Annotated in this window: 56 protein-coding genes, 3 tRNA genes and 2 pseudogenes (2 of these 61 only partly in view); 29 read left to right on the top strand and 32 right to left on the bottom strand. The window is 63.8% G+C overall.

Going from position 1 to position 56,209, the window contains the following annotated elements:
• The 6 genes from gyrA to NG701_RS02690 all read left to right on the top strand — a co-directional run.
• A protein-coding gene (gene gyrA / locus NG701_RS02715; RefSeq protein ID WP_252564304.1) for a DNA gyrase subunit A crosses the window boundary here: on the top strand, window positions 1-1,265 show its end. 1,414 nt of this gene lie to the left of the window's left edge; the window shows 1,265 of its 2,679 coding nt (coding positions 1,415-2,679); its start codon lies beyond the left edge, outside the window; the stop codon is at window positions 1,263-1,265.
• The gene (locus NG701_RS02710) at window positions 1,262-1,918 is read left to right on the top strand and encodes a DUF3566 domain-containing protein (RefSeq protein WP_252564302.1); all 657 of its coding nucleotides are present in this window, start codon (window positions 1,262-1,264) and stop codon (window positions 1,916-1,918) included. The genes gyrA and NG701_RS02710 overlap by 4 nt, the downstream gene beginning before the upstream one ends.
• A 99-nt stretch (window positions 1,919-2,017) precedes the next feature.
• A tRNA-Ile gene (locus NG701_RS02705) sits at window positions 2,018-2,091 on the top strand.
• Between the two features lie 69 nt (window positions 2,092-2,160).
• Complete coding sequence (locus tag NG701_RS02700; RefSeq protein WP_210412373.1) at window positions 2,161-2,277, top strand: DLW-39 family protein; 117 nt, start codon at window positions 2,161-2,163, stop codon at window positions 2,275-2,277.
• Window positions 2,278-2,349: 72 nt separating this feature from the next.
• A tRNA-Ala gene (locus tag NG701_RS02695) sits at window positions 2,350-2,425 on the top strand.
• 71 nt (window positions 2,426-2,496) lie between these two features.
• Entirely contained in the window at window positions 2,497-3,441 is a 945-nt protein-coding gene (locus tag NG701_RS02690) for a DMT family transporter (RefSeq protein ID WP_252564300.1), read from the top strand.
• Window positions 3,442-3,467: 26 nt separating this feature from the next.
• Here the strand turns inward: NG701_RS02690 and NG701_RS02685 are convergent, their stop codons facing one another.
• Window positions 3,468-4,343: a glycosyltransferase family 2 protein gene (locus NG701_RS02685; protein ID WP_252564299.1), complete on the bottom strand. Its 876-nt coding sequence runs from the start codon at window positions 4,341-4,343 to the stop codon at window positions 3,468-3,470.
• A 136-nt stretch (window positions 4,344-4,479) separates the two neighbouring features.
• A complete protein-coding gene (locus NG701_RS02680; RefSeq protein WP_252564297.1) occupies window positions 4,480-5,451 on the bottom strand; it encodes a hypothetical protein in 972 nt (323 codons plus the stop codon).
• Between the two features lie 155 nt (window positions 5,452-5,606).
• Here NG701_RS02680 and NG701_RS02675 point away from each other — a divergent pair, with 155 nt between their 5' ends.
• The 3 genes from NG701_RS02675 (at window position 5,607) to NG701_RS02665 (ending at window position 8,181) form a co-directional block, all read left to right on the top strand.
• Window positions 5,607-6,152 (top strand): peptidylprolyl isomerase, encoded by a 546-nt coding sequence (locus NG701_RS02675; RefSeq protein WP_141138883.1) that lies wholly within the window; start codon window positions 5,607-5,609, stop codon window positions 6,150-6,152.
• 8 nt (window positions 6,153-6,160) lie between these two features.
• Window positions 6,161-7,054 (top strand): rhomboid family intramembrane serine protease, encoded by an 894-nt coding sequence (locus NG701_RS02670; protein ID WP_252564295.1) that lies wholly within the window; start codon window positions 6,161-6,163, stop codon window positions 7,052-7,054.
• 653 nt (window positions 7,055-7,707) lie between these two features.
• Window positions 7,708-8,181: a carboxymuconolactone decarboxylase family protein gene (locus tag NG701_RS02665; RefSeq protein WP_252564294.1), complete on the top strand. Its 474-nt coding sequence runs from the start codon at window positions 7,708-7,710 to the stop codon at window positions 8,179-8,181.
• 338 nt (window positions 8,182-8,519) lie between these two features.
• On the opposite strand, the gene NG701_RS02660 is transcribed toward NG701_RS02665, so the two are convergent.
• Window positions 8,520-9,152 (bottom strand): DNA-3-methyladenine glycosylase I, encoded by a 633-nt coding sequence (locus tag NG701_RS02660; protein ID WP_252564292.1) that lies wholly within the window; start codon window positions 9,150-9,152, stop codon window positions 8,520-8,522.
• Window positions 9,153-9,171: 19 nt separating this feature from the next.
• Window positions 9,172-9,426 carry a cell division protein CrgA gene (locus tag NG701_RS02655; protein WP_056342777.1) on the bottom strand — a complete coding sequence of 85 codons (255 nt, stop codon included), beginning with the start codon at window positions 9,424-9,426 and terminating at the stop codon, window positions 9,172-9,174.
• Window positions 9,427-9,601: 175 nt separating this feature from the next.
• On the opposite strand from NG701_RS02655, the gene NG701_RS02650 reads away from it, so the two are divergent.
• From NG701_RS02650 to NG701_RS02640, 3 genes are read left to right on the top strand one after another with little or no spacing between them, the layout of a single operon-like run.
• Window positions 9,602-10,402, top strand: coding sequence for a class E sortase (locus tag NG701_RS02650; protein WP_252564291.1), 801 nt, complete (start codon window positions 9,602-9,604; stop codon window positions 10,400-10,402).
• Window positions 10,403-10,404: 2 nt separating this feature from the next.
• Entirely contained in the window at window positions 10,405-10,575 is a 171-nt protein-coding gene (locus NG701_RS02645) for a hypothetical protein (RefSeq protein WP_167349826.1), read from the top strand.
• Window positions 10,572-11,213: an anthranilate synthase component II gene (locus NG701_RS02640; RefSeq protein ID WP_252564289.1), complete on the top strand. Its 642-nt coding sequence runs from the start codon at window positions 10,572-10,574 to the stop codon at window positions 11,211-11,213. Before NG701_RS02645 ends, NG701_RS02640 begins: the two co-directional genes overlap by 4 nt.
• A gap of 96 nt (window positions 11,214-11,309) precedes the next feature.
• Here NG701_RS02640 and pknB read toward each other — a convergent pair whose 3' ends face one another.
• The 7 genes from pknB to NG701_RS02605 are packed head-to-tail and all read right to left on the bottom strand — an operon-like array spanning window position 11,310 to window position 20,628.
• Window positions 11,310-13,247, bottom strand: a complete 1,938-nt coding sequence (gene pknB / locus NG701_RS02635; protein ID WP_308292583.1) for a Stk1 family PASTA domain-containing Ser/Thr kinase — start codon at window positions 13,245-13,247, stop codon at window positions 11,310-11,312.
• Window positions 13,248-13,262: 15 nt separating this feature from the next.
• Window positions 13,263-14,939 (bottom strand): protein kinase domain-containing protein, encoded by a 1,677-nt coding sequence (locus NG701_RS02630; RefSeq protein ID WP_252564288.1) that lies wholly within the window; start codon window positions 14,937-14,939, stop codon window positions 13,263-13,265.
• The gene (locus NG701_RS02625) at window positions 14,936-16,396 is read right to left on the bottom strand and encodes a peptidoglycan D,D-transpeptidase FtsI family protein (RefSeq protein ID WP_252564286.1); all 1,461 of its coding nucleotides are present in this window, start codon (window positions 16,394-16,396) and stop codon (window positions 14,936-14,938) included. Before NG701_RS02625 ends, NG701_RS02630 begins: the two co-directional genes overlap by 4 nt.
• Window positions 16,393-17,781, bottom strand: a complete 1,389-nt coding sequence (locus NG701_RS02620) for an FtsW/RodA/SpoVE family cell cycle protein (protein WP_252564284.1) — start codon at window positions 17,779-17,781, stop codon at window positions 16,393-16,395. Before NG701_RS02620 ends, NG701_RS02625 begins: the two co-directional genes overlap by 4 nt.
• A complete protein-coding gene (locus tag NG701_RS02615; RefSeq protein WP_252564282.1) occupies window positions 17,778-19,403 on the bottom strand; it encodes a PP2C family protein-serine/threonine phosphatase in 1,626 nt (541 codons plus the stop codon). The genes NG701_RS02620 and NG701_RS02615 overlap by 4 nt, the downstream gene beginning before the upstream one ends.
• Before the next feature lie 2 nt (window positions 19,404-19,405).
• On the bottom strand, window positions 19,406-19,888 hold the full coding sequence (locus NG701_RS02610) for an FHA domain-containing protein FhaB/FipA (protein WP_056342800.1): 483 nt from the start codon (window positions 19,886-19,888) through the stop codon (window positions 19,406-19,408).
• Complete coding sequence (locus tag NG701_RS02605; protein WP_252564281.1) at window positions 19,885-20,628, bottom strand: FHA domain-containing protein; 744 nt, start codon at window positions 20,626-20,628, stop codon at window positions 19,885-19,887. The genes NG701_RS02610 and NG701_RS02605 overlap by 4 nt, the downstream gene beginning before the upstream one ends.
• Before the next feature lie 332 nt (window positions 20,629-20,960).
• Here NG701_RS02605 and NG701_RS02600 point away from each other — a divergent pair.
• A tRNA-Leu gene (locus NG701_RS02600) sits at window positions 20,961-21,043 on the top strand.
• Window positions 21,044-21,199: 156 nt separating this feature from the next.
• Entirely contained in the window at window positions 21,200-21,655 is a 456-nt protein-coding gene (locus NG701_RS02595; RefSeq protein WP_252564279.1) for a UPF0158 family protein, read from the top strand.
• On the opposite strand, the gene NG701_RS02590 is transcribed toward NG701_RS02595, so the two are convergent.
• Window positions 21,644-22,348, bottom strand: a complete 705-nt coding sequence (locus tag NG701_RS02590; protein WP_252564277.1) for a TetR/AcrR family transcriptional regulator — start codon at window positions 22,346-22,348, stop codon at window positions 21,644-21,646. The genes NG701_RS02595 and NG701_RS02590 overlap by 12 nt on opposite strands.
• Before the next feature lie 142 nt (window positions 22,349-22,490).
• On the opposite strand from NG701_RS02590, the gene NG701_RS02585 reads away from it, so the two are divergent.
• Complete coding sequence (locus NG701_RS02585; protein WP_252564275.1) at window positions 22,491-23,918, top strand: flavin monoamine oxidase family protein; 1,428 nt, start codon at window positions 22,491-22,493, stop codon at window positions 23,916-23,918.
• A gap of 64 nt (window positions 23,919-23,982) precedes the next feature.
• Window positions 23,983-25,521 (top strand): APC family permease, encoded by a 1,539-nt coding sequence (locus tag NG701_RS02580; protein WP_252564274.1) that lies wholly within the window; start codon window positions 23,983-23,985, stop codon window positions 25,519-25,521.
• A gap of 23 nt (window positions 25,522-25,544) precedes the next feature.
• Here the strand turns inward: NG701_RS02580 and NG701_RS02575 are convergent, their stop codons facing one another.
• From NG701_RS02575 to NG701_RS02555, 5 genes are all read right to left on the bottom strand, one after another.
• On the bottom strand, window positions 25,545-26,270 hold the full coding sequence (locus NG701_RS02575) for a FadR/GntR family transcriptional regulator (protein WP_252564272.1): 726 nt from the start codon (window positions 26,268-26,270) through the stop codon (window positions 25,545-25,547).
• Complete coding sequence (locus NG701_RS02570; protein WP_252564270.1) at window positions 26,267-26,485, bottom strand: AEC family transporter; 219 nt, start codon at window positions 26,483-26,485, stop codon at window positions 26,267-26,269. Before NG701_RS02570 ends, NG701_RS02575 begins: the two co-directional genes overlap by 4 nt.
• Before the next feature lie 11 nt (window positions 26,486-26,496).
• Window positions 26,497-27,012, bottom strand: coding sequence for an AEC family transporter (locus tag NG701_RS02565; protein WP_252564268.1), 516 nt, complete (start codon window positions 27,010-27,012; stop codon window positions 26,497-26,499).
• A 260-nt stretch (window positions 27,013-27,272) separates the two neighbouring features.
• Window positions 27,273-27,875, bottom strand: coding sequence for a DUF6919 domain-containing protein (locus NG701_RS02560; RefSeq protein ID WP_252564266.1), 603 nt, complete (start codon window positions 27,873-27,875; stop codon window positions 27,273-27,275).
• A 53-nt stretch (window positions 27,876-27,928) separates the two neighbouring features.
• The gene (locus NG701_RS02555) at window positions 27,929-28,534 is read right to left on the bottom strand and encodes a hypothetical protein (RefSeq protein ID WP_252564264.1); all 606 of its coding nucleotides are present in this window, start codon (window positions 28,532-28,534) and stop codon (window positions 27,929-27,931) included.
• 670 nt (window positions 28,535-29,204) lie between these two features.
• Between NG701_RS02555 and NG701_RS02550 the strand changes: the two genes are divergently transcribed.
• Window positions 29,205-30,167 (top strand): tyrosine-type recombinase/integrase, encoded by a 963-nt coding sequence (locus tag NG701_RS02550; protein ID WP_252564262.1) that lies wholly within the window; start codon window positions 29,205-29,207, stop codon window positions 30,165-30,167.
• A gap of 212 nt (window positions 30,168-30,379) precedes the next feature.
• Here the strand turns inward: NG701_RS02550 and NG701_RS02545 are convergent, their stop codons facing one another.
• From NG701_RS02545 to NG701_RS02505, 9 genes are all read right to left on the bottom strand, one after another.
• The gene (locus tag NG701_RS02545) at window positions 30,380-30,853 is read right to left on the bottom strand and encodes a YybH family protein (protein WP_252564260.1); all 474 of its coding nucleotides are present in this window, start codon (window positions 30,851-30,853) and stop codon (window positions 30,380-30,382) included.
• Between the two features lie 55 nt (window positions 30,854-30,908).
• The gene (locus NG701_RS02540; protein WP_252564258.1) at window positions 30,909-31,904 is read right to left on the bottom strand and encodes a sugar kinase; all 996 of its coding nucleotides are present in this window, start codon (window positions 31,902-31,904) and stop codon (window positions 30,909-30,911) included.
• Entirely contained in the window at window positions 31,901-32,569 is a 669-nt protein-coding gene (locus NG701_RS02535) for a bifunctional 4-hydroxy-2-oxoglutarate aldolase/2-dehydro-3-deoxy-phosphogluconate aldolase (RefSeq protein ID WP_256475423.1), read from the bottom strand. The genes NG701_RS02540 and NG701_RS02535 overlap by 4 nt, the downstream gene beginning before the upstream one ends.
• Before the next feature lie 110 nt (window positions 32,570-32,679).
• Entirely contained in the window at window positions 32,680-33,405 is a 726-nt protein-coding gene (locus NG701_RS02530) for a FadR/GntR family transcriptional regulator (protein ID WP_252564254.1), read from the bottom strand.
• Between the two features lie 206 nt (window positions 33,406-33,611).
• A complete protein-coding gene (locus tag NG701_RS02525; protein ID WP_252564252.1) occupies window positions 33,612-34,766 on the bottom strand; it encodes a sugar ABC transporter substrate-binding protein in 1,155 nt (384 codons plus the stop codon).
• Between the two features lie 100 nt (window positions 34,767-34,866).
• Window positions 34,867-35,928, bottom strand: coding sequence for an ABC transporter permease (locus NG701_RS02520; RefSeq protein WP_252564251.1), 1,062 nt, complete (start codon window positions 35,926-35,928; stop codon window positions 34,867-34,869).
• An 8-nt stretch (window positions 35,929-35,936) separates the two neighbouring features.
• Complete coding sequence (locus NG701_RS02515; RefSeq protein WP_252564249.1) at window positions 35,937-36,944, bottom strand: ABC transporter permease; 1,008 nt, start codon at window positions 36,942-36,944, stop codon at window positions 35,937-35,939.
• Window positions 36,941-38,551 (bottom strand): sugar ABC transporter ATP-binding protein, encoded by a 1,611-nt coding sequence (locus tag NG701_RS02510; protein WP_252564248.1) that lies wholly within the window; start codon window positions 38,549-38,551, stop codon window positions 36,941-36,943. Before NG701_RS02510 ends, NG701_RS02515 begins: the two co-directional genes overlap by 4 nt.
• A gap of 188 nt (window positions 38,552-38,739) precedes the next feature.
• On the bottom strand, window positions 38,740-39,444 hold the full coding sequence (locus NG701_RS02505; protein ID WP_252564246.1) for a cysteine hydrolase family protein: 705 nt from the start codon (window positions 39,442-39,444) through the stop codon (window positions 38,740-38,742).
• 431 nt (window positions 39,445-39,875) lie between these two features.
• Between NG701_RS02505 and NG701_RS02500 the strand changes: the two genes are divergently transcribed.
• The 9 genes from NG701_RS02500 to NG701_RS02460 all read left to right on the top strand — a co-directional run bounded on the left by NG701_RS02500 (window position 39,876) and on the right by NG701_RS02460 (window position 49,317).
• Complete coding sequence (locus NG701_RS02500) at window positions 39,876-40,877, top strand: dihydroxyacetone kinase subunit DhaK (RefSeq protein WP_252564243.1); 1,002 nt, start codon at window positions 39,876-39,878, stop codon at window positions 40,875-40,877.
• A gap of 2 nt (window positions 40,878-40,879) precedes the next feature.
• On the top strand, window positions 40,880-41,527 hold the full coding sequence (dhaL, locus tag NG701_RS02495; protein WP_252564241.1) for a dihydroxyacetone kinase subunit DhaL: 648 nt from the start codon (window positions 40,880-40,882) through the stop codon (window positions 41,525-41,527).
• Window positions 41,528-41,932: 405 nt separating this feature from the next.
• Window positions 41,933-42,550 (top strand): type 1 glutamine amidotransferase domain-containing protein, encoded by a 618-nt coding sequence (locus tag NG701_RS02490; protein WP_252564239.1) that lies wholly within the window; start codon window positions 41,933-41,935, stop codon window positions 42,548-42,550.
• 180 nt (window positions 42,551-42,730) lie between these two features.
• Entirely contained in the window at window positions 42,731-44,401 is a 1,671-nt protein-coding gene (locus NG701_RS02485) for a GMC family oxidoreductase (RefSeq protein ID WP_252564237.1), read from the top strand.
• A 19-nt stretch (window positions 44,402-44,420) separates the two neighbouring features.
• Window positions 44,421-45,134: a gluconate 2-dehydrogenase subunit 3 family protein gene (locus NG701_RS02480; protein WP_252564235.1), complete on the top strand. Its 714-nt coding sequence runs from the start codon at window positions 44,421-44,423 to the stop codon at window positions 45,132-45,134.
• Between the two features lie 90 nt (window positions 45,135-45,224).
• Window positions 45,225-46,361, top strand: coding sequence for a mandelate racemase/muconate lactonizing enzyme family protein (locus tag NG701_RS02475; RefSeq protein ID WP_252564234.1), 1,137 nt, complete (start codon window positions 45,225-45,227; stop codon window positions 46,359-46,361).
• Window positions 46,362-46,548: 187 nt separating this feature from the next.
• Entirely contained in the window at window positions 46,549-47,427 is an 879-nt protein-coding gene (locus tag NG701_RS02470) for an SMP-30/gluconolactonase/LRE family protein (RefSeq protein ID WP_252564232.1), read from the top strand.
• Window positions 47,428-47,844: 417 nt separating this feature from the next.
• Window positions 47,845-48,132, top strand: a complete 288-nt coding sequence (locus tag NG701_RS02465; protein ID WP_252564223.1) for a hypothetical protein — start codon at window positions 47,845-47,847, stop codon at window positions 48,130-48,132.
• Between the two features lie 171 nt (window positions 48,133-48,303).
• Window positions 48,304-49,317, top strand: coding sequence for a 2-hydroxyacid dehydrogenase (locus NG701_RS02460; protein ID WP_252564221.1), 1,014 nt, complete (start codon window positions 48,304-48,306; stop codon window positions 49,315-49,317).
• Window positions 49,318-49,784: 467 nt separating this feature from the next.
• On the opposite strand, the pseudogene NG701_RS02455 reads toward NG701_RS02460, so the two are convergent.
• From NG701_RS02455 to NG701_RS02440, 4 genes and pseudogenes are all read right to left on the bottom strand, one after another.
• Window positions 49,785-50,535, bottom strand: a pseudogene (locus tag NG701_RS02455) (ATP-binding protein).
• The gene (locus NG701_RS02450; RefSeq protein ID WP_252564219.1) at window positions 50,532-50,807 is read right to left on the bottom strand and encodes a hypothetical protein; all 276 of its coding nucleotides are present in this window, start codon (window positions 50,805-50,807) and stop codon (window positions 50,532-50,534) included. Before NG701_RS02450 ends, NG701_RS02455 begins: the two are co-directional and overlap by 4 nt.
• A gap of 54 nt (window positions 50,808-50,861) precedes the next feature.
• Entirely contained in the window at window positions 50,862-51,080 is a 219-nt protein-coding gene (locus NG701_RS02445; RefSeq protein WP_252564217.1) for a Mu transposase domain-containing protein, read from the bottom strand.
• Entirely contained in the window at window positions 51,077-51,241 is a 165-nt protein-coding gene (locus NG701_RS02440) for a hypothetical protein (RefSeq protein WP_252564215.1), read from the bottom strand. The genes NG701_RS02445 and NG701_RS02440 overlap by 4 nt, the downstream gene beginning before the upstream one ends.
• A 259-nt stretch (window positions 51,242-51,500) precedes the next feature.
• Between NG701_RS02440 and NG701_RS21120 the strand changes: the two genes are divergently transcribed.
• The 3 genes from NG701_RS21120 to NG701_RS02425 are packed head-to-tail and all read left to right on the top strand — an operon-like array spanning window position 51,501 to window position 54,722.
• Window positions 51,501-52,745, top strand: coding sequence for a tyrosine-type recombinase/integrase (locus NG701_RS21120; protein ID WP_252564213.1), 1,245 nt, complete (start codon window positions 51,501-51,503; stop codon window positions 52,743-52,745).
• Window positions 52,742-53,716 carry a tyrosine-type recombinase/integrase gene (locus NG701_RS02430; protein WP_252564212.1) on the top strand — a complete coding sequence of 325 codons (975 nt, stop codon included), beginning with the start codon at window positions 52,742-52,744 and terminating at the stop codon, window positions 53,714-53,716. The genes NG701_RS21120 and NG701_RS02430 overlap by 4 nt, the downstream gene beginning before the upstream one ends.
• The gene (locus tag NG701_RS02425; RefSeq protein ID WP_252564210.1) at window positions 53,703-54,722 is read left to right on the top strand and encodes a tyrosine-type recombinase/integrase; all 1,020 of its coding nucleotides are present in this window, start codon (window positions 53,703-53,705) and stop codon (window positions 54,720-54,722) included. Before NG701_RS02430 ends, NG701_RS02425 begins: the two co-directional genes overlap by 14 nt.
• An 81-nt stretch (window positions 54,723-54,803) precedes the next feature.
• Here NG701_RS02425 and istA read toward each other — a convergent pair.
• Together istA and NG701_RS02415 are read right to left on the bottom strand one after the other, a co-directional pair.
• A pseudogene (gene istA / locus NG701_RS02420) lies at window positions 54,804-55,562 on the bottom strand (IS21 family transposase); the annotation flags it as partial.
• Between the two features lie 338 nt (window positions 55,563-55,900).
• Window positions 55,901-56,209, bottom strand: the 3' portion of a protein-coding gene (locus NG701_RS02415; RefSeq protein ID WP_256475439.1) for a type 1 glutamine amidotransferase domain-containing protein. The gene runs 225 nt beyond the window's last position; only the last 309 of its 534 coding nucleotides appear in the window; the start codon falls outside the window, past its right edge; its stop codon occupies window positions 55,901-55,903.

Genomic DNA, 56,209 nt, shown 5'->3' with positions numbered 1-56,209 from the left:
AGGCCCTGATCGCCGAGTACAATTCGATCCTTTCCTCCGAGGAACGCCAGCGCGAAATCATCAGCACCGAGCTGGGCGAAATCGTGGCCAAGCACGGTGATGACCGCCGCACCAAGATCCTGATGGGCTTCGACGGCGACATGTCCATGGAGGACCTGATCCCCGAAGAGGAAATGGTTGTCACCATTACCCGCGGCGGTTACGTCAAGCGCACGCGCAGCGACAACTACCGGTCGCAGCAGCGCGGCGGCAAGGGCATCAAGGGCGCCCAGCTCCGCGGCGACGACGTGGTGGAGCATTTCTTCGTGACTACCACCCACCACTGGCTGCTCTTCTTCACCAACCTCGGCCGGGTCTACCGGGCGAAGGCGTACGAACTGGTGGAGGCCGGCCGTGATGCCAAGGGCCAGCACGTCGCCAACCTGATGGCCTTCCAGCCGGACGAGCACATCGCCCAGGTCCTGGACATCAGGGACTACCAGCAGGCCCCTTACCTGGTGCTGGCCACCAAGCGGGGACTGGTCAAGAAGACCCGGCTGGAGGACTACGACACCAACCGTTCCGCCGGCGTCATCGCGATCAACCTGCGTGACGAGGACGAGCTGGTTTCCGCCCAGCTGGTCTCCGAAACGGATGACCTCATGCTGGTGTCCCGCATGGGCCAGTCCATCCGCTTCACCGCCACCGACGATGCCCTGCGTCCCATGGGCCGGGCCACGTCCGGTGTCACGGGCATGAAGTTCCGCGAGGACGATGAACTGCTGGCGGCCGACGTCGTCACGGACGGTTCGTTTGTCTTTGTCGTCACCGAGGGTGGGTACGCCAAGCGCACCGCGGTGGAGGAATACCGCCTGCAGGGCCGCGGCGGCCTGGGCATCAAGGTGGGCAAGTACCAGGAGGAACGGGGCCACCTTGTGGGCGCCCTGATTGTCCAGGAAGAAGACGAGGTCCTGGTGGTCATGGAAGGCGGCAAGGTTGTCCGTTCATCCGTGGCCGGCGTACCTGCCAAGGGCCGCGACACCATGGGTGTTATCTTCGCGAAGCCGGACAAGAATGACCGCATCATTGAGGTGGCCAGGAACAGCGAACGCGGCCTCGAGGGCGAAGAATCCGTGGACGATGACGTAACGTTGGCTGAAGAGGCCGGGTCCCCCGAGGGATCCGCAGGGTCAGCAACAACGGCAGAAACATCACCGGCTGTTGAGTCAGAGGACGCCTCCGGCGACGCTGAGCCGAACGAAGACTACACCGGAGGTAACGAGTGAGTAATCCCGACTCATATCCCAAGCCGAGCAGCAATGTCCCCGGCGGAACGCCGCCGCCCGCGGCCGCACCCCGGGTGAACGCCCCCGTCCGTCCGCAGCAGCGCCCACCAGCCCCTACGGGCGCGCCGGGGCAGCGGCCGGCCGTTCCCGGCCAGCGCCCTGCGCAGGATCGGGTTCCGGCGGGCCAGACCGGCCAGCGTGCCGGACAGGGCAGGCCGGCGGCAGCACAGACCAGCCAGCGCCCAGTGCAGGGCCAGCCCGGCCTGGTCAAGCCTGCACCCAAGGCCAAGGTAAGGCGTGCACGGCTGCTGGTCAGCAAGGTGGATCCCTGGTCTGTCCTGAAGATGGCATTCCTCCTGTCGGTGGCGCTGGGAATCGTCACCGTGGTGGCCGCCATCGTCCTATGGACTGTCCTGGACCTCACCGGAATCTTTGACCAGGTGGACAGCCTCCTGGGCACCCTGGCAGGCTCCGAAGGCGGCGGGTTCGAACTGAAGAAGGTCGCATCCCTGGGCCAGGTGGCTTCCTTTGCCACGATCATCGCCGTGGTGAACGTTGTCCTGCTGACGGCGCTGTCCATGCTGTCAGCGGTGCTTTACAACATCTCCGCAACGCTTGTTGGCGGCATCGGCGTCACCCTCACGGACGACTGAAAACCCATGATTTCACCGGAATTTCTCCGGCGAAATGCCTCGATTTGAGATCGGGCCGGGATGTGCTGTAAAGTCATGTCTCGGCCCGATGAGGCATCGGGGCGTATAGCTCAGGCGGTTAGAGCGCTTCGCTGATAACGAAGAGGTCCCAGGTTCAAGTCCTGGTACGCCCACGGAACCTGTGCAGGTTCGAAGGAAGGTTCAGTTTGCTTCACGGCAGGCAGGACCGGAACGGGGAGCATGTGAAGAAGTTGCTGGTACTTGCAGCTGCGATCGCAGGCGTCCTGCTCTATAGGAAAGCACAGGAATCCGAGGCCCGGAAAACAGTCTGGAGCCAGTCGACCGACAAGGTCGAATAGGCTGGATTCCCGGACCGGGAGCTTGCAAAAGGCTCCACGGTTCTAGGGTATGATTGACGGGTTGCTTCTTATGGGGGCATGGCGCAATTGGTAGCGCACCTGCTTTGCAAGCAGGGGGTTCGGGGTTCGAGTCCCCGTGCCTCCACCATAAGGAAGTCCCGGACAGCCGAAAGGCTGTCCGGGACTTTTTCGTTAAATGCAGAACAGTAGGGTTGAACGGTGAACTTTCTTCTTGCGGCCGTGGGCGTCCTGGGCGTGGCGTCGTCCGGGCCGTTGATCGCCGCGACCCTCGGTGCCACCACCGTCAGTGCCCTCGCCATCGCCTTCTGGCGCAACGCCATCGGGGCTGCCGTCATGGCCACTCCCACCCTGGTCCGCGAACCCCGGCAGTTCGGCCGGATCACCGGTCCCGAGTTCCGCTGGTCGCTGCTCGCCGCCGTCGCCCTGGCCCTGCACTTTGCCTGCTTCATCACGTCCCTCCAGCTGACCTCCGTTGCTGCCGCTACCGCCCTGGTCTGCCTGCAGTCGGCCTGGATCGCGGTCTTCCAACTCTTCCGTGGCACCAGGCACCGCTGGCAGGTGCTGGCAGGGCTTGGGATCGCCTTTGGTGGTGTTGTCACCATCACCGGGTTCGACATGGGATCCTCGACGGACGCACTCCTGGGTGACCTGCTGGCCGTCGCCGGCGGGGCTCTGGCCGGCCTCTACACGCTCGCCGGCGGCAAGGCCCGGCAGACCATGACCACGGGAACGTACACCACGCTCTGCTACGGGATGTGCGCGGCCTTTGTGGCGGTGCTGGCGCTCTTCAGCGGCCAGCCGCTGGTAGGGTTCGACGCCGTTGGCTGGGTGGGGATCCTGGCGATCACCGTGTGTGCCCAACTGGTCGGCCACACAGCCTTCAATTACCTGCTGGCCACCATGAGCCCGCTGCTGGTGTCGATGATCATCCTGCTGGAGATCCCCGGCGCAGCCGTGCTGGCCGCGGTCTTCCTGCACGAGACCCTGCCCGCAGGCACCTACGGCGGGCTGGGGCTCATCCTCGTGGGCCTAGCCGTCGTGGTTCTGGGACAGCGGTCAGGCTTCAGGAAACGGCGTGAAGGTTCCGCCGCGCGTGGGGATGAACCGCCGTCGGACCGTCTGGCTGAGCTCGGAACGGACTGAGGCCGGGCAAGGTCCGTGAAGCGGGCCTATTGTCCGCCGCGGCGGACAGGCTGGGCGGTGTTGACCGTGTGGATGGCCCGCAGGAGCTTCGCCGGGAAATAGACCGAGAAGAACACCACCATGGGTGCCTTGAGTGCCATTTTCTTGACGTTGTGCGCCTTGTACGTGCGGTCGAAGCGGGTCACGTAATACCGGTAGTCCCGCGGTGAATCCTCGAGCCGGCGGGCGGACATCCCGGATACCATTTGGGGCCAGTACTGGACCTTGAGTTCGTGGTCAGCGAGGTGCAGGGAGAGGTCGATGTCCTCGTGCATCTCGTCCTTCTCGTCCCGGCAGGTTTCGTCCCGGATGGTTTCCCATGCCGTAGCCCGCAGGGCCATGTTGGAGCCGAACAGGAAATGGTACTGGTGCTTGGCGAGCTTGAGCATCAGCTGACGCATCTTGTCGTCTGCCTTGAGCCCGAACCGCCGCATCGGCATGTCGTAGTAGACCACCGGTCCGGTGGCTGCCTGGACTGACGGATCAAAAAAGGCCTTCTGGACCTGCTCCACCCAGTCCGGCTCGACAACCGAATCGGCGTCAATGCGACCCAGGACGTCGCCGGTGGCATGGTTGAGGCCAAAATTTCGGGTGGGAATCAGGCCCTGGTCCCGGTCCTGGCTGAGCAGGATGATGGGACTTTCCGGATACTCCAGCTGCATCTGCGCCACGATGGCGGCGGTGCGGTCAGTGGAGAGGTTGTCCACCACGATGATTTCGTGGGCCGGCATCGACTGGTACACCGCAGCGATGAGACACTGCCGGATGACACTTTCCTCGTTGTAGGCCGGGATGACAATGGACACGCACGGCAGCTGTGCTGCGTCGTTCAAGGCATCCCCAGAGGATTTATCGGCTGACATCAGTTCAAATTTAGCACCGATCGGGATTTGTCCTGCCAGCGACTGGGTCCAGCCCGGACAAACACTGGGAAAACACTGAAAGGGCCCCGCACCAGGCGGAGCCCCTTCAATGGACGGCGCGACGGCGCCGGAAGTGCTAGTTGCTGCTCTTGTCCGTGGAACCGTTCATGTTGGCCGCAATGTTCTTTATGGCGGTCTTGGCATCGGTGGACGCCTTGGCTGCTGCGTCTGCCGATTCATCGGCGACGTGCTTGGCCTTCTCGGTCGCGTCCTCCGCATCCGCGGCAACATCCTCTGCCTGGCCGGCCACGGCGTCAGCGGCCGAAGCGGTGGCGGCTGCAGCCTTGCTGGCTGCGTCCCCGGCCGTGTCCTTGGCGTCGTTCACGGTGGTGGCAGGAACCGGCGCCGGAGTGGGGGTGACAGGCGAAGGGGTCTTCCACGGGTCTTCCACGGGCTTGGAGGCCTTCCAGGCGGCGACGCCGGCGGCGACGGCTGCGGCGATGATGCCGAATACCAGCCAGCCGCGCTTCTTGGGCTTCTGCGGCTGGGCGATCTGGACCCCTACGGCCTTACCGGCTTCGTGCGCGGCGGCCTTGAGCTGCGTGCCGGCCGTCTGTGCCTGCTCCTGGAGGGAATGCACTACGCCGGAATCGGCAAGCCGCTGGGCGACGGCGTCCACGTGGGACGGCGCGCTTTCCAAGGTGCGGTGCACGGCGTCGGACGCGTGGCCGATCTGGTCCGAAAGGCGCGGCAGGTATTCCACCACCACGCGGTCCCGGGCGTTCTGGATAACGGGAGCGGCCTTGTCCAGGGCTTCGTACAGGCGCGGAGTGGCGACCTCAACGGCGTCGTGGATTTTCGGGGCGAGCTGGGCCAGCCCCTCCTGGATGCGCGGTGTCACTGTTGCAACACCGTCGGCAAGGTTGTGGGCCGCGGTCTTGAGCCCTTCCTGAATCATGGGAGAGGCGGTGTCCAGGCCATGCTGCAGGCGGGGAACTGCCCAATCCACTGCTGCTTCCACGCGGGGGGATGCCCAGTCCTTGGCGCTCTCAACTGCGCTGTTGACTGACTGTTCAAGGTCACGGGCAATACGATCCGATTTCTTCACAACTACCTCCCGATTAATGTGACGGTTCTGTTGTTAGCCTACGTGCCTTGACCTGCACCGGCTATTCTTCCCGCGGATTTACAGCTGATTTCACCCAGCGCGGAACTGCCGGTACTGCCCCTTCCACGTTGACCTGCCGTGAAAGAATAGGCGGCATGACTGCAATCGCAACTGCAAAAGCAACCATCCACACCAGCCTCGGCGACATCGTCGTTAATCTCTTCGGCAACCATGCGCCGAAGACGGTCAAGAACTTCGTTGGCCTGGCCACCGGGGAGCAGGCCTGGACCCACCCCGAGACCGGTGAGGACAAGACTGGCACGCCGCTGTATGACGGCACCATCTTCCACCGCATCATCAAGGACTTCATGATCCAGGCCGGCGATCCGCTGGGCCGCGGCGTGGGCGGACCTGGCTACAAGTTCGACGACGAGATCCACCCCGAACTCAGCTTCAACGCCCCGTACAAGCTGGCCATGGCCAACGCCGGCATCCAGGCGGGCAAGGGCACCAACGGTTCGCAGTTCTTCATCACCACCATCCCCACCGACTGGCTGCAGGGCAAGCACAGCATCTTCGGCGAGGTTGCTGACGAGGACTCCAAGAAGGTCGTCGACGCCATCGAGGGCGTCCGCACCGGCATGGGCGACCGCCCGGTTGAGGACGTCACCATCAACAGCATCGACATCGAGCAGCTCTAACCCATCACATGAGCTACGGAATTCCGGCGGCTGAGCCGTCCGCGCAGGTTCCGGTGTGCCCCAGGCACCCGGACCGGCCTTCCTATGTGCGCTGCCAGCGCTGCGGCCGCCCAGCGTGCCCGGACTGCCAGCGGGCGGCCGCCGTCGGATTCCAGTGTGTTGACTGCGTCAACAAAACAAAGCGCACGACGCCGGCGGTCAAGACTGTCTACGGCGGCGCCGTGGCAACCGGCAAACCCGTTGTGACGTTTGGAATTATCGCCCTGTGCGCGGTGATGTACGTTCTGCAATGGGTGGTCCCCGGCGAGTGGATCTACCAGAACCTGGCATTCGCCAATGTTTTTGCCACTCCCGAATTTGGTGAGTTCGAACCGTGGCGGATGCTGACGGCGGCGTTCCTTCACTCCCAGGGATTCATCCTCCACATTGTGCTGAACATGTACATGCTGTGGATTTTCGGCCAGGCACTCGAACCGCTTCTGGGCCGGGTCCGCTTCCTGGCGTTGTATCTCATCTCTGCCATCGGAGGGTCTGTCGGCTATCTCTTGCTGACCCCCGGCTACGTGCCTGACGTGCCTCTTGCCGGAGTGGTGGGCGCCTCGGGGGCGATCTTTGGACTCTTCGGGGCGATGCTGCTGGTACAGCGGCACCGCGGCGGGGATACGCGGCAACTGTGGGTCCTGATCGCCATCAACGGCGTGATCGGATTTGTGGTCCCCCAGATCGCCTGGCAGGCGCACCTGGGCGGGCTCGTCACAGGCGCCCTTTGCGCTGCCGTGATTGCATACACGCCCCGGGGCCCACGGCAGGGCCCACGGCAGGGCCTGCTGCACGCGGCCGGACTGGTCGCCGTCGTTCTCCTGCTGGCCCTGGCGAGCTGGCTCCGCGTCACGGCCGGTTGACCGTCCGGGTCCTCGGGCCCAGCTCCAACAGACCACTTAGACCCCGGTGTCCCAACGGACACCGGGGTCTTTCTGTGCCTCGTGAGTCCTCCGCACCGCGCCGCCGTTCATTTGCTGGGTGCGTCCCGGCGTGTGAGCAGCCCGTGGTCCGCGTCAGGCCATGACGACGGCGCCTACGTTATCCACAGGGGTTATCCACACTGTTGGTAACTTACACGGGTGTAGTTCAGGATTTCGATGGGCCCCTTGCTCCCGCACGTCCGCCCTTTTGCCGGATTTGATCATCCTGTTGTCCACAATTGTGGAAAACATATGGGGATGCGCCTGTGGTTAAGTGGAAAAACACGCCATTTGAACCCGACCTGTGGATATCTTGGCCATTTCCCGAGTAGGGGGCCCACAGGAGGGGATCCGGCCTGCCAGTATCAACAGGGTTATTCACAGTGTTAACAACTTACAGACATGTAGTTAACCTTCAGTGTTTCCCCGACTGGGGCACCTGAGGGGTCCGCTCGGGCCGCCCTGTGGATTGTTATCCACAACTGTGGATAACTTGTGGGTAGTTCAGTGTTAGTAAGTGGATAACACGTGTGTGTGCGAGGGTGTTCGTACGCAGCATCGGACCCAACAAGCTTCCAGCCAGGAGGACCGCCTTGAGCGCCACCGCAACAACCCAGCACATCTACCTCGACAAGCAGCACCCTGCGGTATGGTGCGCTCTCAACGGTCTGGGGTTGAAAGTGCGCGAAGCCGCCGACGCGGCCGGGATTGACCGCAAGACCATAGAGCTGCTCAACGTGCGGATCTCCCAGATCAACGGCTGCGCCTTTTGTCTCGACATGCATGTGCGGGACGCCGTGGAGGCCGGGGAGAGGCACCAGCGGCTTGCTGTCCTGCCGGCCTGGCGCGAGACGGCCCTGTTCACGGACAAGGAGCGGGCGGCCCTGGCCCTGGCCGAATGCATCACCGAACTGCCGGACCACCGGGCCCGCCAGCGTGAGGAAGGATATGCCCGTCAGCACCTCAGTGCGGATGAATTTTCTGCGGTCAGCTGGCTGGTGATCACCCTGAACGCCTTTAACCGGGTGTCCATCACCAGCCACCATCCGGTCCGCCGGGATCGCTGACCGGGCCGGCACCGGACCACCCAAAGGCCCGGGTAGGACAACTGAGATTACCCCGGGCCTTTAGATTACCCCGGGCCTTTAGCGGACTGCTGGGTGTGCCCCTGGGTGGTGACACCAAGGACGCCATGGTCGGGTCAGTGTGAATTATCCACAGCCAATCCACACTGTTAATAACTGTCCGTCGAGCGCTTTGGATCCGGTCCCGTGCGCCATGGCCTGCACGGGCGGCTGTCGCTTCCGGAGCCGGGAAAGTTATGCACATTGTGGATAACTTTCCCAACAGCTGTGGACAACAGGCTCCGGCGGAGCGTCCGGTCAGATCTCCCCGGAGCGGCAGGTCAGCAGGTCCAGACGCCTGAGGATCCGCGCCGGTGGCTGTCCAGAAGATGGGTGTCCACCATGCCGATGGCTTCCATCAGCGCGAATATGGTGGTGGGGCCAACGAACGAGAATCCCTGCGTCCGCAGCGCCTTGGACAGCGCTACTGATTCCGGTGACTGCGTGGGGATCTCCGCGTGCGTGACCGGCTGGGGAGTGGTCCGGGGCTGGAACTGCCAGACGAAGTCAACCAGGCCTTCCCGCTCGCGCAGCGCGATGGTGGCCCGGGCATTGGTGATGGCGGCACGGATCTTGAGCCGGTTGCGGACGATGCCGGGATCCTGGAGCAGGCGCTCAACATCCGCTTCCGTAAAAGCGGCAACAGCGTCCGGCTGGAAGTCGAGGAAAGCCTGACGGAAGGCAGGGCGCTTCCGGAGGATCGTTGCCCACGAGAGACCTGCCTGGAAGCCCTCAAGGCAGATGCGCTCGTACAGGCCTTGTTCGTCCCGGACGGGCAGGCCCCATTCGGAGTCGTAGTACTCGCGCAACAGCGGATCCACGGCGGCCCACGGCGGACGGGCGAGGCCGTCGTCGCCCAGGACAGTTCCGTCCACACCCTCGTTTAGGGGCTGGGCGGCGGCCGCGGGAGTCATGCGGGTTCTGCGGTCAGGTTCAGGAACGCCAGCGCGTGGTCATCAGGAAGCCGATGATGGCAATGCCGAAGCCGGCCACGATGTTCCACGACTCCCAGGCCTGGACAGGGAACCGGCCCTCGCTGATGTAGAACGTGATGATCCAGAAGAGCCCGATGATCATCAGGCCGAACATCACCGGCTTGAACCAAACAGCGTTGGGCTTATACGCCTGTGCCCCGGAAGCGGGCTGCGCGGCGCTGGAAGTCTTCTTGCGAGGCTTTGACTCGGGCACGTGCTCTCCTTGGCGGACTGGAGCAAGCTCGGCGCCGCGGGCTTGATATCCTGCAAGAAGGAAGTTGCCAGCGGTCTGCGCGATCTTGGTCAAATCTGGATTCTTACTAGCAGTCAATTCTAGCCGTAGTTCAGGGCACGCAAACGCCCATCGCGGCCACCCCGGAGGAGAACGCGTGGTAGTGCAGGAGAAGGCGAGGCGCGCCGCTACGCGGCCCGCCCGTGCGGCGCCCGCCCGCGCTTCCATTCTGCGTGGCACAGTGCAGGTGCTCGGCGAACTGCTCATTACGGCCGGCATTATCCTCCTGCTCTTTGTGGGCTGGCAGCTGTGGTGGACCAACATCGAATCCGACGCCAAGCAGAGCGCGGTCATCAAGGAATTCGCCCAGGGGCTGGGCGGCGCAGTGCCTGCAAGCCCGGAACCGGGCCCATCGGCGGCACCCGTGGATTACGGCACCCCGGCCGTTTCCGCGGCGCCAGGCCATGCCGGCACCATCGGCATCATGTACATCCCACGGTTTGGCACCAACTACACCCGGCCCATCGTGCAAGGAACCACCGGGGATGTCCTGGATACGCTGGGGCTCGGCCATTACGCCAACACGGCCATGCCCGGCGCCGTCGGCAACTTCGCTGTGGCCGGCCACCGGCAGACCCACGGTGCCGTCCTGGACAATATCCACACCCTTGTCCCTGGGGACAAAATCTACGTCCAGACCAAGGACGGCTACTACATCTACGTCTTCCGCAACAACCAGATTGTGATGCCTTCCCGGACCGATGTCCTGGAACCGGTCCCCACCCGCCCCGGCGTCACTCCCACCGAAAGCTTCCTCACCATGACCAGTTGCAATCCGCGCTTCGGCGCCGAGGAACGCATCATCGCCTACGCGCTGCTGGACAGCTGGCAGCCTGCCTCGGCGGGCCCGCCAGCCGAGATCGCCGCCCAGGTGGCCGCAGCGGTGGGGGGAAACTGAGTATGTACGGCTGGATTTTCCGCCACCTGCCGGGCCCCCTCTGGCTGCGGATCCTCACGTCGCTGGTGCTCATCGCCGGCGCACTGATCCTGATGGTTCAGTTCCTGTTCCCATGGATGTCCGGGTTCACCGCATTCACCGACTCAACGATTGGTTCTGCAAGCCAGCCATGACCACAACCAAAATCCTGGTCGTAGACAACTACGACAGCTTCGTTTACACCCTGGTGGGCTATCTCCAGGAACTCGGCGCCGAGACCACCGTTGTCCGCAACGACGACGTGACCCTCGCTGAAGCCATCGAGATGGCACAAACGCGCGACGGCGTCCTCATCTCACCCGGTCCGGGAAACCCCGCCGAGGCGGGCGTGTGCATTGAGTTGATCAAGTGGTGCGGCGCGAACAACAAGCCGATGTTCGGTGTGTGCCTGGGCCATCAGGCCCTGGCCGAAGCCTATGGCGGCACAGTGACCCACGCGCCGGAGCTGATGCACGGCAAGACCTCGCTGGTGGAGCACAACGGCACCAGCGTCTTCGCGGGGCTCCCCTCCCCCGTGACAGCGACGCGCTACCACTCGCTGGCAGCGGTAAGGGGCACCATCCCCGACCTCCTGGAGATCACCGCCGAGACCGCGACCGGCGTCGTGATGGGCCTGCAGCACCGCACAGCACCGCTGTGCGGAGTGCAGTTCCACCCGGAGTCGGTCCTGACCGAAGGTGGCTACCAGATGCTGGGCAACTGGCTCGAGTCCCTGGGAATGGCGGGAGCCGCCGCCCGTGCCGCCACGCTGAGCCCGCTCATCCAGCACTGACCGGCTCACACGAACAACGAGGGTCACTTCGCGCCCATGCCGGAGGGGAACATGGGCGCGAACTGACCCCGCGTTGCTTTAAGGAGCGAGTGGGGTTCAGCCCTTTTTAGTGGGTGTCGGCGTGGCCGTAGGCGATGGCGATGGCGGCGGGGCCGGTTCCTTGGCCACCACAATATTGATCGTCTTGCCCTGATCGACGGCGGCATTCACGGGGTCACTTTGATCCGTGACCCGGCCCGCCTCCACCTCGGAGTTCTCCACTTCCTGGACGTTTGGGACCAGGCCCAGTTCCTTCAGCGCCGTTTCCGCCTCGGCACGCGTGCGGCCGCGCAGTTCAGGTATGGACACCTTGCCGGTGGAAATCACGATCTCCACTGTGGTGCCCACCCCCACCATCTGGCCCGGTGCCGGGCTGGTGGTAATCACCCTGCCACCGGGAACGGTGGAGCTGTTGGCTGTGGTGGTGGAAGGGGCTCCCACGAGTCCTGCCTGGCGCAGGATGTCCCGTGCCGCGGCTTCTGTCTGGCCCGGAAGGTTCTCCGGAATCCTGACGGCGCTTGGGCCTTCAGAGATATTCAGGATCACCTCCGCATTGGGGTCAAGCGAGGTTCCGGCCACCGGGTCAGTGCCGATGGCCGTCCCGCTGGGTATGGTCTCGTGCTTGTTCCGTTTGATCTGCGGCCGCAGGTTGGCACCATAAAGTTCCTGCAGGGCCGCCGACTCCGTCAGGGCCGCCACCGCCGGGACCGCCACCTTGGGCGGCGCTGGAGCGGGCTGGTTCACGACGTTGTACAGCCAGAGACCGCCGCCGCCAAGAACCAGCAGGGTGAAGATCACCAGCGTGGCAATCCACGTACGACGACGGGACTTCTGCCGGGCGGTCCGCTCACGTTCCGGAGCGAAGCCCAAGGGCAGTTCATCGACATCCGACTGTCCCAGGGTGGCGGCCGCCATGACCGGTACGCCGTCAGTTCGGGTGTCGTCCGCGTTGCGCTGCCGGCCGGTGGGGTCATCGTCCAGGAAGCCGGCTCCGGTGAGCCCGAACGCCTCTGTCACGGGCGGGCGTTCCGGCGTCGGGACGTGGTCATTGGGATCGGTGGGGGCTTCGGTTGCGGCCAGCGCGGGCACGGACACGCCCGCCCGGGCTGCGCGCAGCGCACGCCGGAAGGCGGCCGCGTCCTGGAAACGGTCCGCCCGGTTCTTCTGCAGAGCCTTGGCCAGGACACTGTCCAGGGCGGCCGAGACCTCCGGGTTCACGCTGCTCGCGGGCTCCGGGATTTCCCTGACGTGCTGGTACGCCACGGACACGGGGCTGTCACCAATAAAGGGCGGGCGGGCGGTGAGCATTTCGTACAGCAGGCACGCTGCGGAGTAGAGGTCGCTGCGCGCATCCACTGTTTCGCCCCGGGCTTGCTCGGGCGAGAGGTACTGGGCAGTGCCCACCACGGCCTGGGTCTGCGTCATGGTGGCGGATGAATCGGCGATTGCCCGGGCAATCCCGAAGTCCATGACCTTCACGGAATTGGAGCCTTCGCAGTACATCACGTTGGCAGGTTTGATGTCCCGGTGGACGATGCCCGCCTTGTGGCTGTATTCAAGGGCAGAAAGCACGCCCAGGCAGAAGTCGATGGCCTGGTCAATGCTGACTTCCTTGGCCCGGATCAGGTCGCGGATGGTCCGGCCCTCAACAAACTCCATCACGATGTAGGGCACCCGGACACTGTCCTCCGAGCCATCCGGAACCGCATGTTCGCCCGTGTCGTAAATGGCTACGATGGACGGATGGTTCAGCGCCGCCACGGACTGCGCTTCCCGTTTGAAGCGCGCCTGGAACTGCGGATCACGGGCCATATCCGGGCGGAGAAGCTTGATAGCAACGGTCCGGCCAAGCCGGGTATCCACTCCGCGGTGGACATCCGCCATCCCCCCGCGGCCGATGATTCCGCCGAGTTCGTAGCGGCCGCTCAGGACACGCTGGTTATCCACTGGGAGGCTGTCCTCCCGGTGGAGCGGGGTGCGGGCCGAATCACTCACTGTCAATCCCGACCGCTACGGCGCACAGGTCGGAGGCAATCCCGGCAGCTGGCCGGGGTTGCATTTGGGGAGGGTGGACGTTGGCTCAGCAGAGGCGGCCGGCGAGGACGGCGGAGCGGTCGGCGTGCTGGCCGGGACCGGGACGGCGTAAGTCACAGTCACTTCAGCCCCCTTGGGCACGGTGCCCGTGGGGTTGACCTGCAACACCGTTCCGGCGGCGGAAGTACTCTGCTGCGGGATGACCCGGACGGACAGGCCCATGGTTTCCAGCGTCCCCTGGACCTGACGGTAGTCCTTCCCGAGGTAGGCCGCCGAAATGATGTCCACGGTGCTGGGGGTGGGCGTTGGCGTGGGCGCGTCGGTGGTCCGGGTGGGGGTAGGCGTAGCGGAGGCCGACGTGCTTGACGGGCTGGCGCTGGTGGATGGCGGGTTGCTGGATGCCGAGTTAGTGGTGGTGTTGGCCGGGTTAAAAATCCCCTGCTGCGTCAGGAAGAACCCCACCAGCGCAAACAGAACCAGCACGATCAAGGCAACCAGCGGCCACGTCCAGGGGCTGCGGCCGCGTCGGTCGGGCTCGTCGGCCGGCTCGTCGTCGTACTTCTCTTCCTCCTGCACCCAGCTGCGCTCCGCAGCCAGGGCGTCCGCACGCGAAAGCGTGCTCCCGGGTCCAGTGGCTGTGCCCGCGGCGGCGCCGAGTGCAGCGCCGGCGGCAGCGGCACCAAGCACGGGCAGAGCAGACGTCGACGTTGTGTTGCTGTCCTTCTGGGCGATGACGCCGGTGGGTGCCGTGGCAATGTCCACCGGTGCGGTAATGGGGCCGGTAGTCGCCTCGAAGAGCAACATGCCGGGAACAGCTGCGTGTGCGGCGTCAATATCGCCGTTGCGGATGGCCTCGGCGGCTTCGGACAGCTTGATGGCGTTGGCCGGGCGGTTCTTGGGGTCCTTGGACAGCATGGACATCAACAGCGCGCGGACCGGTTTGGGCAGGGTCTCCGGAAGCGGCGGCGGGGCGTCGTTGACCTGCGCCAGGGCAATGGCGATCTGGGATTCGCCGGAGAACGGCCGGTGCCCGGTGAGGCACTCGTAGCCGATCACGCCGAGTGAGTAGATGTCCGAGGCGCCGGTAGCGGTCTGGCCGGTGGCCTGCTCGGGGGCAAGGTACTGGGCGGTCCCCATGACCTGGCCCGTCTGCGTCAACGGGACCTGATCGGCCAGGCGGGCGATGCCAAAGTCGGTGACCTTGACCCGGCCGTCGGGCGTGATCAGCAGGTTGCCCGGCTTGATGTCGCGGTGGACCAGCCCTTGGGCGTGGGCGACGGAAAGCGCGCGAGCGGTCTGCGCCATCATGGACAGCGTCCGGTCCGGGGACAATACCTGCTCGTGCTCGATGATGCTGCTCAGCGGCTGGCCAGGGACGAGCTCCATGACCAGGTACGCGGAGCCATCCTCCTCGCCGTAGTCAAAGACATTGGCGATGCCCACGTGGTTCAGGAGGGCGGTGTGGCGTGCCTCGGCGCGGAACCTCTGGAGGAAACCGGGGTCACCGGTGTATTCCTCCTTGAGTACCTTGATGGCGACAATCCGGCCCAGGACCTGGTCCTTTGCCTTCCAGACCTCTCCCATCCCGCCGATCGCAATCCGCGTGGTCAGCTGGAATCTGCCGCCGAGGGTGATTCCCGTTGTAGGCCTCACTTATTCAACACCGCCTCAAAAATCTTCTTCGCGTTCGGACTGGTTAGCTGTGCGCCGGTGGTGATGTCTACGCCCTCCATGACGATGGTGACGCTCACCTCCGGGTTGTTCGCCGGGGCAAACCCGGTGAACCAGGAGTTGTTCAGGCCGTTGCCCAGTTCAGCGGTTCCGGTTTTGCCGGCTACCTGCACACCGGGGACGGCCGCGCCGCGGGCAATGCCCTGGCTCACCGCACTGGTCATCCATTCGGTGATCTGCCGGGCAATTTCCGGAGTGGTGGACGTCCGGAGCGCCGCCGGCTGGGGCTCGTCAATAACCCGGAGGTCCGGGGACCGCACGGTCTTGACCAGGCTGGGGCTCATCTGGACACCGTTGTTGGCGATGGCCGCGGTCATCAGGGCGATCTGCAGCGGAGTGGCGCGCACGTCCTTCTGGCCGATGGCGGACTGGGCCAGGCCTGGCCCGTCCAGATCATCGGGGAAGCCGCCGCCTTTGGCGTAGGCGAGCTTGAGCTGGTCGCCCAGATCCTCGCCGAAGCCGAATTTTGCCGCCTGCTCGGCGATGGCGTCGCGGCCTAGGTCGAGGGCAATGCTGGCGAACGGCGTATTGCAGGATTGCTGCAGGGCGAAGGCAAAGCTGGCCGTATTCTGGGTGTAGCAGTTGCCTCCGGCGTAGTTCGGCAGTTTGTACTGGATCCCCGGGAAGGGCATCTCGGCGGGGTTGGGGAGCACGCTGTCCTTGTTGTACTTCCCGGAGGCAAGGGCCGCAGCGGTATCCACCAGCTTGAAGACTGATCCCGGAGCGAGCAGCTCGCCCGTGGGTCCGCTGACATTCTGGTTCAGGTTGATGCCGGGGACCTTGACCAGCTCATTGATGTTGGTTGTTTCGGCGTTGGGGTCCTGGGTGGCGATCAGGTTGGGGTCATAGGACGGCTTGGACACCATGGCCAGGATGGCGCCGGTCTTTGGGTTGGTGACCACAATGGATCCCCGCTGGCCGTCCGGGATGAGGTCGTACGCGAGTTTCTGGATCTCGGGGTCGATGGTTAGTTCCACCGAGGCGCCCTTCGGCTGGTTGCCCAGGAAGAGCTGGCCGATCCGGTCGAAGAACTGCTGGTCTGAGCTGCCGGCCAGCTGATCGTTCATCGCAACTTCCAGGCCAGTGGCACCGTAGTTCCGCGAGAAGTAGCCCGTGAGGCCTGCATACAGTGCCGGCTGCGCGTAGGTCCGCTGGAACTGGCAGACCTCGGAGGTGCCTTCCACCGATTCGGCCACGGGGTCCCCGCCCACGATGATGGCGCCGCGGTCGTTGCAGTAATTCTGCAGAATGGCGCGCTGGTTCAGGGGGTGGTCGTTGAGGTCATCGGCACCCACCACCTGGACGAAGCTGATGGCGCCGAAGATCAAGGCAAACATGGCGATCGCTGCCACCCAGGAATTACGGATTGCTTGGTTCACGCTCGTTTCACCGCCTCGGTGGGAGTATCAATTCCTGCAGGTTCCGCAGCGCCGCCGGGAGGAAGTGGTGTGGTGTCCACCGGTCCCCGCGCCGTATGGGAGATCAGCAGGAGCAGGCCCACGATGATCCAGTTGGCCAGCAGCGACGAACCGCCGGCGGCGAGGAAAGGCGTGGTCAAACCGGTCAGCGGGATCAGTCGTGTGACTCCGCCGATCACCACGAAGCACTGGAGGGCGATGGCGAAGGAAAGCCCGCAGGCCAGCAGTTTCCCAAAGGCATCCCGGGTGCCCAGCGCCGCCCGGAACCCTCGGGTGAACAGCATGACGTACATCAGCACTACGGCGAACAGTCCGATCAGGCCCAGCTCCTCGCCGATGGACGCGATGATCATGTCGCTGTTGGCGAAGGGGACCAGGTCCGGCCGGCCCTGGCCCAGGCCGGTACCCACCAGGCCGCCGTTGGCCATGCCGAAGAGTCCCTCGATGACTTGCCGGCTGCCGGTCTCGTACACGTCTGGGCTGAAGGCGTTCAGCCAGCCGTAGATGCGGACTTCGACATGGGAAAACACCTGGGCTGCCACGAAGCCGCCACCCAGGATGAGGCCCAAGCCGATCACTACCCAGCTGATACGGCTGGTGGCCACGTAGATCATCACGATGAACAGGCCAAAGAACAGCACGGAAGACCCGAGGTCGCGCTGGAAGATCAACACGCCGATGCTCACCAGCCAGGCGGTGATCATGGGCCCCATGTCCTTGAACCGGGGGAACTGCAGCGGGCCGATCTTGCGGCCGGCCAGCAGAATGAGGTCGCGGTTGGAGGAAAGATAACCGGCGAAGAATATAGCGAGGGTGATCTTGGCGATCTCACCCGGCTGGAACGTCATGGGACCCACCCGGATCCAGACCCGGGCGCCGAGGATTTCGCCGGCCGAGATGCCGGGCACCAGTGGAAGAATCAGCAGGAGCGCGCTCACAGCCAGCGAGATGTAGGTGAAGCGGCGCAGCACCCGGTGGTCCTTGAGAAACCAGATCACGCCGATGGCCACGGCCATGGCGATCAGGGTCCAACGCAGCTGGTTGTTGCCGGTGTCCTCCCCGGGGGCGTCAAGGCGGTGAATCATGGCAAGACCCAGACCGTTGAGTGCAACCACCAAAGGAAGTATTACCGGATCGGCATATTTTGCCCGGATCCGCAGGACCACGTGGAAGACCAGGGCGGCCACCGCGAGGAGGCTGGACTGGAACCAGAAATCGGAGTCGAACGCCTTCGCCTGGTCAACGCCCACCAGCATGCTGGCGCCAATGCCCACAGACAGGGCGAGGATCAGCAGCAACAGTTCCACGTTGCGCCGGGGCTTGGGGATGGTGCTGAGCTGGCTCACTGGCCCCCCTCACAGACGGTAGTGGGGGTGGGTGAGGCAGCCGGGGCAGGTGCTGCCGCCGGAGCGGCTGGGTCCGGCGATGGGGCAGGCGCGGTGGGTGTTGCAGCGGGCGCCGTTGCTGGCGCCGGAGTGGGCGAGGGGGTCAAGCACTCATCCGGCGGCGCAATGGTGCCGGTGCCTTCGAGGTTCTTCACGATCCGCTGGGCGTCGTAGAGGTCACGCGCGGGCACTGTCTGCCGGACGCGCTGCTGGGAGAACTGGGGCAAGGAATCCATCCGGATCTCTGTAACGGCTTCGAGGGTTGAAAGCTGGATGGGGCCAAGCCGCTGCGACACTCCGTTATAGATGGCCACGCGGGAATCGAACTCCCCGATGTAGTAGCGCGTCTGGGTCCAGGCGTAGCCGAGCCAGAGGCCCACGGTCACCACCACCAGCACGGACGCGGCGATGGACATGGTGACCCAGCGGCGGGGTCTGGGCCGCCCCAGGACGTCATCTACCTCCGCAACGGGCGCGTCGGCCTTGTGTGTCAGGACGGTGGCGGCCCGCCGTGCCACGGTGCGGCCGGCGATGGTGGGAATCGAGCCGGACTCGGCCGCGGTGGCGGCAGCACCGACAAGTTCGTGCGGGCGCGATGCGAGTTCCTGCCGCAGGACTTCGGCCGAAAGGTGCTCGCCGAGATGGGGGTCGGTGGAGGGCGGCGGTTCGGCGGCTGCCGGGTTTTCGGCGATGGGCTTCTTGTAGTCCGACGCCTCGGGGCCCGGTGAAGCGCTGGCCGCGCCGCTGTCCGCGACGGGGGCTTCGGTGAGCAGCTGCGAGGGGATGATGTCGACGGCGGCGGTACTGACGTCGTCGGACGTTTCCTCGGTGATTTCCACCATGACCACGGTGACGTTGTCCGGTGAGCCGGCTTCCAGCGTCAGGTTAACCAGCGTTTCGACGCACTCGCGCAGGTCCTTTGTCTCGCGGACCGTCCGCTCCACCACGTGTCCGGCCACATAGTTGAGCCCGTCCGAGCACAGGAGCCAGCGTTCCCCGGGCTTGACGTCCAGGGTGTCCAGATCCAGCTCGGGGCTGGCGTCGACGTCGCCCAGGACGCGCATGAGGACGTTTTTGTGCGGGTGGGTTTCGGCCTCTTCGGGACGGAGCCGGCCCTCATCGATCAGCCGCTGGACGAACGTGTGGTCCACGCTGACCTGTTCAAACTCGCCATCACGCAGGCGGTACGCCCGGGAGTCGCCGATATGCGCGAAGTGCAGCTTGCCCTCGGCGAGCAGCAGAGATGTGACGGTGGTGCCCATGCCGGCGAGCTTGGGGTTGATGTGCACCAGCTCGGAGAGCAGGGAGTTGGCCGTCTGAATTTCGTCGGCCAGGACGGTGCCGGCGTCGCCGTCGTAGTCGCCGTGGTCCAGGTGCAGCATGTCCAGCACGGTGGCCGCGGAGGCCACATCGCCGCCCGCGTGGCCGCCCATTCCGTCCGCAACCACTGCCAAATGGCGGCCGACGTACGCCGAGTCATCATTTTTGGCCCGGATGCGTCCCACGTCCGAGCGCGCCGCATAGCGCATGACGAGGGGCCGCTGGACGGGTGTGGCCCCGCCGGCGGGAAGGTCAGCGGCCATGGCTACGGCCTCAATTCGATGACCGTCTTGCCGATTCTCACGGGTACGCCAAGCTCAACGGGCAGTGCCCGGGTAAGTTGCTGGTCGGCCAGGTAGGTGCCGTTGGTGGAGCCAAGGTCCTCGATGAACCACCGGCTGCCTTGCGGGAACAGCCGCGCGTGGCGGCCTGAGGCGTAGTCGTCCTCGAGTACCAGCGTGGCTTCCTGCGCGCGGCCCAGCAGGATGGGGCTCGCGGCCAGGGGGATGGTGGTTCCCTTGAGCGGGCCTTCGGTGACCACCAGTTGATGGGCCTGCTGCTTGAGGGGCTGTGGCGGAGCCTCGGCCAGTTCCGGGTTTTTGCGGACCTGCCGGGCGGTAGGAGTGCCGGCGGCGGCTTTGCGGCCCACCATCAGGTCGCGGCGCATGGCCGAAACGATGCTGAAGATGAGGACCCAAAGCAGGATCAGGAAGCCAAACCGTAGCGCAGTGATGGTCAGGTCGCTCATGGGCGGCCCCCAGGGTTGGCGGGAAGCAGGCGGAAGATAATCTTTGTCCGTCCCATTGTGATGGTGGAGCCGTCGGTCAGTTCGGTGCTGCCTGCCAGTTTATGGCCGTTGACATAGCTGCCATTAGTGGAGCCGAGGTCCACAGCGCTGGTGACGCCGCTGGCGGTGCGGATCTCGAGGTGGCGGCGCGAGACGCCGGTGTCGTCAACCAGGATGTCGGCCTCGGAAGACCTTCCCAGGACGATGGATGGGGCATTGAGGGAGTAGCGCTGACCGTCGATGTCCAGGACGGGCTGCAGCCGGACGGGCGGGCGGCTGGGAGCTGCCGGCATGTTGGGCCTGGCCGAGGAGACTCCGGGGCCGGCTTTGGATTTCTCAGTGGAGGAGACGATCTCGAAGTTGCCAGCGCGCAGCTCCTCGGACCGGCGGAAAGAGATCCGCACCGAGCCCTGCAGGGTGTAGCCCTGGCTGCGGACATGGTTGATGACGACGTCGCAGAGTTCTTCGGCCAGCGGCGTGCCCCAGTCCTGAGCCCTCCTGAAGTCGTCGTCACTGAGTTGGACGTCGAAGACATTGGGGGCCAGTGTGCGACCGGCGGCGATGGTGAGGGCTTTGTTGTCCACCTCGCGGCGGAGCCGGCTGGCGATTTCCACAGGTTCCACCTGGGCGCGCGAACCGGTGGAGAAGACACTGCGGACGGCTTTTTCGATGCCGCGCTCGACCTTGTCCAGCAATCCCATGGTCCTTCTCCTTTCCCCCCCGGCTGCGGGGCAGTTTTCGTTCCGGAACTCAGCCAACAATGCAGTTCAGAACCCAGCGGCCTGCCTGGCAGTGGCAGGCACTACTACATCAGATACTACTGGGCAGGCCTGTGAATGACCTTAATCCACAACGGCCGGGCCCCCGGAAAAGTTCGCTGGCGGTTCCCTGCCGGCCCCCTCCCGGCGGGGAATTTGACCGCTCCCGAGGCTCAATTGGTGTTTTGCCGCCGATGTCCGTTATGCTTGATCTCGCTGCTTTTACAAGGTTGCGGATCCGAAAAACCGGCCGTAATTCATGGAAAAGAAGTTGCGCGCGAGTGGCGGAACGGCAGACGCGCTGGCTTCAGGTGCCAGTGTCCGAAAGGGCGTGGGGGTTCAAATCCCCCCTCGCGCACGCAATCAAGGGAACCCCGGTCTTCGGACCGGGGTTCCTTTCTTTAACGCTGGGGCGGTCCTTGACGCTGGGCCCCGAATCCGGCATGCCGCGGGCGTAACTTTGGGTATAGCATGCGAGTGACACCCGCTGGATCATGCGGTCGGAGGACTGCTTATGCTGACATTGGGCGCAATTGATCTGGAAATGCTGCGACTCGCCCTCGATTCCCCGTCCGACTGGGATTCCAGGTACTGGTTCGACCCCCGCACGGGAGAGACCAGCCTCTGGCTGAGGGACTCGTTTGACGAAGCCGAAGAGTCCTGGGAAGACCTCGAAGCAGCTGGCGCCATCGTGGTGGAACCGATCAGACCGTATGAGGCCTACCGCGACATGGAATTGTTCATTGCGGATGTGAAGGATGAACGCGCCAAGGACCTGCTCTGGCGCGCAATAGACGGCAAGGGAGCGTTTCGGCGTTTCAGGAATACGCTCGCAGAGTTCCCCGAGCTTGAGACCCGATGGTTCTCTTTTCATGACCGAGCCATGCGGCGGCGCGCCATAGAGTGGCTGGCGGCATCTGGTGTAGTGGAACAGGGTGAGGCCGAGAACGCCCTGCGCCTACTTCCGTAACGCCCCGAAGCCCGCAATGAGGGCCTCAAGCCCCAGGCTGAACGCCACGTCCGCAGGTTTCTCGTGCCCCTGCGCGGCCAAGCTCCGGACTGCTCCCGTGAAGCTCGGCGTCGACTCCGCCATGCTGCCGGATTCGAAAATGTCGGCGGGGGCCGTGACGTCGTAGGCGGATCCGAAGATGAAGGATTCCAGGGCCACGATGGCGGACACGATCCGCTCCTCCGGGAATCCGGCCGCCCGGAATCCGGCGCTGACGGTCTCATACATGGCGAGGGTCTGCGGTGCGTCAGTCACTGGAAGTACTGCGATGACGGGAATCAGGGGCGTGTGCTCCGCGAAGACGTCCCGGTAACTCCAGGCCCACTTCCGCACGGCGGACTCCCAAGGTTCCGCCGCGAATGCGGCCACATCCACCAGGGCAGTCAAATGGTCTTCCACGAGCAGGAGCACGTCCCGCTTGGATTCCACATGGTTGTAGAGGGCCGACGGCGCCACGTGCAGTGAGCGGGCCAGTGCGGCCATGGTGAGACCGTCGTAGCCGTTCTTGCCGATGAGCCGCAGGGCTGCTGCTGTGATGCCCGCCTGGTCCAGGACAGCCGCGGCGGGCCGCCCCACGCGGCGCCGTGCCGCACCGGTTTGCGGCACGGGTTCGCGTTCCGTGGCAGTTCGTGAAGCGGCTGGTGATGCCGGCATTGCTGGCCTTTCTGCGGACAGATGTCTCCAGCATTATTCCACCCGTCTCTTCCTTGCGGACCGCAAAGCAGCTATAGTTCCACTAAATGAATGACATTCATTTAGTGGTTCGTGTCACTCGACCGGCCATAGAGAGGACATCATGCTGAATCTTGACCGTGACGTTGTGATCGTTGGCGCCGGACCCTCCGGGCTCACTGCTGCCCGCGAGCTGAGGAAGGCAGGCCTCAGCGTGGCAGTGCTGGAAGCACGGGACCGCGTGGGCGGCCGAACCTGGACCGACACCATTGACGGGGCCATGCTGGAAATCGGCGGCCAGTGGGTCTCCCCGGATCAGACCGTACTGCTGGAGCTCCTGGACGAGCTCGGCCTGAAGACATACTCCCGCTACCGGGAGGGCGAGTCCGTCTACGTCGGCGCCGACGGCAAGAAAACCCGCTACACCGGTGATTCCTTCCCGGTGAGCGCAGCCACCGGGGCGGAAATGGACAAGCTGATCGGCATTCTGGACGGCCTCGCCGCGGAAATCGGCGCCACCGAGCCCTGGGCGCACCCCAAGGCCCGTGAACTGGACACCATCTCCTTCCACCACTGGCTGCGCCGGAACTCGAACGACGAGGAGGCCTGCAACAACATTGGCCTGTTCATCGCCGGCGGCATGCTCACCAAGCCCGCGCACGCGTTTTCGGCACTGCAGGCGGTCCTCATGGCAGCCTCCGCCGGGTCCTTCAGCCACCTCACCGACGAGGACTTCATCCTGGACAAGCGGGTCATTGGCGGGATGCAGCAGGTGTCCCTGCTGCAGGCAGCGGAACTGGGGGCCGACGTCGTACTTAACAGTCCGGTGCGCACAGTCCGCTGGGAGGATGCCGGCGAAGGCGGGCACCGCGTCAGCGTTGTCTCGGAGCGCGCCACCGTGAATGCGCGTTTTGTGATCATGGCGGTGCCACCGAACCTTTACTCACGCGTCTCGTTTGACCCGCCGCTTCCGCGGCGGCAGCACCAGATGCACCAGCACCAGTCGCTGGGCCTGGTGATCAAGGTCCACGCCGTTTACAGCACGCCGTTCTGGCGTGAAGACGGACTCTCCGGAACGGGTTTCGGTGCCGGTTCGCTGGTCCAGGAGGTCTACGACAACACCAACCACGGTGATTCACGGGGAACCCTGGTGGGCTTCGTCTCGGATGAAAAGGCCGACGCCGTCTTCGAGCTGAGTGCCGAGGACCGCCGCCGCGCCATCCTCGAATCGATTGCAGGGTTCCTGGGGGACAAAGCCCTGGAACCCGAGGTCTACTACGAATCCGACTGGGGCTCCGAGGAATGGACCCGGGGCGCGTACGCGGCCAGTTACGATCTGGGCGGCCTGCACCGTTACGGCAAGGACCAGCACACTCCTGTGGGCCCGATCTACTGGTGCTCCTCGGACCTCGCCGCCGAGGGCTACCAGCATGTTGACGGAGCCGTCCGCATGGGCCAGCGCACGGCGGCGCGGATCGTGGCTGCGGCGGGCGTTGCAGCCAAAGCGGGCGCATCCGCTGCGGCACATATGGCCGCGGCCGCCGTCGACTGACAGCACCAGCACCAGTACGAGCTCCACCCCATTCAGCGTCGAATGAACTACGAGAGGCAAGGCCATGAGTCCCAAAGAAGTGACAGCACAGCCACCCAGCGGCCTGGACCAGGGCCTGGCAGAAAAGGGCCTGAGCGGGAAGGGCCTGAAGGCCGGCGCGGTGGGGCTGGTGGGCGCCGTCGTGATCGGGGTTTCCTGCATCGCGCCTGCGTACACGCTGACCGCGGCGCTGGGCCCAACGGTTTCGGAAGTGGGGGTCCAGCTGCCGGCGATCTTCCTGGTGGGCTTTATCCCCATGATCCTGGTGGCGTTGGGCTACCGCGAACTGAACAATGCCATGCCCGACGCCGGCACCTCGTTTACGTGGGCATCGCGCGCCTTTGGTCCGTGGATCGGCTGGATGGGTGGCTGGGGGCTGATTGCGGCCACCATCATTGTGCTGTCCAACCTGGCGGCGGTCGCCGTCGACTTCTTCTACCTCATGCTGGCCCAGCTGTTCGGGAACCCGGAACTGGGCGAGCTGAGCAAGAACCTGCCGCTGAACATCGCCACCACCCTGGTGTTCATCGCCCTGGCTTGCTGGATTTCCTATCGGGGCATGGAAGCCACCAAGGGCGTGCAGTATGTCTTGGTGGCGTTCCAGCTGCTGGTGCTGGGCTGGTTTGCCGTTGCTGCTTTCAGCCACGTGGCCAACGGCTCCGCTTTTGATGCAACTGCCATTTCGCCGGACTGGTTCAACCCGTTCGCGGTTGGATCCTTCTCAGCCTTTGCTGCCGGGGTTTCCCTCTCCATCTTCATTTACTGGGGCTGGGACGTCACTCTGACCATGAACGAGGAAACCAAAAATCCGGAGAAGACTCCGGGGCGGGCGGCAACCGTCACCGTGGTGGTGATCGTCGCGATCTACATGACCGTTGCGCTGGCCACCCTGTCCTTTGCGGGCGTGGGCGAAACCGGCCTGGGCGCCGGGAATCCGGACAACCAGTCGAGCATCTTCGCCGTCCTCTCCGGGCCGGTCATGGGACCGTTCGCCATCCTGATGTCCCTCGCCATCCTGAGCAGTTCGGCCGCCTCGCTGCAGTCCACGTTTGTGTCCCCGGCGCGGACCATGCTGTCGATGGGTCACTACAAGGCACTCCCGGGCCGCTTCGGCAAGGTCAGCCCGCACTTCAAGTCCCCGAGCTACGCCACGATCGCCGCGGGCGTTGCCGCCGCAGCCTTCTACGTCATCACCCGGACCACCTCGGAGAACGCGCTCTGGGACACCATCACGGCGCTGGGCATGATGATCTGCTTCTACTACGGCATCACAGCCCTGGCATGCGTCTGGTTCTTCCGGGCACAGGCGTTCAGCAATGGCCGCGCCTTCTTCTTCAAGTTCCTGGCGCCGCTGCTGGGCGGAGTGATCCTGCTGGTGATGTTCTTCAAGACCGCCGTCGATTCCATGGACCCCGAGTACGGCTCCGGATCATCGGTGGGCGGTCTGGGGATGGTGTTCATTCTCGGCATGGGCGTGATCCTGCTGGGAGTGGTGATCATGCTGGTGATGTCCCGGCTGCGGCCCGAGTTCTTCAAGGGGCAAGTGCTGGCCCGCGGGAACTGAACGTCGCTGAGGGCGGGAGGCGCCTAAGCGGGCGGGCGTAACGAAGCCTTGAACCGCCGTCGGGAGTTTGCGAGGTGGCTGCGCATGGCGGCCGAGGCGGCGGTCTCATCGCCGTCGGCGATGGCGGCAGCGATGGACCGGTGCTCGTGCACCACCTGGTCAAAGTGGTCCCGTGCGTAATGTTCGACGCCGGTGAGCAGCCGGGTGCGCGGCATCGCGATCATCGTCTGGCCCAGGGCGGCGAGGCAATCTGAGTAGAAAGGGTTGCCGGAGGCGGCCGCGATGGCGCGGTGGAACTCGAAGTCGGCCTTCATGGCGTGGCCGGGGTGGTCAGCGCTGGCGGCGAACTGTTCCAGGGCAGCATTGACCGCCCGGAGCTGGCGGTCGGAGTTGTTGCGGGCGGCCAGGGCCACAGCTTCGGACTCCACTCCCAGCCGGAATTCCAGCAGGTGGAGGCGGTCTTCGACGCTGGCGACGGGGCGGCTGCCCGGGACTGGCTGGGGGCCGTCGTCGGGCGGGGTCAACGCAAAGCTGCCTCGCCCGCGTTCGGTTTCCACCAGCCCTTCGGCCTGGAGGCGCGTCAGTGCCGAGCGCACCACGGTGCGGCTGACGCCGAAGTCGACCATCAGCGCGTTTTCGCTGGGAAGCTTGTCGCCGGGCTGGATGACGCCGTCCACGATGTACGTCTGGACGGAGTCCCGGTAGGCGCCCAGGAACTTGGCCAGGGAGAGGCCAGCGGACGCGCTCATCCCACCAGCCAGGCGACGGCCAGGAGTGCCCCCACGCTCAGCACGGTGGTGCACAGGATGACGTCGCGGGCCACCGTCATGCCGCGGCCATAGGGGGAGGCAAAGAGGAAGACGTTCTGGGCCGTGGGAAGTGCCGCCATGATCACGCTGGCGAGGAGACGCTGTCCTTCCAGCCCGAAAATGAAGCGGCCAAGAACCCACACAATGAGCGGCATCCCTGCGACCTTCAGGAAGGTTGCCACGAGGGTTTCGGTCCGGCCGTCGTCCTTCTGCAGCGGGGCACGGCCGGCGAGGGCAAGCCGAAGGCCAGCAGGACCATGGGCACGGCCCCGCCGGCCAGCATGTCGATCGGCCTCTGTAGCAGGTCCGGCGCGGTCCAGCCTGTCAGGGCGACCGCCACACCCAGCGCGGAGGCGATGATCATGGGATTACCCAACGGCTGCAGCAGCATCCTCTTCCACGAGATTTTGGATCCGGAGACCAGCCCCAGGACCGTCAGGTAGAACGGCGCCATCACCAGGAGCTGGACCAGGAGCACGGGCGCCACGTGCTGGGCCGTCCCCACGGCGTACAGGGACACCGGGATACCGATGTTGTTGGCGTTGGCGTAGCTGCTGGCCATGGCGCCGACAGCGGTCTCCGCCGCAGGGCGCCGGAGGAACAGGAAACTCGCCAGCCAATAGAGGAGCCCCACTATCGCTGCCGAAAGCAGCGCGAGCGGGGCATCGGTTCGGGGCGGCACGGATGTCACTGCCGGCAACCACCGTGAACAGCAGCGCCGGGTTGGTGACGTAGTAGGCGGTGCGGGTCAGCGCACCTTGGACTTCCGGCCCCAGGATCCGCAGCCGGGCGGCGAAATAGCCCACGGCAATGACCACGGAGACGATCAGGATTCCGGAGACGACGCCGCCCACAGATCACCCTTCTACATAGCTATTGGAATCTCCGCACGGCCGACCCCTGCGCTCAACGCCGGAAACTCTGACTTCTAAATACCGTAGGCTACGGCACGGCTGCCAGCGCGCCGAGGACGGCGGGCAGCAGCACGTCATTGCGGCCCCAGACCGGGTCCAGGATTTCCACATACCAGGAGTCTGCGAGCAGCAGCGCCAGCGTTTCGTTGGTTTCGTCCGCCCAGTCCCGGATCTGCTCTTCCTCCACCGGGGTCTCGCTGGAGCCGAGGACGGTCACTACCTCGTCGCCGTAGAGCGTTACGGGGATGGCGGCGCTGCTGGCCTCGCCCGGGGCATGGGCCACAGTCACCAGCTCGGTCCGGGTGGAGAGGGCCAGGAGTTCCACGGCCGCTTCCGCACTGCAGAAGCCGGTGACGTACTGCCGCTGGGCGGAGTTGTCGGTCCGCAGGCCGGGCTGGGATTCCTTGGTGAACAGCCCGCTCCTGTTCAGGGCGGCAAGCTCGGTGGCGATCGCTTCTGTTTCGGCGTCGTAGCGGACGGTAAAGGTGGCGGCCTGGTATTCGCTATGGCCCTCCAGCCAGCGCGCCGTCAGTTCCCCGGCCGCTGCAAGGGTGATGGCCTGCCGCCAGGCCCCCTTATCCTCCAGGCGCCTGCCGAACTGGTCACGGATTTCCGCTTCTGTGGGTTCCATCCTCGGATGCTACGGCGCCCCGCCGCCGGACTCCAGCGGCGGCGACACAGCAGTTAACGTCCGACGGCGGTGATTCCGGCAGGTATCCCGGCAGCCCGTTCCGCCGCGGCGAGGGCAAGGCCAAAGCGGACGACGGCGGGAGCGTACCCTTGGTGCGGCACGGCCCGCAGTTGCTCTGCCTCCCTCATGGCGCGGATCAGCGCGGACGTTTCGGGCAGCCGGACGTCCGTCATGGCGGGGTAGTCGATGCAGCTCGCAGGGTCCAGTTCGTAGCGGCTCCACCGCGCCAGGAGTGCGTCATGTTCAGCCTGCGCCGCAGTGTGAACGGGCCGGTCCAGCCGCAGTTTCCGGCGGCGTTCCTGCAACGCCAGGATCTGGGGGCTGCCCCGGTAGGCGGCCACGCCCGCCCCTGCGCCCAGCGCGGCGAGGACCACACCAAACCAGGGTGACGCGAGTGTGGGAATAAGGATCGCCGGAAGTGCCACGGCAGAGCCCATAAACACATCCCAGAATACGGGATCCGGGGCGCGGACGGCAGGGTCCGGCGTCGAATGCTGGCGGACAGCCAGGACGGTGGCAGCCACCGTGCACACGAGCACTGCACCCCAGAAACTCAGCTGCAACGCTCCAAACAGGACGGATTCTGCAAATGCCGGCACTGCGGCACCTCCCCGTGTCAGGCCCGGCCCAGGATTCCGGGTTGCTCCTTCCATTGCATCCCCTGTGGGCGCCGGGGTCAATGGGCGGGCAGGCTATGTGGATATTGCACGATCCTGAGGCTGATCAGGGAGCCCCCAGGCATTTGACTTGGCTCCTGGTTCCGCCTGCCAAACACGAAGTTAGCCCAACGCGACGATGTCTGCGTCACGAGCGGAGCGCAGCAGTTCGGCCAATTGAGGCCTGAGGGTACAGATGCCGGAAGCCTTGTCGCTGAAAATCTAATCCAAGGCTTGGCCGCCGAGCTTGCGCTGTTCATTCTGGTCCAGCGTGGTAACCCTCGCATACCGGATTCCTTGACCTGCCGCCGTAGTCACCCCTGCCGAAGCTGTCAGGATGAAACCTATGACTTTCCAAAAGGCATGTCCGGAAACGCTATTTCAGATCCTATTCTGACACCCGTCCGAGTGGGATGGAGGTCAGGTTGGGGTGTAATCTAACCTGCCAAGACTTAGTGTTACTGAGACTGGGCAGTCCGCTGCCGGGAGCGGTTCCCAATGGCACTCGGCTCGATTGGGGCCATCAGCCGTCAGCGGTCAAACGAATCGTCTCTGCGCACAGCACCGAGCTGCCACCCGTCTTCCTGACGGAACATGTTCTAGCCTTTTCCGTATGAAGGCCGGAGCCGGACGATGCCCGGCGAGTTGCCATGAGCACTTTCACAGCTTCACTCCAGGCATTCTTCACGACATACCTCTGCACGACAAGACCGGGCTCGTTCCCGAACAACTCCAGTTCACAGACCTGGACGCGCAGACCGTCGGCGGCTTCCTGCACTACCTGGAAGCCGAACGCCGAAACACCGTCCGTAGCCGAAACGCGCGCCTGGCCGCGATCCATTCCTTCGTTACTTACGCCTCATACAACCACCTGGAGCACGCGGACCTGATCGCACGCGTCCTGGCGATCAGAAGGAAGAACACCAGCACCACCGTGCTGACATACCTCACTGGTCCCGAGACTGAAGCCTTGCTGCGGGCCCCGGATCAACGAAACGAAACAGGCAAGCGGGACTACGTGATCATTCTGTTGCTGATCACCACGGGCCTGCGCGTCAGCGAACTAACCGCCCTCACACGGCAGGACATCCACCCGGACACGCCGGCCCACCTGATCTGCCACGGCAAAGGCCGCAAAGACCGGCTAACACCCCTGAACAAGCAAACCGCTGGCGCCCTGCGGCAGTGGACCACCCATAGCCACGAACACGATCCAACGAGCCCCCTATTCACCGCTCAGGGGAGCACCACACCGATCAGCTGGGACGCGATAGCGGCCCGGCTTCGCATCTACGCCACAACCGCAGCGGCCAACTGTCCCAGTCTCGCCACCAAAAACATCACGCCCCACGTGCTTCGTCACACCACCGCAATGCGAATGCTCGAAGCAGGAATCGACATCGCCACCATCGCTCTCTGGCTCGGTCACGAATCCACACAATCCACACAGGCCTACCTCCACGCGGACCTGGCCATGAAGCAGCAGGCAATGAACCGAATGCAACCGAACAATCCACCAATCAAGCGCTACAGGCCGCCGACGGGGAGTCTGCTCAAATTCCTGGAAAGCCTCTAGTTATGCCGAGCTTCGAACCGTCCGGGGATACCTGACCAGCCCGGCGGCAGAAACATCGGCATAATCAGGACATCGGCATAAGCATCGAAAGGGTGCTCCTTCGCTCGGCAAATAACGGTCTCGACAACCACTATTTTCCCAGAGCACCCTTTCCCTACTTAAACACGCCTACTCTGCGGCCCGCCATGAAAACCCCGGGCTAATGTGTTCCTTCAATCACGATCCGCCCAGAAGGGATTCATCATGGCCGATATCGCTGCTGTGCTGGATGGCTCACCCCGGGAGATTGAAGAGACGTGGTACTGGGCGATGAGCCATGTGTTCTCCTCTCGGCGGAGAACGAGGGATAGTTGCACGGGTACCGTTCTTCCGTCCGGGTAGGTGAAGGTGACGGCGGCGAATCCGATGATAATGTTCTGGGCCAGCTCACGGGTCTGGACTACTTGAAAGCTGGTCGTGATGCCGGGGGCCAGCGCATCGTAGTACCCGAAGATTTCTTCGCGCCCCGTGAGCAGAGCGGGGGTGATCCCCTGGAAGAGCGCATCGGGTGAAAAGAGTTCGGCCATGTCTTCGGGCCGGTGGTTGTCGAAGGCTAGCTTCCAGGGGGCCAGCGTTTCTGCCAGGACGCGGGTCGCCGGTGTGGCTGGTGGATTGCTGATTTTTCTCCTTTCCAGGCGCTCGGTCATGTCCGGCACTGGACTTCAGGCCCTTTCACGTACTCGGTGACGGACGTGCGGTCTTTTATCGGGAGACGGGTTCTGTTGCGTCCAGCAGGTCCAGTTCGCTACGTCGGGGCATGCCTTCCCAGTCTCCGGGAACCAGGCATGCGAACGCGCCTGTCCGTGCGGCTGTCAGCAGGCGTTGGGGAACGTCCTTGCCGTTGAGCATTTCGGCGATGTAGCCGGCTACGAAGGCGTCTCCGGCTCCGACGGTGTCCACTGCCCGGATGGGGATGGCACTCTGGGCGTGGGGTGTGCCGTCCACAACGGCGACGCATCCGTCGGCGCCGAGTTTGATGATGGCTTGGGGGGCGCCCAGTTCGTTAATTCGTCGGGCGAGTTCCCACGGGTCTCCTCCTGCACCGACCGCCAGGGCCGCTTCCGTGTCCCCTGCGAAGACGACGTCGGCCCGGGGTATGATCCGGCGGTATTGTTCTCCTGCTTCTTCGGGGGACCACAGCGCTGCCCGGTAGTTCAGATCGAAGGAGACCAGAGTGCCGGCCTCCTGGGCACAGTCGAGGGCGTAGCTGACCGCGTCCGCTGCGGTAGCAGACAGGGCTGGTGTGATGCCCGTTATGTGGAGCAGTTTGGCTTGGGTGATCTGTTCCGCCGGGACGTCGTCGCGGCATAGCCGGGATCCGGCGCTGCCCCTGCGGTAGTACCAGACCTTCACCGCGTCAGCGGTTCTGCGTTCTTTGATCATGAGTCCGGTGGGAGCTGTGTCGTCACGGATCGCGATGGTGTTGATCGCTTCGGCCGCGAGTTCGCGCAGCACCATGTCTCCGAGGCTGTCGGCTCCGACTCTGCCTGCCCATGTTACCGAGGTGCCGAGCCTGCGTAGGGCTATGGCAAAGTTGCTCTCGGCTCCCCCCATGCCCAGGCTCAGTGAGGCTACGTGGGCCAGGGGTCCGGGTGTTTCGGCCTTCATCAGCGCCATGGTTTCGCCCATGGTGACGACGTCTGTGATGTGGCATGGGGTGACGGCAGCGCTATCGGCCGCCCGTTTCGGGAGGGTCACCGGTCAGTGCCTTTTCGTTCCTCGGCTGCCGCTGCCACCAGTTCGGTGACGCGCCGTGCCCGGTCTGTGAGTTGGGCAAGACTGCCGCCGGCGAATGCGTCCCCTATCAGCGGGCCGCCAAGGCTGACGGCCAGGGCGCCGGCCTGGATCCATCGGGGGGCGTCCTCGATGCTGACGCCGCCGCTGGGTATGAGTTGCATCTGCGGGAAAGGGCCGTGGAGTTGGCCGATGTAGTCCGGCCCCACGGTGGAAGCGGGAAAGACCTTGACGGCCGTCGCGCCTGCACTCCAGCCTGCGTGCAGTTCGGTAGGGGTCAGTCCGCCGGGGATGATGGGGATTCCGCGGGACACGGCGGCGTGCACGATGTCGAGGTTCATTGAAGGTGTCACAAGGAACTGTGCTCCGACGTCAAGGGAGCGTTCGGCCTGTCCTGTGGTGGTGACGGTGCCGATGCCTATCTCCGCGGCGTCTCCGAATGTGCTCCTGATGTCTGGAAGAAGATCGAACACGTCCCGGGTGGTGAGTGTGAGTTCGATGAACCGGACGCCCCCGGAGAGCAGCTTTTCAATCACGGGCGGGTATTCACTGGCGTGAGTGGTGCGCAGCACCGCTATCACCTGACCGGCCAGCGGAGGCGTCGGCTGTTGGGGGGGAGATGCGACCATAGTCTTTGTCCGTTTTTCCTTCGTTAGTCGGGCTCCGGGGGCAGAAATCCGGGAAGATTGAGCTGATCCTGCCGCGACCGCGTTGTACGGTGCGCCGCCGGAGCCCGCTCTTATCCCTGGCTGGCTACCGGTTGGGCCAGGTTCTTGGCGATGTCCCGTTCGACGTCGCGAATGTGGGCTACGGCGGCCTCGCGCGCTTCGCGTACCCGCCCGGTGACGATCGCGTCGACAATTCTGGCGTGTCCTGCGTGGGAGTGTTCACGCCGCCCGGGCAGTGCTATCACGCGGAGGGAGTATTTCAGAAGCGTCGGTTCCAGGCCGCCATAGAGGGTGGCCAGCAATTCGTTTCTCGAAGCCTTCGCAATTGTTTGATGGAGCTTGATATCCAGCCGCACGAAGTCCTCGTCGGAGAGGTCCGGATCTGCGCACTGTTCCATGATGCTCTCCAGCTCCGAGGTCAACGCGGGGGTAATTCTCTTTGCCGCCCAACCGGCCGCGTCCCGTTCCATCATCCGCCGTACCTCGAACAGCTCGGGCACGGTAAAGTCCTCGAACACGAGCAGGTCGGACTGGCCTGCGGTGGAAACGGCATTGCTGACCACGAAGACCCCGACGCCATGGCTGCTGTTGAGCAGGCCACTTGCCTCTATGCCTCGGATGGCTTCACGCATCGAACTGCGGCTCACCCCGAACTCCTCCGCAAGGACGCGTTCGGCAGGAAGTTTCTCCCCTACCGCGTAGACGCCCTTGGTGATGAGCTGCGTCAGTTGGGCGGCGACGGAGTCCGATACCCGCAGCCGCTCGACGCGCTCGATCTTGCTTGCGTATTCAGCCATGGTCTCTCCTTCGCCGCCCGGAAATGGCTCTCAGGCATATTTCATCATACTGGTCCGGTGGCCTGATCACTAACCATCAGCAGGCTTATGAACCACTCTCTGGGATTCGGGCCGGCGGGCGGCATCGAAAAGTTCTGCCGCCCACCCTTCGCACTCGCCGCAGTCGGCTGCGAAGGGTGGGCGGCGGGCACGGTGGAGTGCCCGGTTCAGTATTTCTTCGGGGGTGACATGATGCCGTTGATGTAGGCGGAGTACGTTTCCACGTTGTCCTTGGTCACGAGGTGGGTTGTGATGTTCGAAATCTTCGGGACGTAATTTCCCAGGACGACGGACTGGAACGCGGTGTCAATCATCTTGGTTCCATTGTCGACGGAGTTCACGTCCACCGAAGCTGTCAGCTTGCCGTTTCGGATTGCATCCATACCTGACAGCAACCCGTCGGCTCCGACGATGACGATGCCCTGTGAGCCGTCCCATTGTTTCAGTCCTGCGGCGTCGACTGCCTGTGAAGCGCCGAGTGCCATGTCCTCGTTCTCACCATATATGGCGTTGATGTCGGGGTGACGCGTGAGAAGGTCCTGGGCTGCGGAGAGTCCTTTGTCGCGCAGGTATCCACCGTCGGCGCTGCCGACTACCTCTATGCCAGGGTTTTCGGTCATGGCCTGGTTGAAGCCGATCAGTCGCGCTTTGGTCCAGTCGGAACCGGCGGGGCCCATGATCTGGACGATCTTGCCCTTGCCCTTGAGGGTGTCCGCGATGAACTTTCCGGCCACGTAGCCGGATTGCCAGCGGTTGTCGTAGCCGATGTTAGAGACGGTGTTGATCTGCTCGACCGGATACAGTTCGACGGGCTGGTTGAACTGGAAGATCTTGGTGCCCGCATCCATTGCGGTCTTGTAGACACCCTGCATGGTCGCGAAGTTCGCGCCCGTGCAGATGAAAACGATGTCGAACTTCCGGCTGGTCCAGGTCTGGACGGTGCTGATCTGTTGTTCAACGGCGCTGAAGTTGCCCGTGGGTGAGGACTTCTCCCACTTCCAGTTCACTCCGTACAGTTGCTCCAGTTGTGCCATCCGGGTGAAGGCGGCGTTTTCCATCTGGGTGTAGTACTCGGAAAGCACCGGGGGGGTGAAGCCGACCTGGAGGGTGCGCCCGTTGACGAGTTTCTTGACAGCGGCGGTGAAATCCGCAGTGCCTTCCTGGCCGCCGCCTCCGCCTCCGCCACCGGCCGTCGATCCGCCGGGAGGAGTTGTGCAGGCGGTGAGCAGACCGAGCGTTCCCATCAGCGCACCTGCCCCGAGGAGGTGGCGGCGCGTGGATCCTGACGTCAGGTTCTCGTTCCGGGGAGGGGTTGTTGTCATTGTATTTCTCCTTTGAAATTCAGGCTGTGGGGCGGGGATGCGGTGTTTTGGCAGGGTCGGCATTGGTGGGTCAGACTGGTCCGGTGCCGGGAATGGTGGATCAGCTCAGGGCCTGCTTGGCCACGGTCGCGGGGGCAGGTTTTTGTTGCGGGTAGTGTTCGATTTCTGCGCTGGTCTGGCGCTGCTTGAAATACGCCGTGAGACGGTCAAGAAGCACGGCGAGCAACAGGATGATTCCGGTGACTACCTGCTGCCATTCGGAGGTGATGCCGGCGATGTTCATGGCGTTGGCGATCAGTGTGATGGTCAGGGCTCCGAGTATGGCGCCGACCATCCGGCCGCGTCCCCCGGTCAGGGCTGCGCCGCCGATGATGGCGGCGGTGATGGCCAGGATTTCGTAGCCGGTTCCCAGGGTGGGGGCGACGTTGGTGGCGCGCCCTGCGAGGATGACGCCGGCCAGGCCGGCACAGCCGCCGCTGACCACGTAGGCGAACGTCTTCACGGCGGGGACTGAAATACCGGAGAGCCGGGCTGCGTCCGGGCTGCCGCCGACAGCGTACAGATGGCGCCCGATAACCGATTTGCGCAGCATCAGTGATACGAGGATGCAGAGGATGATGGCAACGATGATTGGAATGCTGATGATCCCTCCGAGCTTGACCTGGCCTCCGACGAGCCTGTATTCGGGCGTCATGTAGCGGGTGAAGGGTGTTCCCTTGGTCCAGAGGAAGAGCACGCCTCGGGCAACACCGAGCATGGCGAGAGTCGCAACAAAGTCGGGCAGCCCCAGTTTTGTGATCATCAGTGAGTTCAACAGGCCGCAGAAGAGTCCGCAGGCGATGCCTGCGAACAATGCGAGCGGGAGAATCAGTCCCTGATTGATCAGGAAGGCGCACACGCCGGCCGAGAGGCCCATGACGGAACCAACGGACAGGTCGATTCCGCGCGCGATGAGCACGATCGTCATGCCCAGCGCGAGAAGGAGCACAAAAACAGCCTGGTTGGCGATGTTCTCCCAGTTTCCGAAACTGAGGAAGGCAGGCGACACGAAGGTCATCGCGATGATGAAAAGGACAAGCAGCAAGATCAGGCCGGAGCCCGGTTTGGCGAGGAGCCTTTCGAACCGGTAACCGAGGGCAGGTGTGTTCAGGGAAGAAGACATGTCGGGCCTCACTGAGGATTCTGGGTTGCGACCGTTAAGGGGGATACCGGTCGGAGCATGGACTGCAGCCATTTTTGGGCGCCGCGGTCGAAAGCCACCGCGGCGACGATGGCCGCACCGGTCACGATCGAGAACCACAGCGGGTCGACACCGATCAGCTGCAGGCCACGGCTGAGGATGGAAAGGAAGAAGGCTCCGAGCGCGGCCCGCCAGATGCTTCCACGGCCGCCCGCCAGGGCGACACCGCCGACCACACAACCGGCAATCGCCGTGAGTTCATAACCGCCCCCGAGCCCGGGTTGGACGGAATTGAGTTTGGATGCCAGGAGCACGCCACCGACGCCAGCGACAATTCCGGAGATGACGAAGACCGCGAACTTGGTCCTGCGCACGCTGACCGCGGCCAGGTATGCTGCGTTCGGGTTGATGCCGACGGCGTAGACCGTACGTCCGAAAGGTGTCTTGACAAGCGCGACCTCCAGGATGATCAGAATCACGGCCGTGATGAGCACGCCTGTCGGGACACCGGCGATCTTCCCGCCTGCGAGGGCGAGGAAGGAGCTGTCCGTGGTGCCGGTGAGCTGAGTGCGGGCGGTAAAGACCTGGAGCACGCCTGCCCCTATGCTCAGGGTGGCTAGAGTGACGATGAAGTCACTCACCCCGAACCGGGCAACGAAGGCCCCGTTCACGAGACCGAAGATCAGCCCGGTGGCGATCCCGGCGAGGACGGCGAGTGCGGTGGGGGTTCCGTTCATGATGGCGAAGAGCGTGGCGGCCGCGCTCAGACCGATGTTGGACCCGATGGACAGGTCGATTCCGCCGCTGATCAGGACGAAGGTCAGGCCGGCCGCCAGCAGCACCGCTGAAACGGATTCGACGAAGGTGTTGTAGATGTTGTCCGGGCTGAGGAAATAGGGTGATGCGATGGCAAAGTAGACACACATGATCAGGAAGACGATCGAAACGGCGACGCCGTCAATGGCGAGTACTCGTGAAAAACGCTGGAAAATGTTCATGCTGCGACTGCTCCTCGGGTGGCCAGAGAAATGATCCGTTCGCCGAGTTCGCTGGTTTCGGAGGCTGCTTCATCCCGGCCTGTGCTCTCAAGCTCGCCGACGATGGTTCCTTCGCGCATGACGGCGATGCGGTCTGATACGCGGATCAGTTCGGGCAACTCGGAGCTGATCACGATCGCGGCTCCGCCCTGGTCCACGAATTCGTAGATCAGACGGTAGACCTCGGCTTTGGCACCGACGTCGATGCCCTGGGTCGGCTCATCGAAAATAATCAGGTCGGGCTCGGTGAAGAGGCACCGGGCGATGATGACCTTCTGCTGGTTCCCGCCGCTGAGGTTGCGGATCTTTTCCTGCACTGAGCTCGTTTTCACCCCCAGGTCGTGGACATATTTTTTGGCGGTCGCGGTCTCCTGGCCGCCGCGGAGGAACAGTCCTCCCGCGGCTGTCTTTTTCAGGTCCGAGATCGTGATGTTCCTCTTGACCGAGAAGTCCCCGAGAATGGCGTGGGTTTTGCGCTCTTCGGGAACGTAGGCGATGCCTTTCTTCCGGGCATCGCGGGGGGATCGGATGAGGGCCGGTTTGGAATGCAGGAAGATGCTTCCCGAGTCCGGGTGGTCGGCGCCCAGGACCACCATGGCGGTTTCCGTGCGCCCAGCCCCGGCGATGCCCGCCAGCCCGAGGACCTCCCCCCGGCGGACGGACAGACTGATCTCATGAAGAAGGGGGTGCCGGGTGACCGATTCCAGCCGCAGGACTTCGTCCCGGGCTCCGGTGAAGCCGTGGGCCCGCCCTTCCGCGACGATGTCTTCCCGCGCGGCAAGGTTGGAGCGCCCGACCATGAGACGGACGAGCGAGTCCGCGGTCTGCTCGGCAGGGTCCACGGTTGAGACAAGCCGACCGTCGCGGAGCACGGTGATGGTGTCCGCCAGGCCGAAGAGCTCGTCGAGCCGGTGGGTGACCCACAGAAGCGAGATGCCCTTTTGGCGCAATTGGCGCATATAGCTGAACAGTGTGAGGCGTTCGTGGTCCGCCAGCCCGGAGGTGGGTTCATCGAGGATCAGGACCTGTGTCCGGAAGGCCAGGGCTTTGATGATCTGGACGACGTGCTGTTTCAGGGCACCGAGGGCCTCAACCGGGACTTTGATGTCGTGGTCGGTGAGGCCGAACTCGTGCGCGAGTTCAAGGACCCGGGTGCGCATTTCCTTTTCGTCGAGGACGCCGGCGAGCCGGTTCCTGCCGGTGATGATTTCGCGGCCGAGGAAGATGTTTTCCACCGCGGTGAGATTCGGGGCCAGGGATTGTTCCTGGTGGACGGTTGAGATGCCGAGGTCCTGGGCATCGCGGGGAGTGGCGATGGTGACCTCGGAGCCGGAGACCCGGATAGTTCCGGCCGTGGGGGACACTGTTCCGGAAAGGATGTTGATCAGGGTCGACTTCCCCGCCCCGTTCTCGCCGAGGAGCCCGTGGATTTCGCCGGGACGCAGGTCGATGTCGACCTCGGCCAGGGCCACGACTCCGGGGTAGACCTTGCCGATTCCCCGCACGGACACGATGGGCTGATCGGCAGGTCCGGCAGGGACACTTTGAGAGTTTTCGTTGTTGTTCATTCCAGGTGACCTCATTGTCGAGAAACGGCTTCAGAGCTGGTACCCCGGTAACCCGGTGGTCTGATAACTTGCACCGGATGGCTGCCACGGTCCAGTGGAAGGCTGCTGTCAGTCTGGGGCAGCAGGTGCTGTCGAGGACCTCGTCCCGCCGGAGGTCGGCGGGACGAGGTCCGCGCACCGCAGACAGTTCAGGCGGCGTCGATGAGTTCGAGGAATTCCTTGCTCGTGCGCACGTCGCCGTGGTTGGCCTGGATGTTGCGCAGCGCTTCCCAGTGCTGACCGTAGCCCGGCGGGTCGTCCTGGCCCGAGGGAATGGCGGCGGTGGTGTCGGCCAGGACAATAATCTTGTAGTCCTGGTTGGCGCCGTCGATGGCCGTGGCAATCTGGCAGTTGCCCGAGGAGAGTCCTGCGACGACGAGGGTGTCGGCCCCCGCGCGGCGCATGTACTCGCTCAGCGGGGTGCCGTAGAACGAGGAGAAGCGGTGCTTGCGGATCACGGGCTCGTCGTCGAGCGGCTTGAGCTCATCCACGAGCTCGTCGCCGCCGTTGCCCCAGGACCCGGGGAAGCTTTCAAGCTGACCTTCAAGGCCCCACTTGACGTCGGCATAGCCGGCGTCCTTGCCATCCGCGCGCAGGCCCCACAGGGACCAAACGACCGGGATCCCCTTTGCGCGGCAGGCTTCGAGCACGTTCTTCACCGGCTCGATGACGTCCTTGCCCTCCGGGGCACCGCCGACGCTGGGAATGTACATTGCCCCGCCGGGCTCTGCGCAGGCCTTCTGCATGTCGAGGACGAGCAGCATCGTCTTCTTTGGATCGATGGTCGGAGCAAGGTAGTGCGAACGGTCGATGACTTTATCAATGTTTTCGTAGGTGTAGTCCAGTGACGACATTTCTTCTCCTTGTTGCGGGTGCCGGCAGCATCGCCGGCGCCCATCGGTTTTCCGCGCGGCCGCGGACTTCAAGCCTCACGGGCCACCTGCCCTGCACAGAGAACTGGATGGCAGGTGATCCGGTGGTCTGAACACTACGAGAGGACCAAGATCTCTGTCAATACCTTTCCGTGATTTCTGTCACGGCGGCCGGGATGGCGCTTAACGTGCGCTGCTCGGTGCGGGGCGACCAGGGGCGGTTTCGTGTTTCAGGGTCATCCGGGATGGAGCAGTTGCGCCGATTTTTTTGGGAAGCCGGAGGCGGGGGATTGACGGGAACGGGTTCCTGGGGAAAACTTTTGGTCAGACCACCCGGTCATCGAACCAATAAATATGATCGGGGCGACCGTGACATAACGCGCGGTCTTAGTGCCGGAGGTAGTGGAAAGCCGATGAAAAAATTCATGAATGAACCGTCTGCCGCGGTCGATGACTACGTGGCAGGGCTGGTCGGCGCGCACCGGGGGATCCTGGACTGGGACGCCGGCAACCGCGTGCTTCAGCGCCGGGAACTTCCCTCGCGTCCCAAGGTGGGCCTTGTGGGCGGCGGGGGGTCGGGCTGCGAACCGACGCATACCGGTTTCGTCGGCTACGGAATGCTTGATGCCGCCGCACCGGGGCAGATCTTCACATCTCCGGTCCCGAATCAGATCGTGGCCGCCACCCGCCGCGCCGACTCGGGAAAGGGTGTTCTGCACATCATCAAGAATTTTACGGGCGAGGTCATGAATTTTGGGATGGCCCAGGAGATCCTCTTTTTCGAAGATATCCAAGTGGCCCAGGTTGTCGTCAATGATGACGTATCGATTCCCGACGACGGGGAGACCGCCGGCCGGAGGGGCCTCGGGGCCACGGTTCTTGTCGAAAAGATCGCCGGGGCCGCCGCCGAGGAAGGTGCGGAGCTGGCCGAAGTGCTGGCCCTTGCCCAGAAGGTGGTCTCCCGGTCCGGGACGTTCGCGGTCGGATTGTCCTCGTGCACTCCGCCTGCACGCGGAAAACCTGTCTACGAACTTGCCGATGCCGACATGGATCTGGGCATCGGCATCAGCGGTGAACCCGGGCGCGAACGGGTCCCGATGTCAAGCGCACAGGAAATTGCGCGGTTGATGGTCAACGAGGTCTTATCCGACATCGCGCCGGCGGAAGGCGCCGAGCTGCTCATGCTTGTCAACGGGATGGGAGCCACTCCGCACCAGGAAATGTATCTTCTGGCCGGTGAGCTTGCCGCGGCGGCGGAAGCCCGCGGCGCCCGTGTCACACGTCAGCTGGTGGGAAATTTCGTGACTTCCCTCGATCAGGCCGGAGCCGCCGTAACCTTCCTGGAACTTGACCCGGAGCTGACCAGGCTTTGGGATGCTCCGGTCCAGACAGTCGCACTGAGATGGGGACGATGAGGATGACAACCATGGAGATGAGCCTGACCAGACCGGACCTGGAGCGCTGGATCCTGGACTTTGCACACCAGATCATCGAGCAGCACGTCGTCCTCAGCGATCTGGATGCCGCCAGCGGCGACGCAGATCACGGTTCGAATATGGAGCGCGGGATGTCGGCACTGCTGCAGTCCGTGCCGGGTTGGGACAGCACGGCGCTTCCCGGGGAGTTCCTCAAGCAGGTCGGCCTGCACATCGTGTCCTCGGTCGGCGGATCCAGCGGAGCCCTCTACGGAACGATCTTCCTGCGGATGGCCCGTACCGTGGGCGACGCGCCGTCGATCAACGCCGGGCTGCTGTCGGACGCCTTCGAGGCGGCCGCGCAGGGCGTCGTTGAGCGCGGCAACGTCAAACAGGGGGACAAGACCATGTATGACGCGCTGGCGCCCTCCGTCCAGGCGCTGCGGGCGCAGTTGACGGCGAAGAAGTCCCCGTCGGAGGCCCTGCAATCCGCCGCGGCAGCGGCTGAGGCCGGTCGTGATGCGACCGCCGACATGGTCGCCCGTAAAGGGAAATCGAGTTACGCCCGCGAGAAGTCCCGGGGGTTCATCGATCCCGGCGCAACCTCTGTTGCCATGCTGATCCGGTCGGCAGCCAGGACACTCGGATAGGCCACGCATTTTCTACAAGGAGAGCTTCCCGCCGCTCTGTCCCGCGTGGATCGGGCGGGCCGCTTGCAGGGGGTGTCCCGGGGCTATCGCTCTCCGGGAACGCCCGTCGTGCGTGGGGCTCGTGGTCCCCATGCCGCGGGATTTAACGAGCGCAGCCATCCGGCCGCAGACGATTTCAAACCCTTGACATCGATATGCAAATACGGCAGAGTTCAGACCACCTGATGACCGGATGATTGGACGCGAAGGGCACGGGAGAGGACCGGAACAGTTTTCCGGCGTTCACCGGCCGTTCCGAAACTGTCCGGACGCCGGGTCTGCATGGTCGGGACGCAGAAGCCGCCCCGGATGGGCGGGGCCTTAATCCCCGTTTTGAATTCACACAATGAGAAAGGTAGCGACCCCATGAGTTTGCATGGATCCAAGATTGCCCTGTTGATTGAAGATGAGTACCAGATCCTGGAAGGCTGGTACCCGCTGCTCCGCCTGCAGGAGGCCGGAGCGGATGTCCGGGTCATCGGCAGCGGAACGAAGAACAGTTACCACAGCAAGGAGGGCTACCCGATGGAGGTCGACGCGGCCGCCGCGGACGTCAGCGCTTCGGACTTTGACGCCGTCGTTGTCCCGGGCGGCTTCGCGCCGGACAACATGCGCCTGCACCCTGAAATGATCGGTCTCGTCCGGGACATGAACGAGGCAGGCAAGCTCGTCACCGCGATCTGCCACGGCGGATGGGTCCTCGCATCCGCCGGCGTACTCAAAGGCAAGCACGCCACCGGCTACCTGCCGATCAAGGACGACGTGGTAAACGCCGGCGGCACCTGGGTTGATGAGGCTGTGGTCGTGGACGGGAACGTCATCACCTCCAGGACCCCTGTCGATCTTCCCGACTTCACCCGCGCGATCATCGCGCACATGGAAGGACGCCCGGTCGGAACTGAACACGCGACGCACAACCGCGCCACGGACCTGACCAACGACCCTGCCGGCACGCGGTACGAGACCGGGGTGGCCGTCTCTTAGCGAGCGGCCATGCCCGCGGCAGAAGCAACAGGACCGCGGGATTACGGCGGGAGGGCCGCGTTCCGGCGACCCCGGCGGCGCGCGGCCCCGACCGCACAGGCTCGATTCCCGCATCGGAGGAATCGAAATAGAGAAGGTACGGACGGCACGGGTGCCGTCATCGAACTTAGGAGAATCTCAGTGGCTACAACGAAGAAGCCTGAACCCGTTGACGTCGTCGTCGTCGGGCTGGGTGCCAACGGCGGTACGGCGGCGAAGGTCTTGAGTGAGGCCGGGCTGAAGGTTATCGGTTTTGACCGCGGCCCGTGGCTTCGCGCCCAGGAGCACTACTCCGGGGACGAGCTCAAGTTCGTCAACCGCAACTACATGTGGCCGGACCCCACGCTGTTCCCGCGGACCCTCCGGTACGCAGAAGACGAAGTGGCCCAGCCCTTTTCGTTCTCCCCAACGCCGCAGATGGTCGGCGGCGGGACGAACCACTGGGCCGGCTGGGTTCCCAGGCCCCGCGAATCGGACTTCATGCTGCGCTCCCTGCATGGCGACGTCGACGGCATGAACCTCGCGGACTGGCCGTTCCGTTACGAGCATCTGGAGCCCTACCTGACGAAGGTCGAATGGGCCTTCGGGGTTTCGGGAATCGCCGGCGCCGATAAGTACGAACCCTACCGCTCCAGGGGGTATCCCAGCCCGCCCCTGCGGCCCACCCGTTACGGGAAGCGTTTCTACGACGCGTGCAACAAGATGGGCATCAACGCGTTCCCGATCCCTCACGCGATGGTCACCAACGACCATAACGGGCGTGACCCGTTCAACAAGACCAGCTTCTGGAACCAGTACGGCGACCCGTCCGGCGCCCGGTCCAACATCCTGACAACCTTCATCCCGGACGCGTTGGCCACCGGAAACTTCGAGGTCCGCGCCGAAAGTTTCGTCCGCGAAGTGAAGATGGGCAAAGACGGGAAAGCCACCGGGGTCCTCTACGTGGATCCGGACGGCAACGAGGTCGAGCAGGACGCTAAGATTGTCGTTCTTGCATTGGGCGCCATCGAATCCGCACGTTTGATGTTGCTCTCCCGCTCCTCTCAGTTCCCCGACGGCCTGGCGAACAGCACCGGCCTCGTGGGCAAGAACGCCACTTTCCACGAATACCTCTTCGCGGTCGGCTTGTTCGACAACGAGATCGACGAACCGTTGAACGGTTTCACCGGCAACTACATCTCCGGCGGATCCCTCGAATTTTACGAAACGGACGAAAACCGCGGACACATCGGCGGCTGCATCATTTCCGCTTCCCAGACCTGCCACCCCGTCAACTGGGTCTTCCCGGGGCGCCCGACCTGGGGCGACGCGCTCAAAGACGCGGACCGAAACTACTTCAACCACGCCATGAAGATCGGCCTGATCCTGCACGACATGCCCGTGGAATCGAACCGTGTTGACCTCGACCCGACCGTCCAGGATGCCTGGGGTCTCCCGGTCGCCCGCATCACCCACCGGCCGCACGCCAACGACATCGCCATGGGCAAATGGCAGGTTGATAAGAACGCCGAGATCCTCGAAGCCGCCGGGGCCCGCAAGACGGTCCCGGTCTACCTCGACAAGATGACCGGCAATACCTGCCACCAGCACGGCACCGCCCGCATGGGCCTGGACCCTTCCAAGAGCGTGCTGAATGAATGGGGCCAGGCCCACGACGTCGAGAACCTGTTCGTGGTTGACGGCTCGGGTTTCCCGACGGCCACCGGCGTGAACCCGACCCTGACCATGATGGCCAACGCCTGGCGCTGCTCTGACTACATCGCCAATACCTACTCCAAGGGCCGGGTCGAACGGCTCGCACAGCCTGCCTGAGGGAAAGGACAGTCCTGAAATGACACTGAAATCAGAATGGGAAATCGTCGGCGAACCCGTAGACCCGGATTCGACAGAGCGGTACTTCTTCACCGAACACGAATGGAACACCGTCGAAGCGGCAACGGCCCGCATCATGCCCACAGACCACGACCCGGGGGCCAGGGAAGCACGAGTGATCGTCTTCATCGATCGGTACGTGTCGGGGATCGACTACATTTTCGCGGCAGCCGACGGCTCGGGATTCCTGAAACTCGCAGGCAAACATGCCGACGCCTGGCGGGGCCGACAATACAAGATGCAGGAACTCTACCGTGAAGGCGTCAAGGCTTTGGACGCGATTGCGCGGAACCTGGACGGAAAGAACTTCGTCGACCTTGACGAGGAAGAACAGGACCAGGTCCTGATTGCGCTCTCAGGCGCACCGAAACCAATCAAGGTCACCCTCGGTACCAAGGAACCCGTCACGACCTTCCTCCAGGGCTCATTCGATGAAAACCTTCCGTTCTTCGACACACTGTGCCTCCACACCCGTCAAGGGTTCTACAGCGACCCTGTGTACGGAGGCAACAAGGACCAGATGGGATGGAAAACCATCGGATTCCCCGGCCCGAAGTCCCTGAAGGACACCATGGACGGCACCTACGACACCACCGAGTACTTCTATGACGGCGAGTACGACTGGTACGACCTGATCCCGTACCTGAACCAGTCGGCTCCCCGCGAACAGTAACCAGAAAGACGGACCGGCGGCCCGGCATTTCCTCGAAGTGCCGGGCCGCCGGTCCGCAGACACGCCACACTCGCGAAAGGACCCAAGAGAATGAAAATAACAGAGATAAGGGCGTTCCCGGTCGGGGTGCCCCTGGAGGAGCCCCTGCGATGGGGGGCCATGGAAGTCAACGTCAAAGGAGGCATCCTCGTCCGGGTGAAAACCGACGAAGGAATCGAAGGAATCGGCGAAGCGGGTTTCTCGGCTGAGTACTTCTCAACAGTAGGTCCGCTGATCAACCAGCAGCTTGGGCCGATGCTCATCGGACGCGACCCGCTCGACATCGCCTCGATCTGGCAGGACATGCTGAACGCCACTCATATGTGGGGCCGCCGCGGCATCGAAACCTATGCCCTCAGCGGCATCGACATCGCCCTATGGGACCTTCTCGGCAAGGCCAGCAACCAGCCCGTGTACCGTCTGCTGGGAGCATCCAAGTCCAAGGTCAAGGCCTACTACGCACCGTCTCTGAAACCGACCGACGAGATCGTGGAAGAATCAATCGCCGCTGTTGAGCAGGGATTCTCCGCCATGAAGCTGCGCAACGGACCGAGCATCCGCCACGGCGTCGACATGGTTTCCCGGGTCCGCGACGCAGTAGGCCCGGACATCGACATCATGGTCGATGCCAACATGGCCTTCGACCGCCGCGAGGCGCTTACCCTCGCCCGGGAACTCGAACAACTGGGCGTCCTGTGGCTGGAGGAACCCATTCTTTCCCGGAGCCTGACCCAGTACATCGATGATCACTCCTGGCTGGCCGACCGAGTCTCACTCAAACTCGCCGGGGGAGAGTCGCTGCTCACCCGGTACGAGTATCTCGATCTGCTGCGCAAGCGGACCTTCGACGTCCTCCAGCCGGACTGCACCAGCGTCGGTGGTATCTCCGAATGCAAGCGTGTCGCTGACATGGCCAGCTCATGGAACCTCTTGTGTGTGCCCCATATCGCCTGCAGCTCCGGAACCGGGGTGGCACTGGCAGCAGGACTTCACACGATCCTCAGCTGCGAAAATGCGCCAATGATCGAATTCGACGCCTACGGCGGACCCGGCTGGGACGGCCTCCTGGAACAGCCGCTGACCGCCACCGGCGGATATGTCGAAGCGCGTGACGTTCCGGGGCTGGGCATCGAGTTCCCTGAGGGGGCCTTGGAGAAATACACCCTTACCGGTGCCCGGTTCCAATGAGCCGCCGCATCCCCTGAAACCGCGTCACGGTCCAGGGATCGCACTCGCACCAACGGAGTGCGATCCCGGAACCTGTTCGGACCGGACCCACAGATGCGACGGTATCTGCGGGCATGGCCCGTAAAAAGCTTCAGCAGAGAACACGGTAAACGATGCAGTGCCGACAGGCAGCATCGATTGGAGGATCATGAGAACGCTGCGAGTGGATGTTGCCCTGGATGCCCGCGCCGACCTCGCCGAAGGACCATGGTGGGACCAGCAACGCGGGGAACTCCTGTGGGTTGACATCTTCGCCGGCAGAATCCACATGTTCGACCCCGTCTCGGGCCAGGACCGCAGCATCGATGTCGGGCAACCTGTCGGAATGGTCGCCCGACGCCGGACCGGGGGCCTGGTGTGCGCCGTCCGTGACGGAATCGGATTCATCAACCCCGACGGGAACGCCTTCGAACTTGCCGTCCGTATTGAGGCCGAGAATCCGGGAAACCGGATGAATGACGGCGCCTGCGACCCCGCCGGCAGGCTCTGGGCCGGAACCATGGCAACCGACCTCTCCCCGTCCGCCGGAAGCCTCTACAGCATCAGCACCACCATGCACGTAGCACCGGTACTGACGGGAGTATCCATCTCCAACGGCCTGGACTGGAGCCCCGACGGACGCACCTTCTACTTCACCGACTCGACCACCCGGCGCCTGGACGCATACGATTTCAACGTCGAAACCGGGGAAATCAGCAACCGCCGGGTTCTCATTGACCTCCCCGACCCGGTCGCAACCCCCGACGGAATCACAGTGGACGCCGAAGGAACCATCTGGGTGGCCATGTGGGACGGCGGCCGGGTCCAACGGTTCAGCCCCACGGGCAGGCTGCTGGAAACAGTCATCCTGCCCGTCACACGACCCACAAGCGTCGCATTCGGTGGCCCCGACCTCAAGCAGCTGTTCATCACCTCCGCCCGGAACGGTCTTTCGCCCCGGCAGCAATCGGATGAACCGCATGCCGGCGCCATCTTTGTCATCGAACCCGGCGTGACTGGACGCCTCCCCTGGGCCTTCGGTGGATAAGACGCCGCGGTTGGCGGCAGTGCAGGGAAAGTACGGAGGCCGAGCGGTTGGCCTAGTCGTATTTTCTTTATGGTGGCCAAGGCTGGGGGTGCCGTGGAGGGGGTTTAAGGCGTCGTCTTCCCCTTCGATGCCGATGTGGCATTGATGGCCGACGCCAGACAGTGCGCGGAAGACTTTTTCCCAAGGGATATCGCCGCGTCCGGCGGAGACGGAGTCCCGGCCGCGGCGAGGTCTTCCCCGGGCAGGTGGGGACCCAACAACGTGTTGCTTCCGCTCACGGGGAGCTAAGAGTTGTGCATTTGACGTGATAGATGAGCTCCTTGAAGTCCCAGATGAAGAAGGTGGGGTCGAGCCGTGCCACATCTAAATGGCTCAGGTCCCAGCGACGACAACCAAGATACGCCCTGAAGGGATGCAATGAATGTAACGGCAGAAGGTGTAAAGTCGGCTGAACCGAAGGCGCTGGAGAGCAGCCGGCCGTTATCGGCGAAAACCGAAGAATATCTTTTGAGTGTTGTAGTGACCGATCCGGCGATGCTGCAGGAACAGTTAAGTGCCGCGATGGCCCAAGCTCAAACGCAAGCACAGAGCCGCAGACGCGGTCTCATGCTGACACGCCACAACGCAACCTTCTTTGAGGTTCAACCAAGCGCCGAGGTCGACTTCCGTACCACGCTTGAACGGGACCTATGGTCGAGAGCATAGGTGCGCCACGATCGAAAACTCGAGTTCCTGCATCGGATGCACCCCCCTGCGGCTTCACGCCGCTAATGAATAATAATTATGTCAATCTGAATCGATATTATTGCAATCTGATGCCGGAACCAGAGGTACGGAGGAAGACGACGCTTCCGGTCGGAGCCATGAAAGGGTGTCATGAAAATCGTCATCGCCGACCCGGACTTGCGCGTCCATCGGGCCGTCTTCGAAGCGGCACTCGGGCCGGACATGGTGATCTCCTGGCACAACTCATGGGATGAACCTTCGGTCCTGACCGCTCTTGAGGACGCCGACGTGTTTGTCGGATCCCGTCTGACAGCGACCATGGGAGCAGCGGGGCCCAGGATCCGGCTGGTCCACACCGCGGGGGCAGGGTACGACGGCATCGATTTTAACGCGCTCCCAATCCTGGCGGTTTGCGCGAACACCTTCCACCACGAAGGCTCGGTGGCCGAATACGTCGCGGCAACCCTGATTGCGCTTCGGCGCAACCTCATTGGCCAGGACGCCGCGCTCAGGGCCGGCATCTGGCACTCCCCGTCCTACTGCACGGACCTCCCTCAGCCCGAAACGCTCAGGGGAGCGGTCGTCACCTTGCTCGGCTTCGGTCACATCGGCGCCGCATCCTGGCAACTCCTCCAAGCCTTCGGCACCGAAGGGATCGCCATCACTCGGACCGGTTCCGTCACCGCGGACGCACACGCGCTGCGCTGGGCAGGCACCATGGAGAACTTGCATGAAGCGTTGACGGAATCTGATGCCCTTCTCATCAGCGTCCCCCTGGCGGTCAACACCACGGGAATCATCGGCCCTGCCGAACTGGATGCGCTCGGGCCCGGCGGCCTCCTGGTCAACGTCGCCCGCGGCCCCGTTGTCCAGGAAGAAGCTCTCTACCTCGCACTGAAAGATCGACGGATCGCTGGCGCAGCCATCGACGTCTGGTACCGGCATCCCGGTGCCGACGGCCGCGGAAAACCAGGTGCGCTGCCCTTCGGAAGCCTCGACAACATCATCATGACGCCGCACTCCTCGGCCGTCACCGCAGAAACCTTCCGTGGACGGTCACAGGAGATCATTGAAAACATCAACCGCCTGGCCGCCGACCGACCACTACGGAACGTCGTAATCACCGGAAGAACGAATAAGCCGGCAGGGGACCCGACACCGTGAAACCAGACTTTGTCGGGAAACCTGCCGACCTCGGAATCTGCCCGTAGCGGGCAACCACCGGCGGTCTTTCAAAAATTTGCATGCCACCGTTACGGAAGCGAATATGGCGGAAGAACTCCATTCAGTCTTATCACCTCCACCCCCACCACCGTGCTTGGAAGAGCACACAGGTCTGGGCTTCTGCGGTGATATTCAGCAGCCGACTTTATGCTCTTCAAGGGAACTCGCTCGCCCGGCGCTGCCCGGCTGATCACCCACAACACGCGACCCGATATCCATAACTAAAAGGATTCCTGTTTTCAGCGGCCAGAACTGCCATGCCAGAACTGCCATTGAGTATTTGAGGCTTTGAGCACCACCCAATCGTGCGGTTCAGCACCACCGATCGTGCGGTTCAGCACCACCGATCGTGCGGGAGAGCGCCAGTGGTGGTGTGGCTGGGAGCCACTGACGCCCTCCGTCATCGATTACACGCTGGCCAGCGCGGTGTGCTCCCTCATGTTGTAGGTGCCCGTCTCAACCCAGATCGTGTTGTGGATGATCCGGTCCATGATCGCGTCTGCATGAACACCGGAGCCGAGGCGCTGGTGCCAGTCCTTCTGCGAGTACTGGGTGCAGAACACCGTCGACGTTTCGCCGTAACGGCGCTCCATCAGCTCCAGCAGCATGCCGCGCATCGATTCTGTCGGCCGGTCCAGTAACCACTCGTCAATGACGAGCAACGTGAATGCGGCGTATTTGCGTAGGAACTTCCCGGACCCGCCGGGAGTGTCTTGAGCGGCGATCCAGGTTTCTTCGAGGTCGGGCATGCGGACGTAGTGGGCGCGGATGCGGTGCTCGCAGGCGCGTTTGGCGATCGCGCATCCCAGATACGACTTCCCTGACCCGGTGAACCCCTGGAAGACGACGTTCTGCTGCCGGGTCACGACTGAGCAGGTGCCGAGCTGGGTCAGCAACGGCCGGTTCAGGCCGCGCTCGTCGAGCAGGTCGATGCGGCGCAAATCCGCGTTCGGATAACGCAGCCCCGCCCGTCGGATCAGCCCGGCGACCTTGGAGTGCATGAAGGTGGAGTAGGCGTCATCGACGACCAACCTCACCCGCTCTTCGAACGACAGACTGATCGACAGCGTCTCGTCCTGGGTGTCGATCGCCTCGAGCAGCCTCGCTCGCGTTCATCTCCCGGAGCTTGCGTTTGGTCTCCCCGTCCAGGCGGCTCAACGGATCCCTCTGGCGTAGTAGGCGCTGCCGCGGACGTATCCGCCATCATCGCCCTCAGGCTCCTCAGGGGCGTGGCCGGTCTTGTCCTGCCCGGTATCGAGGATCGGTCTCAGGTGCGCATACCGCGGGGAGCGGATCGGCCCCCGCAGCGCGAGCTGACGGGCCGCTTCGACCCGGGCCGGGGAGAACCGGCGCGATAGCCGCAGCACTGCCAACGCCGGGTCGAACCCGGCCTCCTCGATGGAGGCTGCTTCGAAGATTTTGCCGATCACCGTCACCGTGGCCGGGCCCATCAGGGCTGCCCAGGCCTCAATCCGGGCCCGGTCCTAGGCCTGCCAACTGCGCCCCTCGGGCAGGTCCGCGTCGTTCGTCTGAAACTGATTCACCGTGCTTGCCGGCAGCAGCAGGTGGCTGGTCAGGCGCTCATCAGCCTTATAGACCTCCAGCATCGTGTCCGTGACGCGAAGGTCAACGAGAGAGCCGATGTGGCTGAAGGGGACGGAGTAGAAGTTCTTCGCCCAGACCACGTGTGCGTTCTTGTTCACCTTGCGCCGGTGGACCACGTGCTGATCTCGAACGGGGCTGCCGGCAGCGCTTGCATCAGCGGCAGTTCCTCGGTGGTGAAGACGCTCAGCCGGGACCCGGCGCGTTTCTGGAACGGTTGCCGGTTATAGGCATCGATCTGCTCATAGACCCGGGTGCGCAACTGCGCCAGGGACGTGAACTGCTCGTGCCTGAGCCCTGCGATGACCCAGGTCGCGACATGAGAGACCGTGTTCTCGACGCTCGCCTTGTCTTTCTTATCCCGAATTCGGGATAAGAAGGATTATTCCGAGGATTCCGTTATCCCGAGTTTCTGACTGCATCCCTTTGCGGAACCGGATTTTGTGACCTCATAGTCGGGATAACAATCCGGGATTACGCTGACTCACCCCAGTTCGTTTTCACATGGAGGTGAGGAAGAAGTGAAGATCCCCATTGGTGAGCTGATCTCGAAAGCCGACACCGAGATCGTCCGGCTTAACCAGGCGCCGTCGACGCTGATGCAGTATCGGTGGGCATGGCACCGGTTCGAGGTGTTCTGCTCCGATCAAAGAATGACCGAGTTCACGGACGAGGCCTTGGCAGCGTACTTGCAGTTTCTGGCCACGGAACGCACCGAGGGCAGGTTCAAGGAATGGAAATACAAGATCCTGCGCAAGACGGCCCTGGTGCTGTCAGAGGTCGACCAAACCGGCACATATGGGTGGAAGCTATCGAAGCACGCATCCCCAAACGATCGGCTCAATCACGTGTTTCGCCCTTTGCAGGAGCACTTCCAGGCGTGGCTGAGCCGCCGAGGCCTGGCCCAGGACACACAAGAGCTGTATGCAACGGTTGCGCGCCGGGCACTGGCGTCATGGCAGGGTCAAGGAATCACGGACCTCGGGAAGTTGACTGGTGCAGATGTGGCTTCCGCCCTGGTTTTTCTGGCGAAAAGCTACAGGCCCGGCAGCATGAGGACGGTGCTAACTGCCGTTCGGGTTCTGTGTCGCTTTCTCGAGGAAACCCGTGGCTGTTCGGGCCTGGCCAGGGCGGTTCCACGGATCGTTTCACGACGTGTGAGGCACGTTTCGGTGCTGCCGGCCGAGCAGATCGAGATGCTGGTGGCCTCGCCCGACCCGGGCAAGGTCGTCGGTCGTCGCGATCGTGCCATGCTGCTGCTGGGCGCGCGCACCGGGTTGCGCCCGGTCGACATCGTGGCGCTGCGCCTGAGGAACATCGACTGGCGGGACGGGCGAATCATCCTGGTGCAGCACAAAACGGGGGCGCTGCTGGTCCTGCCGTTGTTGGCCGATGTCGGCGAGGCGATTGCCGACTACCTGCTCCATGACAGGCCCGCCCTGGCGGACGATGATCATGTGTTCCTTCGGGCACACGTCCCGCACGTTGCCCTCGGACCCTCAAACGGGTTGCATTACGTATCGTCCCGTGCCTTCGGGCGGACGGGCATCGCTTCCCCGCCCGAGGCTGGGCAAGGTTTTCGGGTGCTGAGGGCATCTCTTGCGCCCAGGATGCTGGAGGGCGACACTCCGTTGCCGGTGATCGCCGGGGCGCTGGGCCATCGGGGCATTTCCTCGGCCAAGCACTACCTCGCTGCCGACGAGGAACGCATGCGCGAATGCTGTCTGGACTTTGCCGGCATCGAGCCGAGAGGGTCGCTGTCATGAACTGGTTTTCCAGCGCCCTGGCACCCCAGATCCGGGGCCTGCTGGTGCTCAAGCATGCGCTGGGGTTGCCGTATGAATCCTCGGAACGTCACTTGTTGGCGTTCGACACCCTCTGTGCTCAGCGCTTTCCGGGACAGGCCACTCTCTCGCGGGAGATGGCCATGGAATGGGTCGTCAAACGCCCGGATGAGCACGTCAACGGCCAGATCAGGCGGGTCACCCCCATCAGGCAGCTCGCCAAATACATGGTCTCAGTGGGCGAGGAAGCCTATGTCATCCCGGCGGGCATTCCCGGTCGGCAAGTCCATTACCGTCCGCACATCTTCTCCCACCGGGAGTTGCGTGCCCTGTTTGATGCCGCTGACGCGATTCAGGCGACGCCCTATGGCGGCCAGCGCCAGCTGATCATTCCGGTGATGTTCCGGATGATCTACTGCCTGGGTATGCGACCGGGCGAGGCAAGGAAGCTTCACCGCAACGATGTCGACCCGGCCCATGGGTCGGTGCTGATCCGCGAGTCCAAGGGGCACAAGGACCGGATGGTGTTCATGTCCCCGGATCTGCAGGAGTATTGCCGCCACTACGACGCCGCGATCAGCTCCTTCCACCCGGACCGGATACCGTTCTTCCCCAACCATCTGGGACATTTCTACAGCAAGGAAACCCCGGACTGCTGGTTCCACGAGCTTCTGTCCGCTGCTGGCCCGCTCATCGTGGCGAGCCCCGGTTCGCTTCCGCGACCCTATGACCTTCGGCATGCGCACGTGGTCGAGCTGATCAACCGGTGGGTGCACGCGGGCAGGAGCCCGGAGGTGCTCGTCGCCTACCTGGGCCTGCACTTGGGCCACAGCAATACGGAGGACACCTGGTACTACTTCCATCTGGCCGCCGACTTCCATCCCGAGCTGCGCGGCATCGCCAATGCAGGCATTGAATCCAGGTTTCCGGAGGCACACCATGAAATCCGATGAATTCTTCACCCTGGTTCGAAGCTGGTTGACGATCTATCTGCCCCGGTCGCGCAGGGTCAGCCCGCACACGATCAGATCCTACAAGGCGGCCTTGAACACCCTTCTGGCCTACCTTGGAGAAACCCGGCATCTGACACTGGAGCAGGTCGGTTTCGAAGCCATCACCTACAGCTCTGTGTCTGGGTTCCTCGCGTGGCTCATGGATGCCCGGCACCTGAGCGCCTCCACGGCGAACCAACGGCTGGCCGCCATCAAATCCTTCCTGTCATACTGCGCCGGGGAGGAGCCTGCTCTCGTCGCGGTCTGGTTAGACGTCAAAAGGATCCGCCCCGCACGGACACCGGAGCGGGCGCCGGACGGGTTGGGCATGGCCGCCGTTGAGGCGCTGATCCGGGCACCGGGGCAACAAACGGCCCACGGGCTGCGCGACACCACCCTGATCCTGCTGCTCTTCGACGCCGCCGCGCGCATCCAGGAAGTCCTGGACCTGACACTGGCGGACGTGAGCACCGTGCCGGGACGCGGCCAGGTGACGCTCACGGGAAAGGGGCGCAAGACCAGAACGGTGCCGATCATGGACAAAACAGGACGCCACCTGGAGCAATACCTGGATCTGTTCCACCCCGGTCCCCGTGCCCCGGAAAAGCTGTTCTTCTACACGATCCGGGTTGGCCGGCACCAGCCGATGAGCCAGGACAACGTCGCCTACCTACTCAACAAGCATGCAGGCACCGCACGGGAGCACTGCCCCGAGGTCCCCGGGCGGATCCACGCCCACCAGCTGAGGCACGCCCGTGCGATGCAGATGCTCCGCGCAGGGGTGCCGCTGCCGCATATCAAGGAATTCCTGGGCCATGCGAACATTTCAACGACCGAGATCTATGCCTCGGCGGATAACCAGATGGTGCGCGAAGCCATCCAGAAAGCCGCCGCCAGCGCTCCCGAGCCCGCCCCGATCTGGAAGGGACCCAAGGACCTGATCCTCAGACTCGCCGGCCTCAAATAGTTATCCCGAGAATCCACCGCCACCCCCCGCGGCAAGACAAGGAAAATGACAACGACTCGGGATAACGGAATCCTCGGAATAATCTTTCGGAGCCCGAACTCTGTCCGGGAGCACGGCGGCCGAGTAGTGCGCCGCCATCTCGCGGTAGGCGTCATTGAGGACGACCTCTCCCTCGCGGGGGTGGGAGATCACCCCGGTCTTCAGGTTGTCGGGCACGAGGCGTGGGACGGTGCCGCCGAAGAAGGCGAACATCGCCGCATGGGCGCGCAGCCACGACTCCTGCCGCATATCCAGGCTCGCTTCCACGAACGCATACCGGCTGAAGGGCAGGCAGGCGACGAACAAATACACCTTCGAGATCTCACCCGTGGTCGGATCCAGCAGCTGCATCGTGGGACCGGACCAGTCAACCTCAATGCTGCGGCCGGCCTTGTGACCAACCCGGGACGACGCCCCAGTCACGGCGGCATGTTCGCCATAGAGCCGGCAGAACCGGTCGTAACTCATCACCGCCTGGCCCGCCCGACCGCAGTCGTCGACATGCTCCTGGTGCAGCAGCTTCAACGTCACCCCGACCCGGGCCAGCTCGGTGTGCACCCGGGCCCAGTCCGGCTGCGCGAACACGCTCTGGCGGACCCCGCGGCCGGGAAACAACGCCGAATACACCTCGGCCTCCGACAGCTCGGCGACGTCATCCCAACCGAGACCTGCCAGCTCCGCCGCATCGAGGACCGCCTGAATGCTGTGCCGGGATATCCCATGAGCGGACTCAATTGCTCTTCGCGACAGGCTTTGATTACGCAGCTGCAACACCAGCTTCGCCTTGATCTTCCGTACCATTGCCGGTACTCCTTCCACCACGTGGCCGTCACCTGGTGGAAGGAGCTTTTCAGGTGGTGCTCAACCACACCAACAGTGGTGCTCAACCACGCCAGTCGCGCTACCGGGCAATGGCGCTCACCCGCACCACAGGTGGAGCCCACAAAAGCAAATATTCACTGCCACGCCGGCCGAACCATCGGAGGCCGGTCCACAAGATCGACCTGAAGCGCTCACGGATACTTCAGAGGGGTCCGCCGATTCGTTTGACCACCTTGCCAGAAAAGGATCGAACCTTATTCAGCGACAGCACAGACCAACACACCCGGCTGGGTAACCCAAGTCGGCGGATGGTTTTCTTAGCCGCCTGTCCTGACATTGCCCACCCCGGAATTCTCGTGCGGAAGGTCTTCGGTTCCGGCCGGGCGGCCTTCCATGTGTGCGATGATCGCGCGGGTGAAGTCGGGAAGATCGACAGGGGTCCTGGAGGTGATGACGTTCCCGTCCACGACCACAGCCTCATCAACCCAGGTGCCGCCGGCGTTTTCCACGTCGTCCTTGATCGGCAGGTAGCCGGTGGCGTGCTTGCCTTTGAGTACGCCGGCGGATGCGAGGACCCATCCGCCGTGGCAGATCGCGGTGACGAGCTTGCCTGCCTCGTTCATGTC

The sequence above is a fragment of the Pseudarthrobacter cellobiosi genome, assembly GCF_023913815.1.
Taxonomy (GTDB): domain Bacteria; phylum Actinomycetota; class Actinomycetes; order Actinomycetales; family Micrococcaceae; genus Arthrobacter; species Arthrobacter cellobiosi.
The sequence above is the reverse complement of the archived record's forward strand: the minus strand, read 5'-3'. Positions and strand labels throughout refer to the sequence as shown.

Excerpts from the sequence above, each read along its gene's own strand:
- NG701_RS02685 (WP_252564299.1), bottom strand. The coding sequence starts at position 4,343 with ATGTCAGCCGATAAATCCTCTGGGGATGCCTTGAACGACGCAGCACAG.
- NG701_RS02675 (WP_141138883.1), top strand. The coding sequence starts at position 5,607 with ATGACTGCAATCGCAACTGCAAAAGCAACCATCCACACCAGCCTCGGC.
- NG701_RS02670 (WP_252564295.1), top strand. The coding sequence starts at position 6,161 with ATGAGCTACGGAATTCCGGCGGCTGAGCCGTCCGCGCAGGTTCCGGTG.
- NG701_RS02660 (WP_252564292.1), bottom strand. The coding sequence starts at position 9,152 with ATGACTCCCGCGGCCGCCGCCCAGCCCCTAAACGAGGGTGTGGACGGA.
- NG701_RS02645 (WP_167349826.1), top strand. The coding sequence starts at position 10,405 with ATGTACGGCTGGATTTTCCGCCACCTGCCGGGCCCCCTCTGGCTGCGG.
- NG701_RS02640 (WP_252564289.1), top strand. The coding sequence starts at position 10,572 with ATGACCACAACCAAAATCCTGGTCGTAGACAACTACGACAGCTTCGTT.
- NG701_RS02615 (WP_252564282.1), bottom strand. The coding sequence starts at position 19,403 with ATGGCCGCTGACCTTCCCGCCGGCGGGGCCACACCCGTCCAGCGGCCC.
- NG701_RS02610 (WP_056342800.1), bottom strand. The coding sequence starts at position 19,888 with ATGAGCGACCTGACCATCACTGCGCTACGGTTTGGCTTCCTGATCCTG.
- NG701_RS02605 (WP_252564281.1), bottom strand. The coding sequence starts at position 20,628 with ATGGGATTGCTGGACAAGGTCGAGCGCGGCATCGAAAAAGCCGTCCGC.
- NG701_RS02595 (WP_252564279.1), top strand. The coding sequence starts at position 21,200 with ATGCTGACATTGGGCGCAATTGATCTGGAAATGCTGCGACTCGCCCTC.
- NG701_RS02590 (WP_252564277.1), bottom strand. The coding sequence starts at position 22,348 with ATGCCGGCATCACCAGCCGCTTCACGAACTGCCACGGAACGCGAACCC.
- NG701_RS02585 (WP_252564275.1), top strand. The coding sequence starts at position 22,491 with ATGCTGAATCTTGACCGTGACGTTGTGATCGTTGGCGCCGGACCCTCC.
- NG701_RS02580 (WP_252564274.1), top strand. The coding sequence starts at position 23,983 with ATGAGTCCCAAAGAAGTGACAGCACAGCCACCCAGCGGCCTGGACCAG.
- NG701_RS02575 (WP_252564272.1), bottom strand. The coding sequence starts at position 26,270 with ATGAGCGCGTCCGCTGGCCTCTCCCTGGCCAAGTTCCTGGGCGCCTAC.
- NG701_RS02570 (WP_252564270.1), bottom strand. The coding sequence starts at position 26,485 with ATGCCGCTCATTGTGTGGGTTCTTGGCCGCTTCATTTTCGGGCTGGAA.
- NG701_RS02560 (WP_252564266.1), bottom strand. The coding sequence starts at position 27,875 with ATGGAACCCACAGAAGCGGAAATCCGTGACCAGTTCGGCAGGCGCCTG.
- NG701_RS02550 (WP_252564262.1), top strand. The coding sequence starts at position 29,205 with ATGAAGGCCGGAGCCGGACGATGCCCGGCGAGTTGCCATGAGCACTTT.
- NG701_RS02545 (WP_252564260.1), bottom strand. The coding sequence starts at position 30,853 with ATGACCGAGCGCCTGGAAAGGAGAAAAATCAGCAATCCACCAGCCACA.
- NG701_RS02535 (WP_256475423.1), bottom strand. The coding sequence starts at position 32,569 with ATGGTCGCATCTCCCCCCCAACAGCCGACGCCTCCGCTGGCCGGTCAG.
- NG701_RS02530 (WP_252564254.1), bottom strand. The coding sequence starts at position 33,405 with ATGGCTGAATACGCAAGCAAGATCGAGCGCGTCGAGCGGCTGCGGGTA.
- NG701_RS02525 (WP_252564252.1), bottom strand. The coding sequence starts at position 34,766 with ATGACAACAACCCCTCCCCGGAACGAGAACCTGACGTCAGGATCCACG.
- NG701_RS02520 (WP_252564251.1), bottom strand. The coding sequence starts at position 35,928 with ATGTCTTCTTCCCTGAACACACCTGCCCTCGGTTACCGGTTCGAAAGG.
- NG701_RS02515 (WP_252564249.1), bottom strand. The coding sequence starts at position 36,944 with ATGAACATTTTCCAGCGTTTTTCACGAGTACTCGCCATTGACGGCGTC.
- NG701_RS02510 (WP_252564248.1), bottom strand. The coding sequence starts at position 38,551 with ATGAACAACAACGAAAACTCTCAAAGTGTCCCTGCCGGACCTGCCGAT.
- NG701_RS02505 (WP_252564246.1), bottom strand. The coding sequence starts at position 39,444 with ATGTCGTCACTGGACTACACCTACGAAAACATTGATAAAGTCATCGAC.
- NG701_RS02500 (WP_252564243.1), top strand. The coding sequence starts at position 39,876 with ATGAAAAAATTCATGAATGAACCGTCTGCCGCGGTCGATGACTACGTG.
- dhaL (WP_252564241.1), top strand. The coding sequence starts at position 40,880 with ATGACAACCATGGAGATGAGCCTGACCAGACCGGACCTGGAGCGCTGG.
- NG701_RS02490 (WP_252564239.1), top strand. The coding sequence starts at position 41,933 with ATGAGTTTGCATGGATCCAAGATTGCCCTGTTGATTGAAGATGAGTAC.
- NG701_RS02480 (WP_252564235.1), top strand. The coding sequence starts at position 44,421 with ATGACACTGAAATCAGAATGGGAAATCGTCGGCGAACCCGTAGACCCG.
- NG701_RS02475 (WP_252564234.1), top strand. The coding sequence starts at position 45,225 with ATGAAAATAACAGAGATAAGGGCGTTCCCGGTCGGGGTGCCCCTGGAG.
- NG701_RS02470 (WP_252564232.1), top strand. The coding sequence starts at position 46,549 with ATGAGAACGCTGCGAGTGGATGTTGCCCTGGATGCCCGCGCCGACCTC.
- NG701_RS02465 (WP_252564223.1), top strand. The coding sequence starts at position 47,845 with ATGAATGTAACGGCAGAAGGTGTAAAGTCGGCTGAACCGAAGGCGCTG.
- NG701_RS02460 (WP_252564221.1), top strand. The coding sequence starts at position 48,304 with ATGAAAATCGTCATCGCCGACCCGGACTTGCGCGTCCATCGGGCCGTC.
- NG701_RS02430 (WP_252564212.1), top strand. The coding sequence starts at position 52,742 with ATGAACTGGTTTTCCAGCGCCCTGGCACCCCAGATCCGGGGCCTGCTG.
- NG701_RS02425 (WP_252564210.1), top strand. The coding sequence starts at position 53,703 with ATGAAATCCGATGAATTCTTCACCCTGGTTCGAAGCTGGTTGACGATC.